This is a genomic window from Flavobacterium sp., from assembly GCF_004211145.1.
Classification (GTDB): Bacteria; Bacteroidota; Bacteroidia; order Flavobacteriales; family Flavobacteriaceae; genus Flavobacterium.
On the sequence record NZ_SEBS01000002.1, the window covers coordinates 115343 to 173013 of the forward strand.

Annotated in this window: 49 protein-coding genes and 1 pseudogene (1 of these 50 cut by a window edge); 29 read left to right on the forward strand and 21 right to left on the reverse strand. The window is 47.5% G+C overall.

All coding sequences use genetic code 11. The features are described 5' to 3' along the window. The first annotated feature begins 192 nt into the window (after positions 1-192). The 5 genes from serS (at position 193) to mgtE (ending at position 6121) form a co-directional block, all read left to right on the forward strand. Positions 193-1464 carry a serine--tRNA ligase gene (serS, locus tag EOO50_RS01530; RefSeq protein ID WP_290837202.1) on the forward strand — a complete coding sequence of 424 codons (1272 nt, stop codon included), beginning with the start codon at positions 193-195 and terminating at the stop codon, positions 1462-1464. 103 nt (positions 1465-1567) lie between these two features. Continuing rightward, complete coding sequence (locus EOO50_RS01535) at positions 1568-3346, forward strand: tetratricopeptide repeat protein (protein ID WP_290837203.1); 1779 nt, start codon at positions 1568-1570, stop codon at positions 3344-3346. Positions 3347-3675: 329 nt separating this feature from the next. After that, a complete protein-coding gene (locus EOO50_RS01540) occupies positions 3676-3996 on the forward strand; it encodes a DUF4286 family protein (protein WP_290837204.1) in 321 nt (106 codons plus the stop codon). A gap of 3 nt (positions 3997-3999) precedes the next feature. Continuing rightward, positions 4000-4779 carry a 16S rRNA (adenine(1518)-N(6)/adenine(1519)-N(6))-dimethyltransferase RsmA gene (rsmA, locus tag EOO50_RS01545; protein ID WP_290837205.1) on the forward strand — a complete coding sequence of 260 codons (780 nt, stop codon included), beginning with the start codon at positions 4000-4002 and terminating at the stop codon, positions 4777-4779. Further along, positions 4769-6121, forward strand: a complete 1353-nt coding sequence (gene mgtE / locus EOO50_RS01550) for a magnesium transporter (RefSeq protein WP_290837206.1) — start codon at positions 4769-4771, stop codon at positions 6119-6121. Before rsmA ends, mgtE begins: the two co-directional genes overlap by 11 nt. Here the strand turns inward: mgtE and EOO50_RS01555 are convergent. Further along, the gene (locus tag EOO50_RS01555) at positions 6118-6438 is read right to left on the reverse strand and encodes a four-helix bundle copper-binding protein (RefSeq protein ID WP_290837207.1); all 321 of its coding nucleotides are present in this window, start codon (positions 6436-6438) and stop codon (positions 6118-6120) included. The two genes, mgtE and EOO50_RS01555, sit on opposite strands and share 4 nt — an antisense overlap. A 95-nt stretch (positions 6439-6533) precedes the next feature. After that, positions 6534-7403 carry a hypothetical protein gene (locus EOO50_RS01560; RefSeq protein WP_290837208.1) on the reverse strand — a complete coding sequence of 290 codons (870 nt, stop codon included), beginning with the start codon at positions 7401-7403 and terminating at the stop codon, positions 6534-6536. A 176-nt stretch (positions 7404-7579) separates the two neighbouring features. Here EOO50_RS01560 and EOO50_RS01565 point away from each other — a divergent pair, with 176 nt between their 5' ends. The 8 genes and pseudogenes from EOO50_RS01565 (at position 7580) to EOO50_RS01595 (ending at position 12072) form a co-directional block, all read left to right on the forward strand. Then, complete coding sequence (locus EOO50_RS01565; protein ID WP_290837209.1) at positions 7580-8230, forward strand: hypothetical protein; 651 nt, start codon at positions 7580-7582, stop codon at positions 8228-8230. 37 nt (positions 8231-8267) lie between these two features. After that, a pseudogene (locus EOO50_RS01570) lies at positions 8268-9203 on the forward strand (2-hydroxyacid dehydrogenase); the annotation flags it as partial. Further along, the gene (locus EOO50_RS17695) at positions 9195-9614 is read left to right on the forward strand and encodes a VOC family protein (protein ID WP_363331694.1); all 420 of its coding nucleotides are present in this window, start codon (positions 9195-9197) and stop codon (positions 9612-9614) included. The pseudogene EOO50_RS01570 and the gene EOO50_RS17695, both read left to right, overlap by 9 nt. 88 nt (positions 9615-9702) lie before the next feature. After that, positions 9703-10038, forward strand: a complete 336-nt coding sequence (locus EOO50_RS01575) for a TM2 domain-containing protein (RefSeq protein WP_290837210.1) — start codon at positions 9703-9705, stop codon at positions 10036-10038. Positions 10039-10040: 2 nt separating this feature from the next. Continuing rightward, positions 10041-10448 (forward strand): DUF2752 domain-containing protein, encoded by a 408-nt coding sequence (locus EOO50_RS01580; protein ID WP_290837211.1) that lies wholly within the window; start codon positions 10041-10043, stop codon positions 10446-10448. Further along, positions 10445-10870, forward strand: coding sequence for a hypothetical protein (locus tag EOO50_RS01585; RefSeq protein WP_290837212.1), 426 nt, complete (start codon positions 10445-10447; stop codon positions 10868-10870). Before EOO50_RS01580 ends, EOO50_RS01585 begins: the two co-directional genes overlap by 4 nt. Next, positions 10870-11658 carry a M48 family metallopeptidase gene (locus EOO50_RS01590; protein ID WP_290837213.1) on the forward strand — a complete coding sequence of 263 codons (789 nt, stop codon included), beginning with the start codon at positions 10870-10872 and terminating at the stop codon, positions 11656-11658. Before EOO50_RS01585 ends, EOO50_RS01590 begins: the two co-directional genes overlap by 1 nt. A gap of 12 nt (positions 11659-11670) precedes the next feature. After that, positions 11671-12072: a hypothetical protein gene (locus EOO50_RS01595; RefSeq protein ID WP_290837215.1), complete on the forward strand. Its 402-nt coding sequence runs from the start codon at positions 11671-11673 to the stop codon at positions 12070-12072. Between the two features lie 2 nt (positions 12073-12074). Here the strand turns inward: EOO50_RS01595 and EOO50_RS01600 are convergent, their stop codons facing one another. Further along, a complete protein-coding gene (locus EOO50_RS01600) occupies positions 12075-13880 on the reverse strand; it encodes a lysophospholipid acyltransferase family protein (protein WP_290837217.1) in 1806 nt (601 codons plus the stop codon). Positions 13881-14245: 365 nt separating this feature from the next. On the opposite strand from EOO50_RS01600, the gene EOO50_RS01605 reads away from it, so the two are divergent. Beyond that, positions 14246-15007 carry an exodeoxyribonuclease III gene (locus EOO50_RS01605; RefSeq protein ID WP_290837218.1) on the forward strand — a complete coding sequence of 254 codons (762 nt, stop codon included), beginning with the start codon at positions 14246-14248 and terminating at the stop codon, positions 15005-15007. Positions 15008-15388: 381 nt separating this feature from the next. Continuing rightward, positions 15389-16345 carry an OmpA family protein gene (locus EOO50_RS01610; RefSeq protein WP_290837219.1) on the forward strand — a complete coding sequence of 319 codons (957 nt, stop codon included), beginning with the start codon at positions 15389-15391 and terminating at the stop codon, positions 16343-16345. Between the two features lie 64 nt (positions 16346-16409). Here the strand turns inward: EOO50_RS01610 and EOO50_RS01615 are convergent, their stop codons facing one another. Further along, complete coding sequence (locus EOO50_RS01615) at positions 16410-17777, reverse strand: PQQ-dependent sugar dehydrogenase (protein ID WP_290837221.1); 1368 nt, start codon at positions 17775-17777, stop codon at positions 16410-16412. A gap of 454 nt (positions 17778-18231) precedes the next feature. Here EOO50_RS01615 and EOO50_RS01620 point away from each other — a divergent pair, with 454 nt between their 5' ends. Then, positions 18232-24366, forward strand: a complete 6135-nt coding sequence (locus tag EOO50_RS01620) for a T9SS sorting signal type C domain-containing protein (RefSeq protein WP_290837223.1) — start codon at positions 18232-18234, stop codon at positions 24364-24366. A gap of 25 nt (positions 24367-24391) precedes the next feature. Continuing rightward, positions 24392-25054: a hypothetical protein gene (locus EOO50_RS01625; RefSeq protein WP_290837225.1), complete on the forward strand. Its 663-nt coding sequence runs from the start codon at positions 24392-24394 to the stop codon at positions 25052-25054. A gap of 41 nt (positions 25055-25095) precedes the next feature. Here the strand turns inward: EOO50_RS01625 and EOO50_RS01630 are convergent, their stop codons facing one another. Continuing rightward, positions 25096-25284, reverse strand: a complete 189-nt coding sequence (locus tag EOO50_RS01630; protein ID WP_290837227.1) for a hypothetical protein — start codon at positions 25282-25284, stop codon at positions 25096-25098. Positions 25285-25390: 106 nt separating this feature from the next. Between EOO50_RS01630 and EOO50_RS01635 the strand changes: the two genes are divergently transcribed. Further along, the gene (locus tag EOO50_RS01635; protein WP_290837229.1) at positions 25391-26347 is read left to right on the forward strand and encodes a hypothetical protein; all 957 of its coding nucleotides are present in this window, start codon (positions 25391-25393) and stop codon (positions 26345-26347) included. Here EOO50_RS01635 and EOO50_RS01640 read toward each other — a convergent pair. From EOO50_RS01640 to bioD, 4 genes are all read right to left on the reverse strand, one after another. Continuing rightward, positions 26341-27501, reverse strand: coding sequence for a beta-ketoacyl synthase N-terminal-like domain-containing protein (locus tag EOO50_RS01640; RefSeq protein WP_290837231.1), 1161 nt, complete (start codon positions 27499-27501; stop codon positions 26341-26343). The genes EOO50_RS01635 and EOO50_RS01640 overlap by 7 nt on opposite strands. A 253-nt stretch (positions 27502-27754) precedes the next feature. Then, positions 27755-28345 (reverse strand): SET domain-containing protein, encoded by a 591-nt coding sequence (locus EOO50_RS01645; RefSeq protein WP_290837233.1) that lies wholly within the window; start codon positions 28343-28345, stop codon positions 27755-27757. A gap of 68 nt (positions 28346-28413) precedes the next feature. Then, a complete protein-coding gene (gene bioA, locus EOO50_RS01650) occupies positions 28414-29688 on the reverse strand; it encodes an adenosylmethionine--8-amino-7-oxononanoate transaminase (RefSeq protein WP_290837235.1) in 1275 nt (424 codons plus the stop codon). Between the two features lie 52 nt (positions 29689-29740). After that, positions 29741-30364 carry a dethiobiotin synthase gene (gene bioD, locus EOO50_RS01655; protein WP_290837237.1) on the reverse strand — a complete coding sequence of 208 codons (624 nt, stop codon included), beginning with the start codon at positions 30362-30364 and terminating at the stop codon, positions 29741-29743. Between the two features lie 481 nt (positions 30365-30845). On the opposite strand from bioD, the gene EOO50_RS01660 reads away from it, so the two are divergent. Continuing rightward, positions 30846-31928, forward strand: coding sequence for an AI-2E family transporter (locus EOO50_RS01660; RefSeq protein ID WP_290837239.1), 1083 nt, complete (start codon positions 30846-30848; stop codon positions 31926-31928). Between the two features lie 39 nt (positions 31929-31967). On the opposite strand, the gene EOO50_RS01665 is transcribed toward EOO50_RS01660, so the two are convergent. Continuing rightward, a complete protein-coding gene (locus tag EOO50_RS01665; protein ID WP_290837241.1) occupies positions 31968-32387 on the reverse strand; it encodes a DUF2007 domain-containing protein in 420 nt (139 codons plus the stop codon). A gap of 323 nt (positions 32388-32710) precedes the next feature. Next, positions 32711-33850: an 8-amino-7-oxononanoate synthase gene (locus tag EOO50_RS01670; RefSeq protein ID WP_290837243.1), complete on the reverse strand. Its 1140-nt coding sequence runs from the start codon at positions 33848-33850 to the stop codon at positions 32711-32713. Positions 33851-34122: 272 nt separating this feature from the next. Here EOO50_RS01670 and EOO50_RS01675 point away from each other — a divergent pair, with 272 nt between their 5' ends. From EOO50_RS01675 to EOO50_RS01690, 4 genes are read left to right on the forward strand one after another with little or no spacing between them, the layout of a single operon-like run. Continuing rightward, positions 34123-34632, forward strand: a complete 510-nt coding sequence (locus tag EOO50_RS01675) for a DUF2975 domain-containing protein (RefSeq protein ID WP_290837245.1) — start codon at positions 34123-34125, stop codon at positions 34630-34632. A 1-nt stretch (position 34633) separates the two neighbouring features. Beyond that, positions 34634-34846, forward strand: a complete 213-nt coding sequence (locus EOO50_RS01680) for a helix-turn-helix transcriptional regulator (RefSeq protein WP_290837247.1) — start codon at positions 34634-34636, stop codon at positions 34844-34846. Between the two features lie 2 nt (positions 34847-34848). Beyond that, complete coding sequence (locus EOO50_RS01685; RefSeq protein WP_290837249.1) at positions 34849-35034, forward strand: hypothetical protein; 186 nt, start codon at positions 34849-34851, stop codon at positions 35032-35034. A gap of 59 nt (positions 35035-35093) precedes the next feature. Next, a complete protein-coding gene (locus EOO50_RS01690; protein ID WP_290837251.1) occupies positions 35094-35900 on the forward strand; it encodes a DUF3667 domain-containing protein in 807 nt (268 codons plus the stop codon). On the opposite strand, the gene EOO50_RS01695 is transcribed toward EOO50_RS01690, so the two are convergent. From EOO50_RS01695 to EOO50_RS01740, 10 genes are all read right to left on the reverse strand, one after another. After that, positions 35897-38083 carry a PepSY domain-containing protein gene (locus EOO50_RS01695; protein WP_290837252.1) on the reverse strand — a complete coding sequence of 729 codons (2187 nt, stop codon included), beginning with the start codon at positions 38081-38083 and terminating at the stop codon, positions 35897-35899. The genes EOO50_RS01690 and EOO50_RS01695 overlap by 4 nt on opposite strands. Before the next feature lie 33 nt (positions 38084-38116). Then, a complete protein-coding gene (locus EOO50_RS01700) occupies positions 38117-38602 on the reverse strand; it encodes a DUF2271 domain-containing protein (protein ID WP_290837254.1) in 486 nt (161 codons plus the stop codon). Continuing rightward, a complete protein-coding gene (locus EOO50_RS01705) occupies positions 38599-40086 on the reverse strand; it encodes an ankyrin repeat domain-containing protein (protein WP_290837256.1) in 1488 nt (495 codons plus the stop codon). Before EOO50_RS01705 ends, EOO50_RS01700 begins: the two co-directional genes overlap by 4 nt. A gap of 145 nt (positions 40087-40231) precedes the next feature. Further along, positions 40232-40513, reverse strand: a complete 282-nt coding sequence (locus tag EOO50_RS01710) for a F0F1 ATP synthase subunit epsilon (protein ID WP_290837258.1) — start codon at positions 40511-40513, stop codon at positions 40232-40234. A gap of 81 nt (positions 40514-40594) precedes the next feature. Further along, positions 40595-42103 carry a F0F1 ATP synthase subunit beta gene (atpD, locus tag EOO50_RS01715; RefSeq protein ID WP_290837260.1) on the reverse strand — a complete coding sequence of 503 codons (1509 nt, stop codon included), beginning with the start codon at positions 42101-42103 and terminating at the stop codon, positions 40595-40597. A gap of 221 nt (positions 42104-42324) precedes the next feature. Then, the gene (locus EOO50_RS01720; protein ID WP_290837262.1) at positions 42325-43857 is read right to left on the reverse strand and encodes a G-D-S-L family lipolytic protein; all 1533 of its coding nucleotides are present in this window, start codon (positions 43855-43857) and stop codon (positions 42325-42327) included. A 31-nt stretch (positions 43858-43888) separates the two neighbouring features. Further along, complete coding sequence (locus EOO50_RS01725; RefSeq protein ID WP_290837264.1) at positions 43889-46675, reverse strand: TonB-dependent receptor; 2787 nt, start codon at positions 46673-46675, stop codon at positions 43889-43891. A 290-nt stretch (positions 46676-46965) separates the two neighbouring features. After that, the gene (gene glmS / locus EOO50_RS01730) at positions 46966-48813 is read right to left on the reverse strand and encodes a glutamine--fructose-6-phosphate transaminase (isomerizing) (RefSeq protein WP_290837266.1); all 1848 of its coding nucleotides are present in this window, start codon (positions 48811-48813) and stop codon (positions 46966-46968) included. Positions 48814-48832: 19 nt separating this feature from the next. Beyond that, complete coding sequence (locus tag EOO50_RS01735; protein WP_290837268.1) at positions 48833-50449, reverse strand: DUF4270 domain-containing protein; 1617 nt, start codon at positions 50447-50449, stop codon at positions 48833-48835. A gap of 16 nt (positions 50450-50465) precedes the next feature. Further along, entirely contained in the window at positions 50466-51272 is an 807-nt protein-coding gene (locus EOO50_RS01740; protein WP_290837270.1) for a glycogen/starch synthase, read from the reverse strand. A 107-nt stretch (positions 51273-51379) separates the two neighbouring features. On the opposite strand from EOO50_RS01740, the gene panC reads away from it, so the two are divergent. From panC to EOO50_RS01770, 6 genes are all read left to right on the forward strand, one after another. Continuing rightward, on the forward strand, positions 51380-52228 hold the full coding sequence (panC, locus tag EOO50_RS01745) for a pantoate--beta-alanine ligase (protein WP_290837272.1): 849 nt from the start codon (positions 51380-51382) through the stop codon (positions 52226-52228). A 14-nt stretch (positions 52229-52242) separates the two neighbouring features. Beyond that, positions 52243-52593: an aspartate 1-decarboxylase gene (panD, locus tag EOO50_RS01750; RefSeq protein WP_290837274.1), complete on the forward strand. Its 351-nt coding sequence runs from the start codon at positions 52243-52245 to the stop codon at positions 52591-52593. A gap of 2 nt (positions 52594-52595) precedes the next feature. Then, a complete protein-coding gene (locus EOO50_RS01755; RefSeq protein ID WP_290837276.1) occupies positions 52596-53558 on the forward strand; it encodes a lysylphosphatidylglycerol synthase transmembrane domain-containing protein in 963 nt (320 codons plus the stop codon). Positions 53559-53626: 68 nt separating this feature from the next. Beyond that, positions 53627-54775, forward strand: a complete 1149-nt coding sequence (locus tag EOO50_RS01760) for an alpha/beta hydrolase-fold protein (protein ID WP_290837277.1) — start codon at positions 53627-53629, stop codon at positions 54773-54775. Between the two features lie 185 nt (positions 54776-54960). Further along, the gene (radA, locus tag EOO50_RS01765) at positions 54961-56322 is read left to right on the forward strand and encodes a DNA repair protein RadA (protein ID WP_290837279.1); all 1362 of its coding nucleotides are present in this window, start codon (positions 54961-54963) and stop codon (positions 56320-56322) included. A gap of 48 nt (positions 56323-56370) precedes the next feature. Next, positions 56371-57671, forward strand: the 5' portion of a protein-coding gene (locus EOO50_RS01770; protein WP_290837281.1) for a biosynthetic peptidoglycan transglycosylase. It continues 679 nt past the right edge of the window; the window shows 1301 of its 1980 coding nt (coding positions 1-1301); its start codon is at positions 56371-56373; the stop codon falls past the right edge of the window.

Below are 57671 nucleotides of genomic sequence, written 5' to 3' on the forward strand. Positions count from 1 at the left end.
ATAATCCTAACCGCGTGTTAATGTGATAATAAAGCCACAATGCGAAAGCTGATTTTTGACAAGATTTGATCGTCTTGTGAGAATTACCTCAGGTTCATTATTTACTTACGAAATTATCCGAATCTTCGTTCGCAATCGGGATAACAAAATTTCGGCCTATTTCCTTACATTTGCTGTCGTAAAAAATAAGCCATGTTACAGATAGCATACGTCAGGGACAACCAGCAAAAAGTGATTCAGGCGCTCGCCAAACGCAACATCGACGCAGCGGCGTTGGTAGCCGAGGTCGTAGCCTTGGACGAAAACCGCCGTTCGACACAAGTCGAGCTTGACAACACGCTAGCCGAATCCAACAAACTATCCAAAGACATCGGCGAACTCATGAAAAACGGCGAGAAGGCGAAAGCTGCGATCCTCAAGGAAAAAACCGTTTCCCTCAAGGAGAAAAGCAAGGAACTCGGTGAAAAACTCGAGGCCTTCGCTCATGAGTTGACTCAAAAAATGTACACCATCCCGAACCTTCCGGCCGACATCGTCCCGGTGGGCAAAACGCCTGAAGAAAACCTGAACGTTTTTGAAAGCGGCGAGATACCAAAACTTCACGAAGGCGCACAACCGCATTGGGATCTCGTGAAAAAATACGACATCATCGACTTCGAGCTCGGCGTGAAAATCACGGGCGCGGGATTTCCCGTTTATAAAGGAAAAGGCGCGAAGTTACAGCGCGCGCTCATTTCGTATTTCCTCGACAAGAACACTGACGCGGGTTACAAGGAATTCCAGGTGCCGCATCTGGTGAACGAAGCGTCTGGTTACGGAACGGGCCAACTTCCCGACAAGGAAGGCCAAATGTACCACGTCGGTGTGGACGATTTGTATTTGATCCCGACGGCCGAGGTGCCGGTGACGAACTTGTTCCGCGACGTAATCTTGAACGAGAGCGAACTCCCGGTTTTATGTACAGGTTACACGCCTTGTTTTAGACGCGAGGCCGGATCATACGGATCGCACGTGCGCGGTCTGAACCGTCTGCACCAATTCGACAAGGTGGAAATCGTCCGAATCGAAAAACCTGAAAACTCCTACGCGGCTCTCGACGGAATGGTCGAACACGTGAAAGAAATCCTCGAAGAACTAAAACTCCCGTACCGCGTTTTGCGTTTGTGCGGCGGCGACATGGGATTCGCATCGGCGTTGACATACGATTTCGAAGTGTTTTCGACGGCCCAGGATCGCTGGCTCGAGATCAGTTCGGTGTCGAATTTCGAAACCTTCCAATCGACGCGACTCAAATTGCGTTTCCGCGACAAGGAAGGCAAGAACCAACTCGCGCACACGCTCAACGGAAGCTCGCTCGCATTGCCGCGCGTTTTGGCGGGAATCATCGAAAATTACCAAACGCCTGAAGGCATCGTAATTCCGGAAGTGCTCCGAAAATATACAGGTTTCGACATCATAGATTAGTGCCTGAGAACCTGAGTGCCGGAGTGCCTGAGTAATTTGAAAAACGGATACTATTCGGGGAAAAAAAATGTTATATTGGTGTAGAAAAGGAAATTGTCCGAAAATGAAAATCAAAGCACTTCTTATCGTTTTTTTCATCTCGATGGCCGCGTTCGCCCAAAACGAGCAGCTTGCCCAGAATTACTTCGAGAAAGGCGATTTCGAAAAGGCGCGCCTGAGTTATCTCGAATTGTTCAAGAGCGTGCCGTCGAACAGCATTTATTTCATGCGGTTGGTCGAGTCCTATCAGCAATTATCGCAACTCGAAGAATCGGAGAAATTGTTGCGCGACAGGCTTGAAAAGTACCGACAGGCGGGAATTTTAGTAGAAATCGGATACAACTACCAGCTCAAGAAAGACGAAACCCAAGCCAAGAAATTTTACGAGGAAGCGATTTCGAAGATCGACAAGAATCCGGGTGAAATCTACACGGTCGGGCCGGCCTTTGAGAAACGTTCGCTGATCGAATACGCGTTGCGCGCCTACAAACTCGCGATCCAGAAAGAACCGAAACTCAATTTCAATTATCAAATGGCGATGTTGTACGGCCAATCGGGCAACACCGACATGATGATCAACACGTTTCTCGACGAAGCCTACACGAACCAGAACAGCAACATCGTCGTCCAAAATCAATTGTCGCGCTTCATGAGCGACGAAGCCGACACGAGTTTCAACGAAAACCTGCGTAAAGCGTTACTCGTGCGCGCCCAGAAAAACCAGGACATTTTTTGGAACCAATATCTGAGTTGGTTTTACGTGCAGCAAAAGGAGTACGGAAAGGCGTTCATCCAGGAAAAAGCGATTTACCGACGCGAACCTGAGACGTTCTCGAACATCGTAAACCTGGGCCAACTCGCAATCCAGGAAAAAGACGACGAAACGGCGAAGGAAATTTTCACGTTCATCCTTGAAAACACCAACGAAGTCGAATTGGTGATCGATGCGAATTATTATTTGCTCGGGCTTCGCATAAAAAACGCGACCGAAAAGGAGTACGCCTCGATCGAAGCTGACCTCCAGAAATTCATCGACCAAACCGGCCTAAACCAATTCAGCTTAAAAATGCAGATTCTGCAGGCGCATTTCGCGACGTTCAACCAGAATAATCCCGAACGCGGAAAAACGATCTTGAGAAAAGCGCTCGAGATGCAACTCAACAAATACCAGCAGGCCGATGTCAAAATGGAACTCGCCGATATTTTATTGTTTGAGGAAAAATTCAATCAGGCACTCATTTATTATTCGCAGATCGAGGACGATTTGAAGAACGATGCCGTCGGACATCAAGCGAGTCTAAAGTCGGCGAAAACGAGTTATTTCAAAGCCGATTTCACTTGGGCGCAGGCGCAATTCAAGACATTGAAGTCGGCGTCGACACAACTGATTGCGAACGACGCGCTCGAGTATTTCCTGCTGATCAGCGACAACACCGTCGAAGATTCGACCCAAACCGCGCTCACCAAGTTTGCCCACGCCGATTATTTGCTTTACAAGAACAAGAACAAGGAAGCGCTCGCCGAATTCAAGAATATCCTGGCCGAATTCAAAGGAAAGGAAATCGAAGCCGTGACGCTGCTGCGCGTCGGAAAAATCTATGAGAAACTCGGAGATTACGCGATGGCGCTTTCGCAATTCAAGGAAATCATAGACAAGCACGCCGACGGGATTTACGTGGACGAAGCGCTCTATTTCTCAGCCGACATCTACAATCTGTATCTCAAGGATCCCGAAAAAGCCAAACCGCTGTACGAAAAAGTCATCTTCGAACATCAGGATAGCATTTATTTCGTGGAGGCGAGGAAGAAATACAGGACGTTGCGCGGGGACACGAATTTGTAGAAATGACGAATGACGAATGACGAAAGACAAAAGACGAAAGACGAAAGACAAAGGACTTGGTTTACGATCCTGAAGACGAATAGGGAAGATTGAAATCTGTTCTCATAATTATGTTTGGATGGTCTGAAAGTCGAAAGACAAAAGACAAAAGACAAAGGACAGACGCGAGGTTTGAACCGCGATAAGTCTACTTTGGATCGTCTTTGCAAGGCGAAACGTGCAAATTAACGCAATCCACCGTTTGTCATTCGTCATTCGTCTTTCGTCAAAAAATTTCCGCGGAAGACAACGACTCAAATCAACGAATCAACGAATCAACAAATCAACGAATGATCATCTACAACATCACCATCAACATACACGAATCCGTCCACGACCAATGGATGGACTGGATGCAGCACAAACACATTTCAGACGTACTTGCGACGGGGAAATTCACATCGGCCCGAATGGTAAAAGTCCTGGTCGAGGAAGAAATGGGCGGCACGACGTATTCGGTTCAATTCACTGCCGACAGCCGCGAGCTGCTCGACCGATATTATGCTGAAGACGCGCCTCGATTGCGTGAGGAAAGCGCACAACTCTTCGGGGACAAAATGCTCGCGTTCCGCACCGAGCTCGAACACATTTCAGACCACAGCATCATCTAGGAAATGGATAAGGTAAAAGCTAAAAAACACCTCGGACAGCACTTTCTCAACGACGAGAACATCGCGCGCAAGATTGCCGAAACCCTGAGCGGCGAAGGCTACAGCGACGTGCTCGAGATTGGACCGGGCATGGGCGTTTTGACGAAATACCTGCTTGAAAAAGACTATACGACACACGTAATTGAGATCGATACGGAATCGGTCGAATACTTGAACGCGCATTATCCCAAACTGCACGGGAAGATCATCTCGAAAGATTTTCTAAAATATGATTTGAGCGAAGTTTTCAGGGACAAATCATTTGCAATCATCGGAAATTTCCCGTACAACATCTCGTCCCAAATCGTGTTCCGCGCGCTCGAACTGCGCAAGCAAATCCCAGAATTTTCAGGTATGTTCCAAAAGGAAGTGGCCGAACGGATTTGCGAAAAGAAAGGCACGAAAACCTACGGGATATTGTCGGTCCTCGTCCAGGCGTTTTACGACGCCGAGTATTTGTTTACCGTGAGCGAAAATGTTTTTACGCCTCCGCCAAAAGTAAAATCAGGCGTTCTGCGTTTGAGACGGAAGGAAAATTTCACGCTCGATTGCGATGAGAAACTGTTTTTCCGGGTCGTGAAAACCGCGTTCCAGCAGCGTAGAAAGACACTTCGTAACAGTTTAAAAACGTTCGCGATGTCAGATAAATTGCGCGAAAATCCTATCTTTGACCTGCGTCCGGAGCAACTCGACGTGGCGCAATTCATCTCGGTAACACAAAACATCCAGGCCGATGGAATTTAAGGTAAGCAAGGAACTCATATCGCAGATCGAAACGCTCATCGTGAGCAAAAATGACAGGGAACTTGAAGTCCTGCTCAACGATCTGCACCATGCCGACATTGCTGAAATCCTTGACGAACTCGACATCATCGAGGCGACTTATATCTTTAAGGTTCTCGATTCCGACAAGACGGCCGAAATTCTCCTCGAACTCGACGAAGAAGTCCGCGAGCGCATCCTGCAACAACTTTCAGCCAAAGAAATCGCCGAAGAGCTCGACGAACTCGACACGAACGACGCGGCCGACATCATCGCCGAACTTCCGCAAAGCAAGAAAGAAGAGGTAATCCTCGAGCTTCAGGACATGGAGCACGCCAAGGATATCGTGGAACTCTTGCGTTACGACGAACATTCCGCGGGTGGTTTGATGCACAAGGAACTCGTGAAAGTAAACGAGAACTGGAGCGTTTTGACGTGCGTGAAGGAAATGCGCATCCAGGCTGAAAACGTTTCCCGCGTCCATTCGATTTATGTGGTCGACGACGAGGACCGACTCAAAGGCCGACTGTCGCTTAAGGATTTATTGACGACATCTACAAAGACCGCGATCAGCGACGTTTACATCCGAAAACTGAATATGGTTAAGATTGATACCGAAGACGTCGAGGTCGCGCGTATCATGCAAAAATATGACTTGGAAGCGATTCCCGTGGTGGATGAAATGGGCCGATTGGTTGGACGTATCACGATCGATGACATCGTCGACGTAATCAAGGACGAAGCCGACAAGGATTACCAGTTGGCGGCCGGTATCTCGCAAGACGTCGAGGCCGATGACAGCATCCTCGATTTGACGCGCGCGCGTTTACCGTGGTTGGTTTTGGCGCTTTTGGGCGGATTCATCTCGGTTCGCGTGCTCGGCTTGTTCGAAGGCGCGATGCTCGAACACGGCCATTTGTTTTTCTTCACGCCTTTGATCGCGGCGATGGCGGGAAATGTGGGCGTGCAATCGTCGGCGATCATCGTTCAGGGTTTGGCAAACAATACCATCAGCGGCTCACTTTTTAACCGACTCATCAAAGAAGTTTCACTCGCTTTATTGAACGGTTGCATTCTCGCGATCATCCTTTTTCTGGGCAGCCACTTTTTGCTCAACGTCGAGATGATTATCGGGCTTATCGTGACGATCGCGTTGATTTCGGTGATTATCATCGCATCGCTGATCGGAACTTTTATTCCTATTCTGCTCGACAAATTCGGCATCGATCCCGCCCTCGCGACAGGTCCGTTCATCACGACGAGCAACGACATTTGCGGGATTTTGATTTACTTTTCGATCGCGAAACTGATCCTCGGATTTTAGGCGGCCATCATTCGGCAGGCTTGGGCGCATTTCCTGCACGCTTCGGCGCATGCTTGGCAATGATCGTGGTCGTGCTGCGAACATTCCATGGCGCAGGCGTCGCAGATTTCTGCACAAATGGCGCAGATATCGCCGGATTTTTCACTTTCGAACGCCATCAATTGCGCAGCTCCGTAGCAAATCGCGGCACATTCCATATCGAGTCGGATACATTTTACCATCATGTGGACATGTTCTTCTTTCGTACATGAAACCGCGCAATGGTTGCACGCGACGACACATTCCAAACAGGCTGAGATACATTCTTTATACGTCATGATTTTCGAGTTTAAAACTAAATTACCAAACTTCACCCTTAAAAGTTTTATGAAATCTGCGCGGCTTCATGTATAATTTAAAGCGACGTTACAACTTACCGTTTATCGTGATTGATAAAAGCGATCATCCTGTTATCGACTGACAGCATTTCGTTCATTTTGTTGACGCCTTTCGCGTTCAGATGGTTCGAGTTGTAGAAATTGCCGATGTCGCGACTGATTTTTGAGATATTGAGGTCAATCATTGGAATCGATAATCGGCGGCACATGATTCCCGTGTCTTTAAATTGCGCCGCTGCCGATAGGTTTTGATACACGGGAGTCTGGATGCACAATAATTGAATTCCGTTTGTGTTGCAAATTTGTTTGATTTCGCGAAGGCCTGACATTATCGAGTCAACTTGAGATGCATTGAAAAGATACTTGGACATTACATTGGAAACGGGCCGCGAAACCGTATCCCAAACAGCCTCCGATCTTGCGAAACCATAATTTTTGTACGATTGGTTTTCAGTCGCAAGGATAGCATTATAAAAAATCTTGTTGTGGATAAAAGCGAATGACGGGCAGTACGTTTCGCCGATATTGTACTTAAAGTATTCCACGTAGTCCGCATTAGCATCGGACGGGAAAAAAGCGTAGCGCGAATACTCGTCCTTAAGGGCGTTATTCTGCTTTTTGTTAAGCGGGTCGTATTCGCAAAAAGCATCAAAATTAAGGATAACGTATCGTGGCGGCCTGTTCGTTGCGAGATATCGCTCAAGGCGTAATTTGATAAGGTGCAATTCTGAATGCCCGTCGATGCCGATGTTTACGGCCGAGACTCCGAAACGGTTCTTGAAGAATGTCGGATCGAAATGCGCCCAGCAACGCGAGCTTCCTAAAAAGACAAGATCAGCGTTCACGTTATCGGTGAGGTCGAGGTTGTCATTCCCAAAAAGACTTTTCCCCGCAATTCTCGACATAATTGCAAATTGGAGGGCAATCGCCGCAATTATTACGATTCCCGAAAAAAGCGATATTTTGAACAGGAACTTGTACATAGGCGAATTTATGAAATAAGTCGAAACATTATAAATTATTCTTAAATCACGCGCGTCTTTTCAAATCAAATGTACATTTGCCACAAGTCCAAAAAATTATGAAACGGCTTTTTCTCTTACTGGTCCTGTTTGCGGCGAATTGTTTTGCGCAGTTTGACACTGGAAATAAGTCGTTGAACGTTTCCCCGATCGAAAGTCCGCTCACGATGCCTCCGCCGGTTGTGACACCTCCAAAAAAAGACCCGTTTTATGTGCCGCCTTCGATTAAGGGAGAACCGTCAGGCAACAGCGCAGGTTTGGATTTGGAGACTAAGATCGATTTTTCGGCCAAGAAACCACAGTACGACAATCCGGGCGCCGAGGTCGAGAAAAAACTCAACAAAGTCGGAGAAGGCGACATGTATAAAGTATTGCGCCGCAATCAAAATCTGGGCGATTTCAAGACAAAATCCGCTTTGGTCACGGTCCAATATCGCGACCACGGCGCCGTCGATGGCGACCAAATCCGTATTTGGCTAAATGATAAAGTCGTGCGTCAGATCGTGTACTTGACCGACATTTACAACGGCATCGACATTCCATTACAGCCGGGCTTCAACAAGATCGAATTCGAGGCGTTGAACCAAGGAACATCAGGACCGAATACGGCGGAATTCAGGGTTTTCGGTGACGACGGCAAAACCATTTCAGCGAACCGTTGGGATCTCGCGACGGGTTTCCGGGCGACGATGATCATCGTGAAGGAATAGTCGTTGAGTTTTTCTACTTTTGGGAAAACGAATCGCCGTGCCCGCAAAAATCCTCCACCTAGACAGCAACCATCCGTTATTACTTGAGCAATTGGCAATCGCCGGTTTCGAGAATTTTGAGGATTACAAATCATCGAAAGAGGAAATCGAGGCCAAGATCGCCGATTATCATGGAATCGTGATCCGAAGCCGTTTTAAAATTGACAAAACGTTTCTCGACAAAGCCGTAAACCTGCGTTTCATCGCGCGCGTCGGAGCCGGATTGGAAAGCATCGACACCGAATACGCCGAATCCAAAAACATCGCGTTGATTGCAGCGCCCGAAGGCAATCGAAACGCCGTCGGGGAACATTCGCTCGCGATGCTTTTATCGCTTTTCAACAAACTCAATTTAGCTGACGCCGAAGTGAAAGCCGGCCATTGGAACCGTGAGAAAAACCGCGGACATGAACTCGATGGCAAAACCGTCGGCATCATCGGATATGGAAATATGGGGAAATCGTTCGCGAAGAAATTGCGCGGTTTCGACGTAAACGTTTTGTGTTGCGACATCTTGAAAAACGTCGGAGATGCAAATGCCAAACAAGTTTCGCTTGAGAAGTTGCAGCAAAAGTCCGACGTGCTGAGCCTGCATATTCCATGGACGCCGCAAACCGATAAAATGGTGAACGCCGAATTCATCGGCGCGTTTCAAAAACCATTCTGGCTGATCAACACATCCCGCGGGAAAAACGTCGTAACCGATGATCTGGTTTCGGCATTGAAGTCGGGAAAAATACTTGGAGCAGGACTCGATGTCTTGGAGTATGAAAAATCGTCGTTCGAAACGCTGTTTTCAGGCGAGATTCCCGCGGCTTTCCGATATTTGTTAGAATCAAACAACGTTATATTATCGCCGCACATCGCGGGTTGGACCGTCGAAAGCAAGCAGCGTTTGGCGCAGGTTATCGTCGATAAGATCAAAATGCTTTATTTCGGAACACCTAAATCGGCGGAACCTGAAGCCCGCGTCACGGGAATAGGTGGCGTTTTCTTCAAGACAAAAAATCCCGACGAACTCAAGGATTGGTACAAAAAACACCTCGGCCTGAACACCGATCAATACGGTTGCACGTTCTGGTGGAAAGACCGATACGGCAACGATTGTTCGACGCAATGGTCGCCATTCGCTGAAGACACGACGTACTACGAACCATCGGAAAAACAATTCATGCAAAATTTTAGGGTTTCAAATCTCGATCTGCTCTTGGAGAAATTAGCGGCCGATGGCGTAACGATGGTAGGCGAGCCCGAAGCCCATGAATACGGCAAATTCGGTTGGATACTCGACCCTGAAGGCAACAAAATTGAACTTTGGGAGCCCAACGACCGCGCGTTTCTGTGATTTTTATTTATATTTAGCCGCTAAACAAACGAGAACGGGCGTTACCTGTTTTTATTTTTAACCACACCAATAATCAAACAAAATTACAATGGAAGCACAAAAAGTGGACATGTTCCTCATGATGAACAGCAAATTTTTCGAAGCACATCAAATTCCTCAGATCCGTGAGCGTTTGACCGCTTTGGACGAATCAAAAGCCGTTATGGTCCAAACTATCGGGTTCAAGGATCCGACGACAAGCTTGATCATCTCATTGCTTGCGGGCGGACTCGGAATCGATCGTTTCTACATCGGGGACACAGGTCTTGGCATCGCGAAATTGCTTACATGCGGCGGATTGGGAATCTGGTCGATCGTTGACTGGTTCCTTATCATGGGCGCAACCCGCGAGAAAAACATGGAAGCCCTTAACCAGGTAATCTAAACATGAAGAAAGACAGGTTGTATTCCGTTTTGGGATGGGCTTGTCTGGCTGGGTATCTCTATTTGTTCGTTTATCTGTTTGTGATTCCTGCCGATCTTGGAATCGGAGTCTGCATATTTAAACATATAACAGGGATACCTTGTCCTTCTTGCGGTTCGACAAGAGCCGTAAAAGCATTGCTTCATGGCGACATCATTGGCTCACTTGGCCTTAATCCCATCGGGTTGTTGTTGTCACTGCTGATGCTGATCATTCCCGTTTGGCTTATCGCCGACATTTCACAAAACAAACAAAGCCTTTACCTTTTTTACCGACGATTTGAACACGTTGTACGGAAGCCCGGAATCGCGGCATTCCTCATCGTTCTCGTCGTGGCGAATTGGGTTTGGGGAATCTGCAAAGGATTATGATTCAAGAATTCGCCTACAAACCATACGAACACGAAGCTGAGAAAGCCTCGAACAGTTACCTGATGTCACTCGTGGCCATCGTGGCCGGATTGCCGTTGCCAATCGTAAATCTTCTCGCGACATTCCTATACTTCATCGCGACGCGCAAATCGACATATTTTGTACGTTGGCACACCACGCAGGCATTGCTATCGCAGCTGGTTTTGATGCCCGTGAACAGCGTTTCGTTTTGGTGGACGATCTCGATCATTTTTAGGGGAGAAGAAGTTTCGAACCACTATTTTGCGTGGTTGTTCAGCGCGATCATTTTTAATATCGTCGAATTCGGTTCCACGATTTATTCGGCGGTGCAAACCCGAAAAGGAAAACACGTCGAACTCTGGTTCATCGGCGGAATCACTAACATGATAGTCAGGAAATAATGATACAAAAAACCGTACTTCAGGGATTGGCGTTTGCCGCATCGTTTGTTGCACTCTGGTTCGCGTTGTCGAAACTCGACTTCGTAAAATATTTCCACATCGAACAGAATCGCGGGGAAACCGAACAGAAGATCGGCGACCTGATTTGGGAATCGATAGAGAAAACTGAAACCGTCATCAAGAACGATTCGGTCACCGAGCCGCTTGAGAAACTCTTCAAGCACATTGCCAAAGAAAACGACATCGACAAGGACGATATCCACATACATATCATTGAAAACAGTGAGATCAACGCTTTTGCACTTCCTGCTGGCCATTTGGTCGTCTACACGGGATTGCTTGAAAAATGCGACTCGGAATCAGAACTCGCAGGCGTTTTAGGACACGAAATCGCCCACATCGAAAAAGATCACGTGATGAAAAAGCTCGTCAAGGAATTCGGGCTCGCGATGCTCGTGTCGATGACGACCGGCGGAAAAGGCGGAAACATGACACGTGAAATGCTGCACAAACTTTCGTCGACGGCCTACGACAGATCGCTTGAATCAGAAGCCGATCGCGAGTCGGTCGAATACCTCGAGAAAGCCAACCTCGACCCTGAGAAATTCGGCGAATTCCTGTTCGATATGTCGCGCAAGGACGCGATGCCATCGGCCGTGTATTGGGTAAGCACGCATCCGGAATCAGAGGAACGCGCGCTTGAAATCATTGAAGATATCAAAGGAAAGAAATTCAAGGTTGTGAAAGTGCTCACCGATAAAGAATGGAAAAACCTGACGGCGCGATAATCAACCACAACCGTGAAATACGTAACCGACAACAACAAGCCAATCATTGGAATCGTGCTGATAATCTTGTTGCTCGTGATCAGGATCAATATCGACGATAAGCGGGAACGCGAAATACAGGAAAACATCAAGACGCACAGATTCGAAACCGTTGCCAAAGTCACGAGTTATTCCATGGACGATTCCGGCCCGCACTATGGTTTCAAATATTTTTACGAAGACAAGGAATACAACAATGCAAACCCGAGTTATGACGGCGTCGGGGAATTGTCGAAAGGGAAATATTACCGATTGGAACTGTCTGCCCAAAACCCGCATTTCTCCAATATTCTTTTAGGACAAGAAGTTACGGATACGATCCTTATCAAAAAAGCCGGATTGATGAAAAATTACGTCGAAGGTTTGTTTAACTGATCTTAGATTTTGCCTTTTTCCAACTTGCGTTCGAGTTCCGCCTGGAATTCTTCCATCACAGGTTTTACCGTGCTGTCAGGCAGATCGGCGATTCGGATGTACATCAAACCGTCGACCGAATTGTTGAACAACGGATCCACGTTGAACGCGATAACCTTCGCATTCTGCTTGATGTATTTCTTGATAAGTACGGGCAAACGCAAATTCCCAGGTTCGACCTCGTCGATGATCTTATCGAATTTGTTGAGGTCGGCTTCGGCTTCATTGAACACGAAATCCTTGTCGGCATCCTTTAGTTTTACCTTGAATTCCTTTTTCGGAGAAACCAGCGACGCGACATACGGATCGTAATAATGCGACTTCATGAACTCGATCATGAGCGATTTCGAGAAGTTTGAGAATTGGTTCGAGATGCTCACGCCGCCGATGAGATATTTGTGGTCGGGAAAACGCAACGTCAGGTGCACGATGCCTTTCCAAAGCAGGAACAACGGCATCGGTTTTTGTTGGTATTCGCGGATGATGAACGCGCGGCCCATCTCGATCGACTGGTTCATCATGCCGAAAAGCTCGGGTTCGAAACGGAAAAGTTCGTGCAGATAGAAACCATCGATGCCGTATTTCGGGAAAATTTCCATGCCCATTCCCATTCGGTACGCGCCTGCGATGCACTTCGCCTCGTCGTCCCAAAGGAACATGTGATGGTAATATTTGTCGTATTTGTCAAGATCGATCGACTCGTTCGTGCCTTCGCCGACCTCGCGGAATGTAATCTCGCGCAAACGCCCGATCTCGTGCAGGATGTTCGGGATTTTTTCGGCCTCGGTAAAGAAAACCTCGTAATTCTTACTGCGCGTCAAACAAGCGTCGTCGGTCGCACGCAACGCATCAACTTCTTCGATGATCTTGTCTATGTTGGCCGGACGCACGATTTGCTTGGGCGGTTTTTGCAGTTTGAGGTTCGGGGAATTCAGGAAAGAATCCTCGGTCTCGAAAGCATTGGCAAGCATGTAGGTCTTTGTGCGCAGGAATGTCGAATATTCGTCGATCGTCGCGTATTCGTTTTGTTCGCTCACGGGAATCGGTTTCCCGATGCGGACTTTTATCACGCGATTCTTCTGGGTAAGCAGTTCACTCGGCAATTTCGCAGTGCGTAACGTATCGCTGATCTTCGACAGGATGTAAAAGAACCAACTGTTTTTCGCGTGGAAGTAAATCGGGATGACCGGAACCTGCGCCTTTCGGATAACTTTGATCGCGCCTTCTTCCCACGGTTTGTCGACCATGAGTTTCCCGTCCTTATATGTGGAAACTTCGCCTGCCGGGAACATTCCCAACGGCTTTCCGTCGCTCAAATGCCTGAAGGTTTCTTTGAGCCCGATGACACTCGACGCCTGTTCCTTGTGGGTTTCAAAAGGATTCACGGGCATGATGTACGGCTTTAGCGGCTCGATTCTATGCAATAGGAAATTGGCGATGATCTTGAAATCGGGTTCACGCTCGAGCATGAGTTTCAAAAGCAGCACGCCGTCGATTCCGCCAAGCGGATGGTTTGAAATCGTGATATACGCGCCATCTTTGGGCAAGCGCTTCAGATCTTCCTCAGGGATTTCGAACCTGATCTGCAACTCATCAATCATTGAATTGAGGAATTCCAAAGCCGGTTCGTCCATGTGACGTTCGTAGATCTTTTTTAGGGCCGAAATACGCAGCACTTTCATCAGCACCCAGCCGGCAAAAGTCCCGAAAACTCCGTATTTGTCAGCATTGATCGCGCGGGCGATTTCTTTAGCGGTGACGAGCCCCATTTTGGTTTGGTTTATCGGGCAAAGATAGGAAAATTACGATAGGTTAAGGCAGGGTTAATATTGCATTTGTCGTAAAAATACGGTAGGTTTTGCGATAACTGTTGAGATAAATCTAGATATGAGTTATGAGATTTGAGTATTGGGTTTTTCGGATCGATAAGAAGAAAGTCAATAGCATTTTCAGAGATCTGTGGAAATCCCAACGATATGATTCGCGGTCGCGATTCTTGCCTGACGTTGGTTTTTCGTTTTGAAAAAGAGCAATACGTATGCGACATTCCCCGACAAATCCTAACTTTGGAATCCGCAAACGTCTAACTACCGCCAATCACTCAATACTCAAATCTCACAACTCACTACTATCAATGAAAATCATCTCCTACAACGTCAACGGCATCCGCGCCGCCATCAACAAAGGTTTCATCGATTGGTTGCAACAGGCAAACCCTGACGTGATTTGTCTTCAGGAAATAAAGGCGACCCAGGATCAGGTTCCGACGCAATTGATCAGCGACGCGGGTTACCCGTACCAATATTATTTCTCGGCCCAGAAAAAAGGATATTCGGGTGTTGCGATCCTGTCGAAAATCAAGCCGAACCACGTCGCGTACGGCACGGGAATTCCCACGATGGACTTTGAAGGCCGAAACCTGCGCGCCGATTTCGACGGCCTTTCCGTGATGAGTTTATACCTGCCGTCGGGCACAAACATCGCGCGACTCGACCACAAGTTCCAATATATGGACGATTTCCACGATTACATTTCAGAATTGCGCAGGGAAATTCCGAACCTGATCATCGGTGGCGATTACAACATTTGCCACAACGCGATCGATATCCACGACCCGATCCGAAACCAGAACGTGTCGGGCTTTTTGCCGCGCGAACGCCAATGGTTGGGCATGTTCATGGAATCCGGTTTCATCGATTCGTTCCGGCATTTCAATCAGGATCCGCACAATTACACGTGGTGGACATATCGCGCAAACGCCCGCGCCAATAACAAGGGCTGGCGTCTCGATTACCTGTTGGTCACGCGCGAGATCGAACACCGGCTACAGCGCGCCGTGATCCTGAAGGACGCGCATCATTCGGACCATTGCCCTGTTATGGTCGAACTCGAATGACTCTGAAACTTCGACATTCGTTATTCGTTGATCATCTGTTCCAAGTTCAAAAACCACCATCGGACTTCGAACAATAAATAAGTGATTTGTTGAAATCGAGTGAATAACTTTTTAAAATCATCGACAGCCCGCGGATTCGACGGGTTATTTTTGTAGCGAGGAGCATTTTCCGGCTTTCCGTTGCAATCTTTTTTGCAAAATGTCGGATTTGCACACTTTGCAACGAGCTTCCTTTGGTCGCCGTCGCAAAATGGCAAATCCAGGCATTTTTCTAAAAAAGGATTTTCACTGCAATCCGGGCTGGACAATCGTCATTCATAAACGTTTCGTTATCCGGAATGCATGTATCAAATAAACAATAAACGATTCAACAATCAAACAATGAAAAGAATCACCCTGATCCTGATCGTCGCCGCAATGGCAAGCTCGTGCGTTTCCAAAAAACTCTACACCGAGCTTGAAGACCGTTACGCCAAACTAAAAAAGGAAAACCGCGCGCTCGCCGACAAGAACGACGAGGCCACGAAAGAAAAGAACCAACTCGATCTCGACTACAAAGCGGTCCAGGACGAACTGGCGAAGACCAAATCAGAACGCGACAAGCTGCAAAACGATTACACGGCGGCTTCGAACAACTTAAAAAACCTTCAGGCTTCCTATTCGGCTCTCGAGAAAAACAGCAGCGACGAGTTGCAGACCAACATGAACAAGAACCGCGAATTGCTTGCGAAACTCGAGTCGAAAGAGAAAGCTTTGGCCGCCGAGCAAGCGCGCCTCGACAAACTGAAAGCCGACCTTGCATCGAGCTCAAGTCGTCTCGCCGAACTTGAAAACATCATGGCCTCAAAAGACGCCGCGATGAAGAAACTAAAGGAAACACTTTCAAAAGCACTCAACAGCTTTGAAGGAAAAGGCCTGACGGTCGAACAAAAGAACGGAAAGGTCTACGTTTCAATGGAAAACAAATTGTTGTTTAGTTCAGGAAGTTGGGCCGTTGGGACTGAGGGTCGCCGCGCGGTCGTCGAAGTCGGGAAAGTATTGGGCGACAACCCTGATATCACCGTGCTTATCGAAGGTCACACTGACGACGTTCCTTACGCAGGTTCAGGCCCGATCGCCGACAACTGGGATCTTTCCACGAAACGCGCCACGGCAATCGTTACGATCCTGAGTGAAAACAAAAAAATCAACAAAGAAAATCTTACAGCGGCCGGACGCAGCCAATATTCGCCCGTAGCCGGAAATGATTCTCCTGACGGGAAAGCGAAAAACCGTCGCATCGAAATCATCCTGACGCCAAAACTCGACGAGATTTCAAAAATGCTCAACGAGATTTAACAAAAGTTATCTAAACGAAAAAGGTTCCCCGAAAGAGGAACCTTTTTTATTTGTATCGAGTCGTTTATTCGACTGCGAGTTTCGTGTTGTAGCTGTTTCCGAGCGCGTCCTCAAGTCGCACCATGTAAACGCCTCGAGCCAAATCACCCGTTACGAAATGACCGCCGATCGTGTTCTCGATTCTTCTATCGATGATGATTTTTCCGGTGCTTTCGTAAACCCGGAACTGAGCAGGATAAGGCAAATTCGGCGCTTCGAGGTAGACTTCGCCATCGGTAGGGTTCGGATACAGTTTCATGCCGTGGCGCGCAAAATCGTCGGCGCCCATCGACGAATCGACTATTTTATAGATCGTATTTCCTCCGTTTACATAAAGTTGTCCGTTCACGTCTTCACCGAATGTCGAGATGTTGCCGAAATTCGGATCGGGAAGCCAAGCCAGATCGCCGCCGCTATTGACTGTTCCGATTTCGCCCGTGCAATAATCGGCGAAGAAATAGGTGCCTTGAAGATTCGGGTATGCAGTGCCGCGATACACGTAACCGCCGGTGATCGAACAACGATCGTTCGTATGGCTGTATTGGGTGAGCGGCATCGTCATCGTCCCGATAGGTGCGCAACCTGCCGTATTGTATTCGGCTGTTCCTTCATAACAACGCCATCCGAGGTTCAATCCCGGCGTAACCGGTGACGAAATCCTGTTGATTTCTTCGATTACGCCTTGGCCTACATCGGCAATCCACAAATCGCCGTTGCTTTTGTCAAACGACCATTTCCATGGATTTCTCAATCCGACCAGGAAAATCTCGTCGTTTCCGGCAACTCCGACATACGGGTTTGTCGACGGAATTCCATATGGTGAAGCCGAATCGACGTCGATACGCAGCATTTTCCCGAGATTCTGGCTGGTATTCTGGGCATTGTTGGGCTGATCGCCGCCTCCGCCTCCGTCGCCCGTTCCTATATATAAGTAGCCGTCAGGCCCAAACGCAAGCGAGCCGCCGTTGTGGTTGCTTTGTCCGGGATGCGGGATTACAAGGATAGGCGTTCCGCTGGTGGCGTCGGCGACATCTGGATTTCCACTTACAGTGTAGCGCGAAATGACTAAAGCGCCGTCGCCGGCACGCGTGTAATACACATAAAAATATCCGTTCGAATTGTAGTTGGGATGGAATGCAAGTCCAAGAAGTCCGCGCTCGCCTCCGGTTGAAACAGTCGTGTTGGTAAGCGTTAGAAAATTCGTAGTGTTTATTACGCCTGCTGCATTCACGACACGTATCGCGCCACTAAGTTGAACGACGAACAGTCTTGAATCTCCCGCATGTGCAATCGCAACCGGATTGGAAAATCCTGAAGCGAAGGAATTAAATGCAACCGTCTGAGCTGTGGCACCCGTAAAGGCAAAAGCCATTAAAAATAAAATTGATTTCATGTGCGTAGTTTTTAGGTTAAGTAATAAAGGTAGGGTTAAAACGCCCGAATTTTTAATATGGCCAACATCAATTGTTGCATAATTTGCTGTAAAAGAGCCTGATATTCGCTTTTTACAGAATTGAATATCGACGAAAGACACAAAATACCCGACGAAATGCATAAAATTATTGTAGTATTTTACTGTAATTTTAAATTATTACAAAAAATCTTATTAAAATTATAACACGGTGTAAAATACTGGAAATCAGTTGTTTGTACAATTTTATTTGTTACTATTACGTTGTAGTCTGTTTGTAGGAAAAAATATATATCAGTATTTATTTTGTGCATTTCATCGATGTTTTTATACATTTGGTCGATGATTTAACGATTTGGGACGTTTCATCAATTAAAACCAAACAAAGACATTTTGCGTAAGGTTAATTCCTTACAAACTGATTCAACCTTTGATTATGAAAACAAACTACTCTTCGGCTTTAGAGAATGCCAAAAAAGCAGTAAGCCGTTTGACCAAAAGTATGATTGTGTTGTTGCTCCTCGCGACTTCGGCAAATGTATTTTCACAATGTCCGACACCTCCCGGCGATCCGTCGGTTTACGGTAACAATTCCTGGATCGGCTACGTCTACTCAGGGCTTGATACCAACAATCCGCCACAAAATGCGTTCACCACTACAGTTTATCGCGGTTATGTGACGCAAGCGGAACAATTCAACTGGGATTTGGCCAATGCCGCACCGACAGCTTCTACTGTTTGCGGTTCTTACGCCGATTCGTTTTCGATCCGTTACCGCATGCAAAAAAACTTCTCGCCCGGATATTACTACATCACGCTTGGCGGAGATGACGGCGTGCGTTTAAGCGTCGACGGCGGTGCAACCTGGGCCATTTCAGATTGGAACTACCATTCCTATCAAACCGTTTCAGGAACGATTTACCTCGATGGCACGAAAGACCTTGTTTTGGAATCATACGATCAAGGCGGACAATATCACGTAAGTTTTTCGTACAGCGCCTGTCTTGGTTTCTCGACAGCGCCGACTTCCATTTCAGGTACGAATGCGATCTGCGCCGGAACATCGACAACACTCACCGCTCAAGGCGGAACTATGGGCGGAAGCTCAACCTACCAATGGGGAACAGGAAATACCGTCGGAAACAACGTGATTGCGGGCCAGACCGGAGCATCGATCACGGTCAGCCCGACTACGACTACGACATATTGGGTGCGCCGACAAGATCCGGCACCATGTAACATAAATACGCCTGGCGTAACCCAGGAAGTAACCGTGACGCCGGTTTCGACGGCTCCGACAGGAATCTCGGGAACAACCACGCTTTGTGCCGGTTCATCAACGACTTTGACCGCAACAGGTGGAACTTTGGGCTCGGGCTCAACGTACGAATGGGGAACAGGAACAGTAGGCTCGAACGTAATCGCAGGCCAGACGGCTGTTTCAATTACGGTAACACCATTGACGACCACGACCTATTGGGTGCGTCGCGTGAATCCGGGAACATGCGGAACGACGAACGCAGTCACGACTACCGTAAACGTAACGGCGGTTGCGGGTGACCAGGTTTCTTACGGAAACGGCGCCTGGATCGGTTATGTGTATACGTCGATCGATTCGGCAAACCCGCCGGTCAACGCATTCGGTACGACTTATAGAGGAACTGTCGGCCAACCCGAACAATTCGACTACAACTTGGGCACGACGGCAATGAGCAGCGCGACCATGTGCGGAACATACGACACGAACTACGCCATCCGTTTCAAAATGAACAAGACTTGGACGGCAGGTTATTACACATTTACTGTCGGAGGCGACGACGGTTACCGTTTCAGTATGGACGGCGGCGCGACCTGGACGCTTTCAAACTGGTCCGACCATGGTTACGCGACGTCGACTTCGGCTCAAATCTACATGAGCGGAAGCAAGGATTTCGTCATCGAATACTACGAACGCGGAGGCGATTCAAGAGTATCGTTCAGCTATGTGGCGTGTACCGACGTTTCTACGGCTCCGACATCGATCTCAGGAACGACATCGATCTGTAACGGAACATCTACGACGCTTACCGCAACCGGAGGATACGCCGGCGCTTATGCAACGTATCAATGGGGAACGGGAACGACCGTCGGAAACAATACGATCAACGGCCAAACCGGTGTTTCAATCACGGTTTCGCCAACAGGAAATACGACATATTGGGTTCGCCGAACTGACGGAACACCATGTAATCTTACAACGACAGGCGTAACACAATTGGTTACGGTGACGCAACCTTCAACCGCTCCGACAGGAATTTCAGGAACGACCACGACGTGCGGCGCGAGCACTACGCTTACGGCGACGGGTGGAACATTGGTTACCGGAAGCGTTTACGAATGGGGAACGGGAACTGTCGGACAAAACATAATTGCAGGACAGACAGGCGTTTCAATCACCGTTACACCGGCAACAACGACGACATATTGGGTCAGAAGAACCGGTCCGGCTCCGTGTAATACGGCCACGAACGCTTTTTCAGTTACCGTTACGGTTAGTCCGGCATCGACGGCTCCGACTTCAATTACCGGAAACAATTCCTTGTGTTCTGTCGGGACGACCGGCTTGACGCTGACCGCAAATGGAGGAACGGCCGCTTCAGGTTCGACGTATCAATGGGGAACAGGTTCTGTCGTGGGTACGAATCCGATCGGCGGGCAAACCAACCAAACGATTTACATCCAACCGACAGCAACCACAACATATTGGGTGCGTCGCTACGATTCATCTTGTAACACCTACACGACAGGCGTAACCGTTGTCGTGTATCGAGGTTCGACCGGCCCGTACAGCATTTCAGGAAACGGAACCGTGTGCGCCAACCAGGCCACGACATTGTACGCTCAAAACGGAACACTGGCGACAGGATCTTCGTATCAATGGGGAACGGGAAATATCGGTGGAGCGAACGTAATTGCGGGCGCGACAGGTGCAAGCATTTCAGTAACGCCGACTGCACAAACCACATATTGGGTACGCATCGTCGACACGGGATCATGTCCCGGAACTGACGCGGTATTCTATACATTGAACACATACACTCCGGCAACTCCGGTAACTTCGATAACAGGTCCAACGGCACTTTGTTCTGGCGCCGGCGGAGGAAACCTCACAGCCAACGGAGCGACTTTGGGTTCAAACGCCGCCTATCAATGGGGAACAGGAACAGTAGGACAAAATGTATTCGCGAACTACAATCCTGTTTACATCAACCCGACGACGACCACGACATATTGGGTTCGTACATACGACGCGACTTGTAACGTTTACACGACGGCTCAAACTTTTACGGTAACCGTAAATACGCCATCTACGCAACCTACTGGAATCAATGGAACGACAACCATCTGTAACGGCGGAAGCACAACACTTACGGCAACCGGCGGAACTGTCGGAACCGGCGCAACATACGCTTGGGGAACCGGATACACGGTTGGGCAGAACGTAATTTCGGGTCAAACCGGAGTTTCGATCACGGTAAGCCCGACAGCGCAAACCGTATATTGGGTGCAACGCATCGACCCGGCGCCATGCAACACGCAAACGCAAGGACCGACAGTAACGGTGAACGTGACGGCAGCTTCAACGGCACCGACTTCGATCACGGGCGCTCCATCGGCATCGGTTTGCTACGGAACAAGTTATACGCTTACCGCGACTGGCGGAACTGCAGCGTCAGGATCAAATTATCAATGGGGAACGGGAGCTACTGTCGGTTCGAATGTAATCGCAGGACAGACGGGCGCTTCGATAACGGTCAACCCGAGCGTGACTACGATTTATTGGGTACGTCGTTATGACGGAGCTCCGTGTTCAGCTTACACATCGGCTGCGACTACTACAGTTACGATCACGACACCTCCGGGAACTCCGACAGCATTCGGCGTAAACCAATGGAATGCTTACGGATACGCAACTGCCGACATCACATTGGCGACAGCTGTTTACGCAGGTTACTACGTGCAAACGACGCTCGACTTCAGCACGCAAACGGGGACGAACAGCTGGAACAACCAAAATTCTCCATCGAGTTCAGCAGGATGGAACGGTTGTCCGGTTCCGAACGACAACTTTACGCTTGTCTACAAACGAATGGGCTTCCCATGCGGAACATATACATTGTCATTGCCGAACTGGGACGACCAAGCGCAGGTTTATATAAACGGCACGTTGGTGTGGTCATGTAATTCATACAGCGGTGGCGGAGCTTGCAGCGGAACTATTCCGGGAAGCTTCAACCTGACATCGACATCATACATCGAAGTACGTCTTAGAGAACAAGGCGGAGGCGCAAACATCGCGTTGAGTTTCGTGAAGACCGACGTAGCGTCATCAGCACCGACAACAATCGCAGGAGCAAACGCTTCTTGCGACGGAGCGGCGGTTACGTTGACGGCGAGCGGCGGAACAACGGGAACAAACGGAGCTTTCCAATGGGGAACGGGAACCGTCGGATCAAATATCATTGCAGGTGCTACATCAGCGTCGATAACTGTTAACCCAGCAGCAACCACTACATATTGGGTACGTCGCATCGACAGCGTCTGCGGATTCACGACAACTGCAGTTACACAAACCATCACGGTTTCAGGCGGATCTGTTTCGGGATCGCTCTCGGCAACGGCAACGACGATTTGTCGCGGTTCGAATGCGGGCACGATTACGTTGTCGGGCCAAACAGGAAACGTCATCAAATGGCAATATGCGCCCGACAGTTCGTTCACGACTGGCGTAGTCGACATCGCCTTTACAGGAACAACGTTGACATCGGCTCAGATCGGACAACTTACTGCGACGCGTTACTTCCGTGCGGTCGTGCAGAACGGTCTCTGTAACATCGCATACACACAACCGGTCGCCATCACGATCCTGGCAGCGGTAACTTATAACGGAACTTGGAGCGGAACGCCAACGGCATTGACTCCGGTTGTTATTTCAGCGAACTTGAACATCACATCGAATCTGAATGTTTGTGCTTGCCAGGTAACAAGCGGCGCCACGGTTTCGGTGCAGAACAATGCAACGCTTATCGTACAACGCGAAATCATCGTCGAGGAATCGTCGAACATGACAGTCGAAAGCAGCGCGAGCATCGTTCAGGTTGAGGACGACGCGGTCAACATGGGCGCGTTTACAGTAAAGCGCAATTCGGCCCCGATGAAAGGTTTCGATTTCACATATTGGTCGTCTCCGGTACAAGGAATAACGCTTTACCAAATGTCACCTGAGACGCGTTTCGATAAATATTTCAGTTTCAATCCCGTGGCGAACCAATGGATCACGCATCTCAACGGAAACGCCGTAATGGAACCGGCTCGTGGTTACACGGTTCGCGCTCCTGCAGGCTGGAGTACCACGAATGCTACTCAAGGCGTTTATAACGCAGTGTTTACGGGAATTGCGAATACGGGAGTTGTTCCCGTGACGATCGCCAAAGGAACCGGAACGTACAATTTGATTGGAAATCCGTATCCGTCGGCCATCGATATCGATAAATTTATTACCGACCCTGCGAACGCGGCACTCGTGAACGGAACGATCTACCTCTGGGCGCACAACACGGCGGTAAGTTCATTGACTCCGGGCAACGCCCAATACAATTATGCAGCCGACGATTATGCAAAATACAATCTCACAGGCGGTGTAAAAACAGCGTCGTCAGCGATTACGGGTGGTGTCGAACCAACAGGTAAAGTGGCTTCAGGACAAGGATTCTTCATACAGGCGAAAAGCACGCTTGCGAACGGAACCTATTCAGCTACCTTCAGGAATGCGATGCGCGTGGCCAATCAAAACAGTCAGTTTTTCAGGAATTCGGCCGAGACGCAAACTGCCGATACTCCAACTGAAGGCCTTGAAAAACACCGCGCCTGGATAAACATCACCAACACAACAGGGGCGTATGACGAAATGCTGCTCGGTTACATAGAAAACGCCACGAACGAAATGGACGGTCTTTACGACGGCCCGATCTTCAACGGTGGAAACTACGTGAGTTTGTATTCGATCCTCGGAACAGATAAACTGGCAATCCAGGGAAGAGCTTTGCCTTTCGATGTGAACGATGTGATACCGTTGGGATACAAGACGTCGATCGCGGGAACATTGACGATCGCGCTTGAGCACTTCGACGGATTGTTCGGAAGCCAAATCGTATATCTGCTCGACAAATCTGACATGAGTTACCACAATTTGAGCGAGGCAGCGTATTCGTTCACATCGGCAACCGGAATTTTCGACACGAGATTCGAATTGCACTTCCAGGCCGGACAACTCGGAACAGGCGATCACACGCCAAATGAAAACAGCGTATACATCATCAAGCAAGACAAACATGTTGAGGTGAGCAGCGGAAACTACAACATGTCATCGGTCGAGATATTTGACCTGACAGGTAAAAAAGTGTACGAAAAAGGCGCGATCAATTCGACCTTGTTCAGCACACGCGATCTGAACATCGCAGCCCAAGTGCTCATCGTGAAGGTGACGCTTGAAAGCGACGTGACCGTGACCAAGAAAATCGTCATGTACTAAGATTGCGTCAACCAAAAAGCGAATTATGAAAAAAATACTTTTGTTATGCATTGCCGGCTCCGCGCTGTTATCGTGCGGAGGCGTCAAGCACAAAGAAAACATCCTCGACAGCAATGACTGGGGCGTGAACGATAATTCGCTCAAAATGGACGGTTACTATTATCAGGAACTCGACGGAAAAATTTTCAGGAACGAATACACGGGATTCTCGCAAGACGAGACCAAAGACAGGCAACACGCCATCAAGCCGTTCCTGTTGTACGCCGACGGGTCGGTGCTCACAACCGGAGCATTGATCGGAACACGCGAAAAAGGCTCGTTCGACCATCATAAGGAATGTGGTTTGACCGACGGAAATACCATCAGGAATGCCAAAAAGTTTTTCGAATGTGACCTAAGTCATTACGAGGATGCGGCACCGATTTGGGATCGCGGCATCTACAAAGCCGGCAGCGGAACCATCACGATACAGTATTACGTGAACCTTGATGAGAAACATTTCCTCGTCGAGAAAAAAGGCGAAATCATAAACGACAGCCTGTTCGTGCTGAAGACCAAATTCGATTTCGAATTGAAAGTGCTCACGAACATCAACGAGGAATATAAATTCCAACCTTTCGAAAACGTTCCAAAGTCGTCGAACCCGCTCGTCGAACAGCGCCACAAGTATTCAAAAGCCGGCCGCTAGGCCGAAAGAAATAGAGATTAGTTGTTTTTAGTTGTTTTAGTTTAGAAAAAAAATCCCGCTTGGTTGGCGGGATTTTTTGTTATTTTACTTTTGACCACTTGGCCATTTACTAAAAACAGTTCCAACCTGAAGATTATAAGAATATCTAAACGTTTATGAACTGCCATGTTTAAGATTTTATCGCCATCACCGTTAATCATGCCAAATAGGATTGTTGTTCTTTTTTGCATTTTTATTTCATTTTCGGGAGTTTGCCAAGTGAATGATCGGAAGGGAAAAGTAAAATCGGAGCGTGTTAAATTAATCTATCTGGACTCGTCGCGACAAAACTATCGATTGTTCGAGATTGATGGCGACTACGGGCATTCGGGATTCCAAAGTCCGCAATTTTCCCAGCAGCGATTTGATGTTGCATGGTTTCACAGTCCTTTCGTCCATTATGCGAATTATCTTAAACATTACGATTCGATCGGTTTTTTGACAAGGGAAACTTGGTTTTACAAGAATGATGAGATCGTAGGTGATAACCGTTACGAATACGATAACAACCAAAACCTGATCAGTAATAAAGATCTCTTAACGATTTTTTCACGTGAATCGAAGCGGTTTTACTTCGACGACGATTGTCTGTTGCGGTCATCGATGACTTATTATTCGGACGACCCGAAATATTATTCGTATACGCAAAATATTTACGACCAGAACGCGAACCTGATTGAAGAACGAAAATTTTGGGCCGATGGTTCGGTGAATTTGAAAATGTACAAGTACGATGCCCGCAACAGAAGGATCGCCGAGTACAAGCAAGATAAACAGCAATCGAAAAGCAAGTCCAATGAAATGTACATGTTCACCATTGCGGGTAATGAAAACATGTGGTTGAAATGCACGTGGAAGTACGACGAACAGGATACGCAGACAGAATCCTGGGAGTTTCGGGAGGATGGAAGCTCCGTCACGATAAAAACAAAGTACAACCGCAACAATCTCAAAAGTGCTGTCGCGGTGAGTTATGATTTTGGCTCGACCGAAACCAAATATCGATACGATAAAAATGACTTGCTTTTAGAAATCGAATCAACTTTTGAAAAATTTCCTCAAAATGATTTGCGGATTCTGTACGAATATAATGACGATAAAACAGTCCGAAAACTCACGTATACAAAAGGGACACAAATACAAGTGACGCGGTACACATACGAATATGACGAAAGACGAAATTGGACCCTACAAACAAAAATTGTCGACGATGTGCCGCTTTACAAATTGCGTCGCCAACTTACCTATTATTGATTCGTACCTTCGATCACCACACTAACCGCATTCCCGCCGAATCCGACCGAATTTACCATAATCTTCCTCAACGGTTTCTGAATTTGATTTTCACCGAAAGGAATTCCGACGAACTGCTGCTTCTGCAACATCAGAACCGCCATCTCAACGCTCAAGATACCCGACGCTCCGAACGTATGTCCGGTCTGCCATTTGTTCGTCGTTAGCAACGGTTTGTGGTTTTTGAAGATTTTTTCGATCGCGCGCAATTCGGTCAAATCGCCTTTGATCGTTCCCGGAGCGTGCATTACGATAGCGTCGATTTCTGACGGATCGAGATTTCCGAGCGCCATTTTCATTGATTTTTGGAAACAGTCGGCTTCGGTTGAAATTGAAGTGTTGTGTACCAAAATCTCGGTCGCGTACCCGATTCCCGACACGATTGCGATCGCATTTTCGTTGATTCCCGATTCAAGGCAGCAAATCGCCGCGCCTTCGCCCAATATCATCGAATTATATGTTTTTTCAAAATCCATCGCGCGTGACGGAAATTCGCCGTTTTCCTTCGAGTAGATTTTCAATGCCTGCATTTGTGCAATGGTAAACGCGGTCAAAGGTGCTTCGCTTCCGCCGACGAGAAACTTGTCGGACATTCCCGAATTGAGCCAGGCGATTCCGTTAAGCAATGCGTGAAGCGACGTCGAACACGTGATCGAATGTGAAATTTCAGGACCCGAACTTTGTAAATCGTGCGCGACCCAGGACGAAATGTTTCCGAGCGTCGTTGTCGGGGAAGCCAACGTTTGGGCTTTGTTGTTTTGGAGGAATTCGGCGAAATGCTGTTCGAACAAACCCGTTGCGCCTCTTGAAGATCCGATGTTGATTCCAAAAATCGCGTCCTTGTTCCAACCCGATTTCTCGACCGCTTTGCGTGCCGCCGCAATCGCGAAGAGAACCGAATCGTCTAACGAACGGTACTTGTTGTCGGAATTTCTAAGTGAATCGATTCCGGATTTTATCGATTCGGGCAAAAAAGCGCCCCAAGCCGTATTCCCATTGAAATCGTGCCGAGAAAAAAAATGCTTTTTGGAACTGTAATTTTGCCAGACAGCCTCGGGCGAATCACCCAAAGGCGAAACCGAAGCGATCGACATGATGGAAACGGGTTGTTGCAAAACGTAGATTTATTTTGCAAAAATACGGCAACAAATCAGCAAGTAGGTCGATTGAAGTTGATTTTTGCAGTGCAACTTTTCAAAAAATCGATTGTCGCAAAAGGGAATTACAATTAACAAAATAGATATGAAACATGTAATTTCCCGCTGAGGAATTTCCTGAACTTAGACCTGACAAGTTTTAACCCGAGTCGCAGCCGAATTCTATGGAACGTAGCAGCATAAACCTGTCAAGTCTCAAAACCGCAAAACTCTATTTCGACATATCGTAATAACAAGTCAACAACGACTTCAATTCCGCTTGTCCATCGATTACGCTTTCAAATTCGTTCCATATATTTTGATTCACGAACGGTTGCAACGGCTGCTCCACGTTTCGGATCAAATCAAGGTTATCTCGCACCAGATTATCCCAGGTTTCGTGATAACGCAATAAATCGTCCGGATACACGATTTTGCGGTCGGTGCCTTCGTCCTCGGCCTCGAACGGCTCTTCAATGTTGAGGTAGCCATAATCGTCGGTGAGTTGTTCGCCGGGATGGATGTCGCGCACCGCAATCTCGAAATCGTAGGCCGTGCTCATGCAACTGGAGTTGAAACTGTGGTTCACGTACTTCGCATTGTCCCAGCAAAGAACTTTATGGCCGTGGTTGTTCGTGAAACAATATGTATCGAGATATGCGCGCATTTTGGGAGAAATTTCCTGTTCGTCCTCAGCCGTAAAGATGCGGTCGAGGTCGTCCTGAACCCATGTAATCGTGCCTTTCGGGATTAATTTTTTCGCGACCACGCCATAGCCGATCGCGTCGCTGATGAACCTGAGTTCGGTATCAGGATGAATCATAAATATTGTTTTTGTCGACTAAAGTTATTCAATTCCAGCGCGACAAAATCTTAAAGCAAGCACAATGTTTACGCGATTTCTTCGAGCGCTCTTTCGATGACCGAATACACGGTTTCAAGTTGCTGGTCTGAAATAATATACGGCGGCAAAACGTACACGATATTCCCGACCGGACGCAAAATAACGCCGTTTTCAATGAAGAAATCGTATAGTTTGTTCCGAAGTTCCCCGTAATACGCCGACTTCCCATCGGTTTTGATTTCGAGCGCCATGATCGTTCCCAGGACGCGAGTCGTCGCTACTTTTGGATGTTTTGAAATCCTGTCTGAAAATTCGCTTTGGGTCTTATTGATTCGGATGAGGTTCGATTGGATCTCGTCTGACGCCAACAATTCGAAAGCCGCCAAAGCCGCCGCACAACCCGTGGGATTCGCCGTGAACGTATGCCCGTGGAACAGCGCTTTGTTGATGTCATCTGAATAAAAGCCATCGAAAATTTCCTGCGTAAAGGTCGTGATCGCCATGGGAATCGTGCCGCCCGTGAGCGCCTTCGACAAGCAAATCGCGTCAGGTTGTTTCGTGAGGTAATCGCATGCGAAATTTTTTCCGGTTTTCCCGAAGCCCGTCATGACTTCGTCGGCGATCGTCAAAATGTTATTTTCATTGCAGATCGAAATCAGTTCGTCGAGTATTTCAGGTTCGTACATCACCATTCCGGCCGCGCCCAAGATCAGCGGTTCGAAAATAAATGCGGCACACGGATTCTCGGCAATTACTTTTCTCAACGCCGATTTCGCATTTTCTTCCTGGCCTTTCACGGGAACAGGAATTCGTACGACGTCGATAAACATTCCCTTGAACGCCTGAGTGTAAAGCGAGATTCCGCTTGCCGCCATTGCCGCGAACGTATCGCCGTGGAAAGCGTCCTCAAAAGCGATGATGGTTTTGCGCGTTTCGCCTTTGTTGTAGAAATATTGGAGCGACGCCTTGATCGAGACTTCGACCGCGGTCGATCCGTTATCTGAGAAAAATACTTTTTGCTGGTTCGACGGCAACATGGCGAGCAGTTTTTCGGCCACATTTATCGCAGGTTCGTGCGTGAATCCGCCAAAGAGCACGTGTTCGAGCGTCGTGAGTTGCTTGTAGATCGCGTCGGCAATGAACCTGTTCGAATGCCCGAACGGATTCACCCACCAGGATGCAATCGCGTCGACGTATTCCTTACCGTCGACATCCCAAACCAGCGCGCCTTGGGCCTTTGCGATTGCCACGGGCGGTTTTGCGGTTTTGTGTTGCGTGTATGGATGCCACAGGTACGCGGCGTCTTTTTCGAGTAAAGTCATTATGTTGTTTTGAATTTTGGATTTTGGATTTTCAATGTGGGACAAATCACATTTAAAATTCAACATTCAAAAAAGGTTTAAATTTTTCGGCGTATTCGGCGATCACGTTTTGGTCGAAATACGGTTCGTGTTCGATCCGGCCGATCATCTTGACGCCTGTTTTTTCGAGGATGATTTTCTCGGTCGACGCATTTTCGTCTCCTGAGAAAATGATTCCCGCGATATCCGATTTGCGATGCTGCAACGCTTCGATCGTCAATAATGTATGGCTGATGCTTCCCAGATAATGGCGGGAAACGACAATGACTTTATAATCGGGTTTGATCAGATCGGCGATGGTCTGCGATTCGTTTATCGGGACGTACAAACCGCCCGCGCCTTCGATTATCAAATGTTCGTTCGTCGTTTCAGGTTCGATTATGTTGTCGATTTCTATTCGGACGTTGTCGATTTCCGCTGCCAGATGCGGACTCGCGGGCGTGTTGAGCGCGTACGAATTCGGGAAAATTACCGTCTTTTCGTTCGAAATCAAACGCTTGACTTTATGGCTGTCCGAATTGTCTAGATCGCCTGCTTGAATGGGTTTCCAATAGTCGGCGTGGAGTGCTTCGGTTACGATGGCCGACGCGATGGTTTTGCCCACGTCGGTCGAGATTCCGGTGATAAAAAACTTCATATTACAAAGATACCGATTGTGCTTTTAGCTGAGGTTAAAATGTGTATCGATCTCACTTTTAACAAAAGCTGCATGTTTCACGTAGCTTGGGCGTCGGATATTCTTTTAGGGATCGACATCGGCCCTTCCCCGATGACAAGGACGTTTTTCTCTAAATATGGTCATTACACGAAACAAACACTTTTTGTTAAATCAAAGTTGCGTGTCAGGTTGTTGTAAACGGCTGCAAAATAAAATCTGTTTGGATTGTGTCAATTTTATCAATTCCCAACAAAATCTGTTGATGATTTTCTTTAATGGAAAAATCCAAACAGAAAATCGCTGAGGAAATTTCAAGATATCCCAACGCCGCGGCATCTGATTCCCCGTACCTTCGAAACGCGCGAAACGGCAAAATGCAAACTCCAAAAACCACTGCGAAGTAAACCAACCCGAAAAGTCTCGCGATTTTTAACTACATTTAATAAACAACACAAAAACCATGATTCGATCGCAAATCCCGCCTTACATCAAGGCCGTTTTCCTATCGCTATTGATTATCATCATCATCTTTGTGATGGTCATGGCCAAGAAAATCCTGATTCCGCTGTTGCTTTCGGCCTACATCGCAATGTTGCTCACTTCGTTTTGCAATCGGTTGGAGAAACGCAAAATCCCGAGGTCTTTGGCTGCTTTCATCGCGTTGTTGCTCGCTTCGGCCGTTCTCATCGCATTTGTTTATTTCGTCGTGACCCAAGTCGGGAATTTCGCGACCGATATCCAATCGAACATGCAGACCAACCTCAATAATTTCGCGACAAGGATTGACAGTTGGCTTCAAAACACTACCGGTTTCGACATCCAAATGGAAAGCGGTTTCGAACTCAAGAAAATATTCAGCCTCGTGCAAAGCGACGACAAAGCGCTCACCGATTTTTTCATGAAGACATTGGGCACGTTGTCCGACATCATTTTATTACCGGTTTTCATCTTTTTCTTATTGATCTATCGCGATCACTTCGCGGTTTTCATTACAAAAGTTTTCAAGAAGCAAAAGAATTCCGACCTGCTTGACCAACTCGCCGACCTGAGAAAAGTGGTGCACAACTACCTCGTCGGAGCCGGAAAAGTCATGTTGATTTTGGGCGTCGTGAACACGGGAATTCTTTTTGCGCTCGGTATCAAGCACGCGATTTTCTTTGGCATGCTCGCGGGATGTCTGAACATCATTCCATATCTCGGACCGGCTCTGGGCGCGATCTTGCCGTTTCTTTTCGCGCTGCTTACTAAAGACAATTTATTCTATCCGTTTGCGATCGTGGTCGCATTTACGCTGATCCAATTCCTTGAAAGCGCGTATCTGACGCCGAGGATTACAGGCGCGAACGTCAGCCTGAATGCGTTCGTGACGTTTTTGGGCTTGCTCATCGGAGGCGCGATTTGGGGAATTCCGGGCATGATCTTGATTATTCCGTCGATCGCGATCCTCAAAAAATTGTTCGAATTGAGTCCGGAAACCGAGCCGTATGCGTATTTATTTGGCGAAGAAGACATGCGCTGGTTTAGGAAACGCAAAACGCAATGACGCGTTGAAAGTTTGCTCAAAATATTCGACTGACGTTAATCAACTGAGGCTTGAGCCGAATTCATGACCGCAATTCGCGCATTTGTAATGATAATTCGTATATAACGGCAATCCACCGATCAGGAAAGATGCGATAACAGCGAAAAGCGTTTTTTTCTCTTTGACCGACGTCACCAGATCGGCTTTTTGTGCGCCACATTCGGGACAGGTTATCGGTTGTCCGTATTCGTCGACCGAATATTGCCTGACCTCGCCCAAAATATCTTTCGCCATATCGAGATCCTCGGTTCTTACAAAAAGCTTGACGCCTCCGACCGCGTTGCTCACCAAAGGATCCGCGTCGACGGTATGGTTGTCGCGTATAAAAACTTCGATGCCATGAGATTCGAGAAGGCCTTTGAAAATTTGGGCTTCGGATGAATAAGTATAGGTCGCTAAAAATGAAAATTGTGGTTCCATATCATGAAAGTACGCAATCGAAGACGATTTTGACGGAACTTTCTATCGAAACTCGATGCGATACGATTGCAATTTCACATCGTTCACGCAATCGCAGATGTAAGCGTATGACCGGAGTTTGATTTTCTTGGACGATACTGTCGAACTCGAAATCAAAGGTTATGAAAGAATGCTTCTCGCCTGGATGTGTCGATAATTTTTGAATTCGTTTCGAAAAAATCGTAAAGGACATCGTCGTGTCTTTGTACTGCCGATTCCGCGCAACTTTTTTCGATTCGCACGAGAATACTACCAAGAAAATGGAACGGCACAAAATGTCGTCGTCAGAAAACCAATCGGCTTAAATTTTCGAGCAAGTCTGAAATCTCGCGTTCCGAATTGTACGAATGTAAACAAATCCGAAGTCTTTCCTGGCCTTCAGGAACTGTCGGCGACAAAATCGCTTTCACGTCAAATCCTTGTTGTTGTAAACCCGACGCGACCGTTTTCACCTTGTTGTTTCCTGGAATTATCGCCGATTGGATCGCCGATTTGCTGTAGACGAACATCGGTTTCAAGCCCAAACGGAATTTTTCCTGATTGAAATGTGCGATATTTTCATTCAGACCAAAGCCGTTTGTAAACGTTTGTAAACGTTTGTAGGCGGTTAAAATCGTCGCGACCGAATGAGGCGAAAGCGCCGTCGTGTAAATGAAACTCCTTGAAAAATTGATCAGATAATCGCGCAATTGGCTCGATCCCAAAATAGCCGCCCCGTGACAACCCAAACTTTTCCCGAACGTCATGACGCGCGCGAAACACTTGTCTTGGAGTTTGTTTTGTTGCGCCAAACCACAGCCGTTTTGGCCAAAAACGCCGAGTGCGTGCGCTTCGTCGACTACCAACAGGCAATCGTGTTTCTCGCAGATCTCACTTAGGATTTCAAGATTCGGCGAATCGCCATCCATCGAAAAGACCGATTCGGTTACGACGTATAGATTTGTGCCCGATGATTTGTACCGAAGTGCGAGCCTTTCCAAATCCTCGTAATCGTTGTGCGTGAACTTGAACGATTTCGCGTGCGACAACCCGATGCCGTCGCGAATCGAGGCGTGGCACAATTCATCATAAAGGATAAAATCATTGCGTTGCGGAACCGAACTGAAAAACCCGACGTTCGCATCATAACCTGAATTGAAAATCAACGCCGTTTCGCTGTCGTGGAAATCCGCGATGAAATTTTCAGCGACTTCATACAATTCATGGTTTCCCGAGATAAGTCGTGAACCTGTCGCGCCGTTTTGCGTGATTCCGTTATTGACAAGGAATTCGTGCGTGCTGTCGAAAAGCTCTTGTGATTTCGCGAATCCCAGATAATCGTTCGACGAAAAATCGACGCGCAAATTCGTCGACGAGAGTTTCCGGAACGCATTGTTGTCGTGTCGCGCCTGTAGTTTTTCAAGTAAGTTTTTCGGGAATTCCATGTCGTAAAAATACGATTTATGTTATGGAAACGATTCGCCAGCCCCGATGGAAACGGTTAGCCTTTTGAAAAAAAATGTAGCGTTTGCTCGGTTTCGCGAGCGACCGACGGAAGCTACGCGAAACCGCCGGCAAACGCACATTTTTTAAAATAGCTAAAAGTGGACAGCGGGAAATTGTTTCAAAAAGATAAAAAATTATTTCAATTAAATATTTTATTATTGTTATTCGATAATTTTTATATATTTGTTCCAACATCAAAACACTCTTACACATGAAAAAACTAAACCTTCTAAAGACATTGCTTGACTTGTTTTTCTTCTTCAGCATTTTTGCCGTAATCGGAATTTTTATTCTTGGTCCGATCGCATTTTTTAACGGTGAGGATTTGCCGCTCAAAATTAAAGGGCAGGAAATTATCGCCGACAATTGGGGCGCGAGACTGTTGATCGTCACCTCGGCGATTTCGAGTTTATTGTTCGTGTATGCGATTTTCCTGTTTAGAAAAAATGTGCATTCGCTCGTGAAAAGGGAGATTTTTACTGAAGTCGTAATCGCAAATTTCAAACGCATCGGCTGGTGTCTGATCGCGTCGACGTTACTCGGTGAAATCCCGTTATTCTTTTATAATATGATCAATCGCAACCACTTGGGCTTGCAATTCGGGACCGGCGGATTCGATTCGATGTTGCTTTCGATCGCGTTGGGATTGTTTTTTATGGTACTTTCGGAGATATTCAAAATCGGTAAAAACCTCAAGGAAGAAAACGACTTAACGCTTTGATATGCCAATAGTTATAAACGTAGATGTCATGCTTGCCAAGCGCAAAATGCGGTCGAACGAACTCGCCGAACGCATCGGCATGACCACGGCCAACTTCTCGATCCTCAAGACCGGAAAAGCGAAAGCCATCCGGTTTTCGACGCTCGAGGCCATTTGTGAAGCACTGGATTGTCAACCTGGGGACGTAATGGAATTCGTACCCGAAAACAAATAATCATGAAAGAAAAAACATTTTTTGGAATGCTCGCGTTGTCGATCGTTCTGGTTGTCGTCTCGGCTTTGATGAAGGTCGAACACGTGAAAAATGCAAATTATGCGCTCGCGGGCGCGATGGCGTTTCAAGCGTCGACGATTGCATATTTCATCGGGAAGAATCTAATCGGAAAGCGAAAAATGTTCTAGGTAATCGATTCAATTTTTGTGTAATGTGCTGATTTTGTATCTTTCACAAAACTTCGAATATGCATACTAACTGCAGGAATTGCGAAACGACGTTGGTTGCCGAATATGAGTTTTGTCCGGGTTGCGGGCAAAAAGCGGATTTGCATCGGCTGGGTTTGCACGAGCTCGTGCACGACGGCATCCATTATTTCACGCACGCCGACAAAGGTTTGTTTCAGTTGGTGCGTGATTTGGTCGCAAAGCGCGGAATAGTCGCGAAGGAATATATAGAAGGCAAACGCCGAAAGTATTTTCCGCCGTTGAATTTCTTCTTGATTATCGCAGCGATTTTCGTTTTTACCGCGACGTTCAAGCAATCACAGCTTCCCATCGACGTGTACGAAAAACATCCGGAATTGCGCGACGAGACCGATCCCGCGACGAAAACCCGATTGGAGAAAATCTATACACGCGCTGAAAAAGCTAACCGTTTTACGAACAGTTACTCGAATCTAATTGCAATGGCCGCGCTGCCTTTAAGCGCTTTCATTTATTTTTTGTTTTATAAAAAAGCGAAATACAACTACATCGAACACGTCGTCGCGGGAATGTATTTGTTGGGTTTCTGCTTGTTGATTTACGCATTGATCTTGATCCCGATCGCGTATTTACTCGGCATTTCGCGCCTATATATGGTCGCCGTCCTGATGTTTTTGCAACTATTTTATGGTGCAACTTTTTATGTTGGATTTCTCGGGAAATCGGGAGCGGCGAACTATTTCAAGGCGTTCGGAGTCAGCTTGGTATCGCTGTTAGTTTGGATTGTCGGCTCGTCTTTCACCGTGCGATTGTACATAACGAATGGATTTTGGGGTATACTGCCTTAGTAACAATCCATCCTAATCTTTCCGACGGCCTGATAATGGCTCAACGGATGTTCAAGCGATTTGCAAATCGAAGCCAACAGTTCCAACACATTTTCCTGCATTGCGAGTGAGCCGCAGATCATGATCGTGCCGTTTTCCTTTAGCACCGAGGCGACGAGTTGCGAATCGATTGCGAGCAAATCCTTCACATATCGTTTATCACCTTCGCGCGAATAGGCGACGTTGAGTTTATGCAGTTTCCCGCTCGAATATTGAGACTCCAACAATTCGCGATACGGTTCGAACGATGCGCCGTTCCTGAAACCGCAATACAAATGGCATTTCGTTTTCGGGCCATTTTGCTCGATCATGCCAAGGAAAGGCGCGATTCCGGTTCCGTTTGAAATCAAAATCGTTTGTTTTGCGTCGGACGGATAATGGAATTCCGGATTTTCGACCAATCGTGCTTTTATCGTTTGTCCGACAATAAGCGAATGTAAGTAATCAGAACCCAAACCGTTTTCGTGGCGTTTCACGCTGAGTTGGATTTCGCCCGAAATTTTCCCGATGGAATATTGACGTTCTCGATGGTCGTCCATCGGATAAACGTTTAGCAAATCTCCTGATTCGAACGGTTTTTTCTTTTTCGGTCGCAGTTTGATCGTGAATGTTCCGTCGATCGCGGCATCGGTTTTCGTGGTGACCGTGAACGTTTGCAGTTTTTTTGGTTTGGCCGATAATTGGTTGTGGTCAATGTCGAGCGGCACTCCTGTCTTCCGGGAAAATTCGTTTACCCATTCCGCAAATTCCGAAACCGATTTGTCGTTTATCGTTTTGATTTCGAGAAGCGGTTCCAAATGCGCCTGTTGTGACATCGCGTTGTGCAAGTCAAAAGCAAATTGACAAAAATCAGGATAGGCGTGCGATCCGAAACCGACGATTGAGAATCGGACATTTTTGTTCTGCGGGATTTCCGAAATCAATCGGATCGCTTTTGTTGCATTTGAAGGCGCGTCTCCACGTCCGTATGTCGCTGCGAATACGATGATTTGTGAAGCGCTGACAAATTCGGAGTAGGAATTGAGTTCCGAGAAATACGATTTTTTTCCGGCTCTGAGCAGCGATTGATGGAATGTCTTGGCGAAACGCATCGTGCTTCCGTTTTCAGAACCCGCGAGCACAATAAATTCGGCTTCGTCTTTTTTGAATTTGTTCTTGATTTTTCCCGCACGGCGCTTGAGCGTCATCGCGAATCCCGAGTAAATGAAAAACAGGATATTCACGCATGCGATTGCAAGTACGATCGCCCAAACAATGCTTGCGCGACCCGTGTGCAGATCCATGCTCAGGCTGATCCAGTCGGCGGCTGCGGGATATTTTTTTTCGCTGAGGATTTCTCCGGTGATCTGGTTGACGACGATTTCGCGGTTGTGCAATTTCACCGTAAAGGCGTCTTCAGGCTCGGGAGAGAACGGGAATTCTATGGATTTGACTTCCGAAAGTCTGATGTTTTTGAACACGTCAAAATCGGCGATCGCTTTCTTCGGGCTTTGTTTTATGTTTTCGAAATCGACGTCGTGCTTGACTTTATTTTCGGGAAACAACTTGAAATGTTCGAGTGACAGGAATGTTCCCGTTAGCGAAATGATCAGAATAGGCAAGAGCCAAATGCGCCCGAGAAACACGTGATAGAACGAGAAGAAATCCTCGCGTACGATTTTCGAGAAGAAACGCTTCAATCCGCGTTGGCGTTTCACGACCAAAATCGAGCCAGTAATCGCGATCAGGAAAAGTAAGAATGCCGTGATCGCCATGAAAACGCGGCCTAATCCGTGAAGGAAAAGCGAGCGGTGCAACGTCGTTACGGTTTGGAAGAATTCGTTTTCAGGTTCGAGTTTGCCGAGTGACTTTCCGGTTTTCGGGTCGATGTAAATTTGTTCGCTGTCGCCTTCCTGGTTGATGACATCGGCCGAAACGAAGCGATCGCCAATGTTGATCTCGATTATCTCGTCGTAATTTTTTTGGGCCGATGAAATCGTCGTGGCAAGCGAAACGTCGTTCATCCCGTTGATCGCATACGGTTTCAAGCTGTCTGAAACCGGTTCGAACGCCAAAATAATTCCCGTGAGACACGCGAGCGCGATAAAAAGAAAAGAAGATACCGCCAATGTGAGATGGCTGTATCTCCAGATCGAGATTGTCATATTTTTTGTTTTAAGCTACGATTGCGCCGAATTTTAATTGCTCGGAGCCAGACGGACGTAGCGGATATAGCCCGTTCCATCGGTTTTGCCCGATACGTTTTCAGTCGTCAACGGAATTTCGGCGTCTTTCAAATTATATTTCTGGTTCTCGACCGCCGATTCGAAACGCAGTGTGTAGCCCGCATTCAATTTCGAATTATCGATCTCGATGACGTTCACCGCGCGATCGCCTCCTGAAACTGAAGCGCCCGTGATCGCGCTGATGTTTTGCTTTTTCGCCTTTTGGAACTTGAACCATTCGGGCAAGTCGTTGTACCATTTTTTATCTCGGCCCATCATGTAGAGCGTTTGCTCGTATTCGCCTTTCGGGTTGATCAGCGAAACCACGATGTACGCGCCTTCACCCGGATAGTTTGACATCTGGACCATGCATTTGTATTTCGTGGCTTGGGCGGCCGACGAATTCGGCAACAACGCGAAAAACGCCAGCGCGATCAATAGTTGGAAGGTTTTGTTCATGATTTGAGGAATTCGATGGAGATTTTATCTTTTTTCAACGCTTCGTTTTCAGACGCCAGATCGTAGGCGGTTTCGTTCATGTCGGTCTTTTCGGTCGTCTTCGCGCCTGCGCTGATCAGAAATTTCAAGACCTCGTCATTCTTGGCGTTCATCGCGGCTTTGTGCAGCGCGGTCATGTTCTCGGCGTTCTTTTTATTGATGTCGACGTTGAGTTCGTTCGCGCGTTTCAACAGCGACAAATCGTTTTTGGCGACGGCTAAATGATACAATGTGTTCCCGTTTTTTTGAGCCGACGAAACGTCGAGTCCTTTTGCCTGCAACGATTTCAATTTGGCTTCGAAATCGGTAGCTTTCTTCGTGTTGTACGACTGCGCGAGGTAATAGGTCAGGTTGTTTCCATCAATGTCGGCCACTTTTATATCGGCGCCTTTTTCAATCAGGAAAGTCACGATTTCGGGAGAATTATTTTGTACGGCGAGCGCCAAAGCCGACTGGCCTTTCGCATTCGTTGCATTGATGTTCTTGACTTTTTCTGACAATAGTTTGATCAACTGGATATCGCCATTCGAACCCGCGGCCGCGATGAAAACCGTATTTCCATCCTTATTCGTTTGGTTCACGTCCAAACCTTTCGACAGGAAATAGTTGACGGTTTCGTTTTGTTTGTCTTTTCGGACGATGTAATGCAGCGCGTTTTCACCGTTTTCACCTTTGGCGTTCGGTTTCACGCCTTTCGATTCGAGGAATTTATACGTTTCCAGCGTATTCGTATTCGAGCGAGTTCCTTGGGCGGCCATGATCATTGCGTTGTCGGTGAACGTCGCGCCTTTCTTGAGTAAGGTTTCCATGAGTTCGCGATTTCCGCCTTTCGCGACGTAATTCAAGACGCCGTTTCCGTGCGAATCCTTGCTTTTCAGGTCAAGACCTTTCGACGTGAAATAGTCGATCAACGTCATGTCTTTCGCGCCCGTCGCCACCAGCAGCAACGCATTCGCACCTTCGTGATCCAAATCCTTTTTGAAGTTGGCTCCGAATTTTTGGCACAAGTCATACACCTTCGTATTCGTCTGTCCGGTTGCCGCTGCGAAATTTGCGATCGTGTAACCGTGATCTTCGACGATATCGGTTTTCGCGCCTTTCTTCTGGAGATATTCCATTAAATCGGTGTTTCCGACATAGGCCGCCCAGAAAATATACGTGCGTCCGTCGTGCATAATTTTATTCACATCGTTTCCGGGTTGCGTCAACAGGAAATGAACCGTTGCGTCGGGCGCTTTTTCGATGATCGCGTAAACCGTGGCGTCGAACGCAGCCGATGTCATCGCCGACGGATTATTTCCGGCTTTGATGTCCGACTCTACTTTAGCAGCATCGGGCGACGCTTTCCAATATTCCCTTTCGAGAAAAACATTTTTTTGCGCTTGGGTCGAGACCGTGAAAAAGCAGCAAACCGCTAGTGTGATCGTTCGTATTGTCGTTGACATAGGATGTGTTTGTAGTTCGGACGCAAAATTAAGCGGAATGATTCTAAATAACACTATCACGAATCATAAAAAACCGCCAATTGCTTCAATTCTACCCAATAAAAAAGCCGGACAATAGCCCGGCGTTTTCAGTGTTTGTCTTGTCTTAGTCGACCAAGACGATAATTTTATTGTCGTTCATTTCGATCGTCCCCGACGTGATGGCCAACGTGTACGTCTTTTCATCGACTCTCACGAATTTGTCGGTCACTTCTTTAGCGAAATGAAAACTGTTCGCGGCGATTTTCACATCTCCTTCTTTGAGGATGGAAACGATAGGCGCGTGGTGGTTCAAGATCTGGAAACTTCCGTCGACGCCCGGCAGGGTTACTGCGGTTACTTCTCCTGAGAAAAGTGTGGCTTCGGGTGAAATAATATCTAACGTCATATTTTTATAGGTATGAGTTATGAGATTTGAGATATGAGACAGGGTGTAAACTCAAGACTCATATCTCAAGACTCAAGACTATTAAGCTTCAGCAAGCATTTTCTGACCAGCCTCAATCGCGTCCTCAATGGTTCCTTTCAAGTTGAAAGCCGCTTCAGGAAGGTGATCGAGTTCGCCGTCGATGATCATGTTGAATCCTTTGATGGTGTCTTTGATGTCTACCAAAACACCCGGGATTCCCGTAAACTGCTCGGCAACGTGGAACGGCTGAGAAAGGAAACGTTGAACACGACGAGCGCGTGATACTGATAATTTATCTTCTTCCGAAAGTTCTTCCATACCAAGGATCGCGATGATATCCTGCAATTGCTTGTATTTCTGAAGAATTTCTTTAACACGTTGTGCGCATCCGTAATGTTCGTCGCCCAAAATTTGCGGCGTCAGGATACGTGAAGTCGAATCGAGTGGATCAACCGCCGGGTAAATACCAAGCTCGGCGATCTTACGCGACAATACCGTCGTTGCATCAAGGTGGGCAAATGTCGTTGCCGGCGCCGGGTCGGTCAAGTCATCCGCAGGAACGTAAACCGCCTGTACAGATGTGATCGATCCTTTATTTGTAGAGGTGATGCGTTCTTGCATCGCACCCATTTCAGTAGCCAATGTCGGTTGGTAACCTACCGCCGATGGCATACGACCCAAAAGTGCCGAAACCTCAGAACCAGCCTGAGTAAAGCGGAAGATGTTGTCGACGAAGAAAAGTACGTCTTTACCTTGATCCGATCCGGCTCCATCACGGAAATACTCAGCGATAGAAAGACCTGAAAGCGCAACACGTGCACGTGCTCCAGGTGGCTCGTTCATTTGTCCGAAAACGAAAGTCGCTTTTGATTCGCGCATTCCCGGTTTGTCGACCTTAGACAAATCCCAACCTCCATTTTCCATAGAGTGCATGAATTCATCGCCGTATTTGATAATGCCTGATTCAAGCATCTCGCGAAGCAAGTCATTTCCTTCACGCGTTCTTTCACCTACTCCTGCGAATACTGAAAGACCACCGTGACCTTTTGCAATGTTGTTGATCAATTCCTGGATCAAAACGGTTTTACCGACACCGGCTCCACCGAACAAACCAATTTTACCACCTTTGGCATATGGCTCGATAAGGTCGATAACTTTGATTCCTGTAAAAAGTACTTCAGTCGAAGTCGAAAGATCTTCGAAACGCGGTGCTGAACGGTGAATGGAAATTCCGTTCTCGCCGTCGCGTGGCAAATCTCCAAGTCCGTCGATAGCGTCACCGATTACGTTGAAAAGACGTCCGTAAACATCGGCTCCGATCGGCATTTTGATCGGGTTTCCGGTTCCGACAACTTCAAAACCACGGCTCAAACCGTCGGTCGAGTCCATCGAAATGGTACGAACGGTGTTCTCACCAATGTGTGATTGAACTTCGAGTACCAATAGCGTACCGTCTTCCTTCTTGATTTCGAGTGAATCATAGATCTTTGGTAGCTCTGAACCGCCGCTGAATACTACGTCAACTACCGGTCCGATGATTTGCGCAACTTTTCCTGTTATTTTTGACATTGCTTATGTATTTATTAAATAGCTCTTTACGTTTCGGTTGGGAGCTTGTTTTTTTCGAGTGCAAAGATAGTTTTTTAAATTAGCAAGTCAATAGGTAGAGGTGAGAAAAAAGGGTTAAAATTGCGGATTGTATTCCAACATAATCTATCGGCTAATCTTTCTGTAAAAAACAAAGCCACTCCGTTGGGAATGGCCTTGTTTTTTTATGTCCGAAATATGAATTACGGAAGGTTCTGACCGTACTGAGCCGTAAACGAGCCCAGATCGGCGCCTTTGAAATTCGATCCGTACGTAGCGTTAATTGCCTCTAGGAATTTATTTGCGATGAGTGCATAACCGCGAGCGCTCGGGTGAACACCGTCAAGAGAGAACGTTCCGCCTGTTGCGTAAGTCGCTGTCATGTGGTAGTTTCCGTAACGGATTCCACCGTTTAGCAGTTGGTTCATGATCGCTTTCGCATCCACAAGTGCCAGACCTTTCGCAGTTGCGACGCCTTCGATAGTCGTGTTGTAAGCATCGGTTGCGACGCGGACTTCGGCGGCTTCGGTGTTCGTAAGAACGGCTCCATCTTGCAACGGATACGTAACTCCAATCGTGTTGAAAGGCGCAGGAACTCCAGGTTGGGAAGTTCCAAGCGTGCTGCTCGCCGACAACAATACGAAGTCGCGGAACGAACCGTCGGCAGCAACTTTCGCATGTCTCGCCTGTCCGTAAAGGTTGCCCATCAAACCGGCCTGAGGCGCAGGAACTCCCGCTCCGATAAGCGCTCCGGTCAATTGTGCCGAAAGGTTCACAAGACTTTCATCTTTGATAAGAACCGCATTCGTCGCGCTCGCTTCAAGTAAATGGATACGGTCGCCTTGTCCCAATGCCGTCAAGATTTGGATGACAGGCCCGAGCAATTGTGAGTTCAATTGGTTTGCGGTCGCCGCATCGAGTGGAATCGGGTTGTAGGGAACACGTGTGAAAAACGGCAAAGTGTTTACGTATGGCAAGTTCGCCACGGCACCTTTTGCACCGTTCGCGGTCAATCCGTCGACCATTGCGCCGTATACGTTCGCGAAAACGTTCGGGTCGGTGATGTCGTTGCCGCCGTAAGTCGTCGGATCGAAATTTCCGGTCTGGTTTACACCGGCGCCACCTGAAGTCGCGTACGACAAAACATCGTTTCCGCCGATCCAAAGTGTGAAGAACGTCGGGTTTTGTGCCAAAGCGTCTCCGAATGGTGAAGCCGTCGCCGATGATGCGAAACGTCCGAAATAAGGATTCAAACTTCCGTAACCGTTGAATGTCAAGTGGAAACTTTTCGCGCCCGGAACACCTACATTATTAAATGGTCCCGCAACCGTAGTTCCGAAAACCGTTCCTGAAACGCCTGAAACATTCGTTGGCGCAGGTGATGTCGCTCCCGGAGGAAACGTCAAATACAAACGCGTCGGAAACTGCGGGATTTGAGCTCCGCCCATAGAAAAGCCTCCAATATTATCGACCATCAACGGTTGCGTGAAAGCGCCGCCGCCGGCCAATGCGAATTGTGAAGCCAGTATGTTCGGATAGGAATTTTCCTGACCCGCACGGAAAAGCGCGTTATCACTATAACCTGCGGCAAACGAATCGCCCAAGGCTACATATTTTGAAAAGTCGGCAGAACCCGCCGTGATTGGCTCATCGACAACCGCTCCTTCGTTATCATCATCGCTGCAGGCAACCAACGTAAGTGATGCCAGAACAAGCCATTTGAAATTTTTTATCATGATCGTGAGATTTTTATTTAGCAATTATTTTTTATGGGTTGATCGTAAGTTGCGCGTACCATTGTCTTCCGACCATACCGGCCCCTACGACTTGTAGGTAATCGTCTCCGAAAAGGTTCGCCGCCCCGACTTTGATCATCGTTTTCCATTTAGGAATAGAGTAGTTGATCTGCGCATCGAAAACCGTCACTTCAGGAACGATACCATCGGCGAATGAACCTTCGTATAAGTATTCGTCGCTCCAACGGACGTTGAAGTTGAATCCGAAATTAGCGAACGCATTCGGGTTTCCGAGTGACGCTTTCACGCGGTGTTTCGGCGTGTTGAATCCAGGGATGAAACTTGGATCTTCGGCAGCATCATACTTGAATTCGGCGTAGTTATAGTTCGCGCCCAATTCGAAGTTCTTGTATACTTTTTTCGACAATCCGATACCGAATCCGAGTGACGTGACTTCGGTCTTCGAGTTCGTATAAATTTGGTACACACGACGGTCGCCGAATCCGATCGCCTGGTAACCTTGCTGAACCTGCGGGTTTGTCGGGTCAGTTCCGACGATACCATAATAAGGTGTGATTACGCGCGACTGGTTAAGGAAGTCATTGTAGATATTGTAGTACCCGTTGATGTCGACCGAGAAATTGTTGCTGATTACCGAACGGTAACCGACTTCAAATGCCTGAACGCGCTCCGGCTTCACCAATCCGATGTCGGCAACCTGAAGGTCGTTCGGGTTCTGTGAAGCGGCGAACGCTTGAACCGAAGCCAATGTGTACGAGTTGTTGTAAGCGTCATTTCCGCTCAATGTAACCGTCGCCGGAGCGCCCGCAGCTTGACCCGCTGCACTTACGTTAAGCGTTTCCACATAACGGCTCAAGTTGTCAGGAGCCGATCCGATAAGCGCGAATGGCCCAAGGTCAAGACCGATATATTGATCCTGAGTCGTAGGGTTGCGGAAACCTGTCTGATAGGATACGCGGAAGTTGTGCTGTTTTTGCGCACCTGCCGAATATACGAAAGCGACACGTGGCGATACGAATCCGTCGAAGTTCTGGCTCTTGTCGTAACGCGCCGAACCCGTAAATTTCAAACGGTCGTCGAGGAAAACTTTCTGCACTTGGGCGTAAGCGCCGTATTCGTCATAACGAAGGACGCCGTCGTAATCGGTGAAGATCGTCCCTTGTGAATCGAGCGCGTATTGGCGGAATGAACCTCCGACCATGAACTCGGCCCAAGTGATCAATTCCTTGAAGTTGTAGTTCGCGTCGATGTGGTACAATTTGGAGTTGTCGAGGAATTTAGCTCCTTGCGTCAAATCAGGATTCGCAGTAACCGTTTTCAGAGCCGCATTGAATTCAGGAGTTCCCGGAATCAAGCGCGGGCTTCCATTCGGTGTAAGCGGCAACAAACCTTGAGTATCGTTAAAATCGGCGAAACGACGGGCGTAAATTCCCGCTTGTTGCGCGTCGTAACCCAAAACGGCCGATGACAACTGGAAAGCCGTCGCGTAATCGGTAAACCAACCCACATCTGATTTCGCGGCGCGGTTCACGTTCCAAGCTGCGAAACGCATGTCGTACGAATCTCCGGCGCTTTCTGACGTCATGTACGCACGCACGAAGAAATTGCGGTTCTTCACTTCCAAACGGACTTGGTTCATCAAGAAGTTCTTGAGTGAATAACGGTTCGCACCTTGGTAGATCGTAGTTCCCAATCCGACTTTTTCCTGGAAGATGATTTCCAAATCATCGGCGAATGGACGATAGTGCAGGGAAACGTCGGCTTTTACGCTTTCGATTTTGTTGTCGTTGATATCTTGTTCGCGGTAACCGGTGCGACTGACTTGTCCGACATTCGGTACAAACGTCGTAACCTCGTCGCCATAAATATTCAAACCGTCATAATTTTGATTGGTCTCGCGGGTTGCGCCGCCAGTTGTAACACTCGTATCGTCGTTGGCGATCCATTCGGTGGCACGCAGGTAAGTGAAGTTTACTTTTGCAGCGAATTTCGGGTGGAACGCATGTGCAGCGCGGAATCCGAAGTCATAATAATCGTTTGTTCCGGCAGCATCCTGCATTGTTTTTCCGTATTTGAAATACGTGCTGATTCCTTGGTTGGTGAACGGGCTTTTGCTGTTCATGAACAGGATTCCGTTGAAGGCGTTCGCCCCGTAAAGCGCCGATGAAGCGCCCGGAAGCAATTCAACGCTCGCCACGTCAAGTTCCGACAACCCAACAAGGTTGCCCAACACGAAGTTGAGCGCAGGGGAAGAGTTGTCCATTCCGTCGACCAATTGTAGGAAACGCGTGTTCGCAACAGTCGCGAAACCACGTGTGTTTATCGACTTGAATGAAAGTGAACTCGTGTTGAAATGCACCTCTTTCAAATTCTCCAAACCGTCGTAAAACGAAGGCGAAGATGTCGCTTTCACTTGTGCCGCAGTCATGCGTTCGATGGTCACCGGTGATTGCAGGACGCGCTCCGGAGTTCTCGAAGCCGACACTACGATCTCGTCGAGTTTCGTGTCTTCGCTGCTGATGGTCACGGCGATAGGATCGGTTGCCGATGTGACTCGCATTTCCTTGGTCGTGTAGCCGACGTTTGAAACTTCGAGCGTGAATGGTGGTTTTTGATTCGTGGTCAATGTAAATTTCCCGTCGGCATCGGTTGAAGTTCCGGTGTTGTCACCTACGACTCTAACATTCGCGCCTGCAACGGGTTGGTTTCCCGCCTCGGTTACGGTTCCTGTAACTGTCGTTTGCGCATAGGTAAACCCGCAAAAAAACAATGAAACAATAATCAGATAGATTTTCATTTGGTTAGATTTTGTTTGATTAGTATCGCCAATGTACAAATAAATTCCACATTGCTAAAAACACCCTTTCTATTTTCGGGAATCGACAATATTGAGGCCTGATTTTTATCAATCAATACGTATATTATTTTTTGTGTTTTTATTAACATCTTACAAAAAGCCGCAAAAAATACTATGCATACATATAAAAACTGAAATATCTGTAAAAATGACGAATAGCTGAAAAAACTTGCAAAAACAAAAAAGCAGGCCGATTAAAGCCTGCTTTTTCTATAAAACCTTGAGGTAATTTATTCTACTGTAACTGATTTCGCGAGGTTTCTCGGTTGGTCGACGTTACATTCACGCATCACTGCGATGTGGTACGAAAGCAACTGCAATGGGATGGTCGTCAACAATGGCGACAACGCATCTGAAGTGTCCGGAATCTCAATCACGTAGTCGGCCAATTCACGGACCTGGACGTCACCTTTTGTCACGACCGCGATGATTTTCCCGCTGCGCGATTTGATTTCCTGTATGTTGCTCACGACCTTATCGTAGTGGCCTTGTTTAGGCGCAATTACGATTACGGGCATCAATTCGTCGATGAGCGCGATCGGTCCGTGCTTCATTTCGGCGGCCGGATAACCTTCGGCGTGTATATACGAAATCTCTTTCAGTTTCAACGCGCCTTCGAGTGCGACGGGGAAGTTGTATCCGCGCCCTAAGTACAAACAGTTTGGAGCATCTTTGAATTTGGCCGCTATTTCTTTCGTGACGTCGTTCGTCTGTAATGCTTCCTGGACCTTTTCAGGAATGATCTGCAATTCCTGCAAATATCTGTGGAAGTCCGATGTTGAAAGCGTGCCTTTGGCCTTCGCAAGACGCAACGCGATCATCGTAAGCACGGTGATTTGTGTCGTGAATGCCTTTGTCGAAGCCACTCCGATTTCAGGACCGGCGTGCGTGTAAGCTCCGGCGTGAGTCTCGCGTGAAATCGACGAACCGACCACGTTGCAAACACCGAATACGAACGCGCCTTTTTCCTTGGCGAGCTTGATCGCGGCCAACGTATCGGCGGTCTCACCTGATTGTGAAATCGCGATGACTACGTCGCCTTTGTTGATGATCGGGTTTCTGTATCGGAACTCCGACGCATATTCGACCTCGACGGGAATCCGCGTGAATTCTTCGATGATATATTCGGCCACAAGACCTGCGTGCCAAGAAGTTCCGCATGCGACGATGAGAATTCTTTCGGCATTGAGGAATTTTTCGATGTTGTCCTCGACGCCCGCCATCTGGATAATTCCTTCATTCGCATGAAGCCTTCCGCGGTAGGTGTCTTTGATAACGTTCGGTTGTTCGTAGATTTCCTTGAGCATGAAGTGGTCGTAACCGCCTTTCTCGATTTGCTCGAGGTTCATCTGAAGTTCCTGTACATAAGGATCGACGAGTGCATCGTCCTTGATTTTACGGACTTTCAAAGGTTTGTCTTTTCGTACGATCGCCATTTCCTCATCTTCGAGGTAAATCGCGTTCGATGTATATTCGATGAAAGGTGAAGCGTCAGACGCGATGAAGAACTCGTCTTTCCCGACTCCGATCGCAAGCGGGCTTCCAAGGCGTGCCACGATGATTTCGTCAGGACGTTGTTTGTCGAACACGCAAATAGCGTAAGCTCCGACAACTTGGTTAAGCGCGATCTGTACGGCTTTTCCGAGTTTTACGTCTTCGTTTTTCTTTACTTCTTCGATTAGGTTTACGAGAACTTCAGTATCGGTATCCGAATGAAATGTGTAACCGCGTTTGATAAGCTCTTTTTTCAAAGGCTCGTAGTTCTCGATGATTCCGTTGTGGATGATCGCCAAATTTCCCGAGTTCGACAAATGCGGGTGGGAATTCACGTCGTTCGGGACACCGTGTGTCGCCCAACGCGTGTGGCCCATCCCGATGGTTCCGTTGAGAGTGATTTCTTTCTCGGCTCTTTCCTCAAGGTCGGAAACCTTTCCTTTGGTCTTTGAAAGTTTCAGTTCCTCTCCGTCGAAAATCATCACTCCGGCGCTGTCGTAACCGCGGTACTCGAGTCTTTTCAATCCTTTGATAACGATCGGGTACGCTTCGCGATTACCGATATAGCCAACAATTCCGCACATAACTTAGTTCTTTATTTTGTTAGTCTGGTTTGGTGTAATAGATTACAAGTTTAAGCCTTTTATCGTAATTCGGATCACCTGCAGGAATGTTAGGTCCGTAGATTACAGTTCCGTATGGGCTTGCGATATGGGATCTTGGTATTTCCTCGACAGTCGTTCCTCCAACGGTAACAGGCGTCTTAAGCTTGTACATGGTGATGTTTGAAATGTCTTCGGTTAAAGAAAGGCCGAGTTTCACATTGGTGGAATCCTTTGTCGGATCCTCGTTTTCCCTTATCAGGCTTCGTAGATAATTCGTGACGCGCACTTTATAGCGCTCGCCGCGGGGATTGTCCTCGTTGTCGTCGACTTCGAGAATACCGCCGTATAGAAGTTTGTTGAACTTAGGGTCGGCAGCCGTGGTGTTATCGAAGTAATAATCGATAATCGGAATGTTGTTCTTCATGTCGTAAACGAAGACACGCTTCGGCTCAGGAGATTGGTTGAGCGAACTGCTTCCATCGGGCGTCATGTAGTTGCGGTCGATGTTGAAAATCAAGTTGGCCTCATTGATCAACCATTTTTCTTCCTTCATCTTAGCGATTTGCTGCGGATTCAAGATATCGACGGTCGTCATGAAACCTTGCCCGCCTTTCACGAGGATACGATCTTGTGGAATCGAAGGTACATTTTGATAATTCAAAAGGCTTACGTGCGTTCCGGTCATGTTCAATACGATCGAACGGTCGGTAGTAACCGGTTCGTCAGGTGTTTCTGAGTCGTTATCGTGGTCCTTGATGACGGTCGTCGTGTATTTTACGGTAATCGTCCCGGCGGCAAAATTCATCATGTTCATCGCGCCTCTTGTCGTCGACGGGGTCGAAATGTTGAAATACAAGCCACGGAAATAATTCATGAACGTATTCTGGCTCGAAAGGTTCGACTCGGTAGTTTCGAGAATTTTCGTTCGGAAATAATTCAAATTCAACTTCAAACGCATTCCCGGAGCGGTGCGTGTAATGGTAGGTTCTTCTTCACCTTCTTCGATTTCAGAATCTTCGAATTCCCTTGCGCTGAACCTGAAATTCGTGTTTTGGTCGGTGGCGCCCGTATTTAAGACAGGGCCTTTCGCACTGTTGATAGCATTGTCAAGATCGTTGTAGTAGCGTTGGTCGACCAATTCGCCGGCCTCATGCGTTTGTTCGCGCAAGAAATAGCCGTTTTCATACACCTGCAAATTGAAGTTGGTGATGGTGTCGCCTTTGAGTTCATTGAATTCATATTTGTGCGAACCGTCTGATCTCGTATCTTCAAGAGTAACATCGTACGGAATGTAGAGCGTCACGTCTTCAAGAACTACAGTGCCTTCAATAGTCGGGCCTAGCGCGTCCATCTGAAGCTGCGTCACATAATTCGCCTGCGTCGTACCAAAAATCGGATCGTTATAAACACCAAAAGGGTTGACGTCAAGGCCATCAGTTTGCACGACACCCGTTGCATATGTCGTCGTGGCGATATCGCAGGTATCGATTTTGTTGAATCCGTAGTGATCGTCGTCAATGATGTCGGTGCCGATCTCGTTGAAATCCTTATCACAGGAAACCAATGAGATGACGCTAAAAAACAAAGCTGTTCTAATCAGGAATTTTGGGATCATAAATGTTTGGGTGGGGTTACAATAACGCCTGCTTATAGAAATTCGTATAGGCTTCGGCGAAGGTTTCTTTCGGGCCGAAAGGTAAAAAAGGTTTACCTGAAGATTCTATAAATTTTGTTAAACTTGGAGACACGTTTTCACTCGCAATTATCACAGCGTCAGAGTGCAATACCGTGGCTTTGATGATGTTTTCGTAGTCCGGGATTTCAAGGTCGGCGACAGCGTCGGCAGGGATGTTGTCGAACTTCACCTTGTTGATCATTTCAGGGTCGAGCGTTCCGTCAAAACCATGTCCGTAAACCGATGTCACAATCTTCGTATTGGCAAAAAGCGCTTCATCCTTATAGTAATGCTTCATATATATAGGAAGCATTCCGGCCATCCAACCGTGGACGTGGATGATATCGGGAACCCAATTGAGTTTCTTTACCGTTTCCACGACGCCTTTCGCGAAGAAGATCGCACGTTCGTCGTTGTCAGGGTACAGCACTCCATCTTCGTCGGTGAACGTAGCTTTGCGTTTAAAATATTCGTCGTTGTCGATGAAATACACCTGGATGCGTTCTTTCGGGATCGACGCCACCTTGATGATGAGCGGCATGTCCAAATCGTTCACGACCAAATTCATTCCAGATAAACGTATCACCTCGTGCAATTGGTGTCTTCGTTCATTGATGTTCCCGTAACGCGGCATGAAGATCCTGATTTGCCCGCCTTGATCGTTGATCATTTTGGGAACGTCGTATGACATCAGAGACACTTCATTTTCAGCAAGATACGGAACCACTTCAGATGATACGTATAATATCCTCTTATCCTCCATAGGGTACTTTCTTTTTCTTTAGGCAATAAAAAACAGGCAAAAGTACAAAATTTTATGGTATTGTTAACTAAAATCTTAAGTTTGCACCGCTTTTAATCTCTTACTCCATGCTGATTTTCAACAATCAGGCAGGCTTGTCGGCTCACCTTGATTCCATTACCGATCCAGGCGCCACAACGGGTTTCGTCCCAACAATGGGCGCGCTTCACGAAGGCCACCTTTCGCTTTTGCGCGAATCATTAGCTCATAATGACATCACGGTTATCAGTATTTTCGTGAATCCGACGCAGTTCAACAATCCCGAAGATCTCGCGAAATACCCACGAACGCTGGATGCCGACACCGATAAGATCAAAGACGTAAGCCCTGACATTATCGTATTCGCACCGACGGTCGACGACATTTACGAAGGCACGACCGTTTCCAGCCATTTTGACTTCGACGGGCTCGAAAACCAGATGGAAGGCAAGTTTCGTCCCGGACATTTTGACGGAGTCGGAACCATCGTGAAACGGCTTTTCGAGATCGTGAAACCTACGAACGCCTACTTCGGCGAAAAGGATTTTCAACAGTTGCAGATCGTACGCAAACTCGTTTCGAAATACAAAATCCCCGTAACTATCGTGGGTTGCGAAATATTCCGCGAACCGAACGGCCTCGCCATGAGTTCGAGAAACGAAAGATTGACGCCCGAGCTTCGCGAAAAAGCCGCTGTCATCTACAAAGCCCTATTGGCTGCCAAACAGCGTTTTGGCACGGAAAATGTCAGCGAGGTGGTCGAATATGTGACTGGAGTTTTCACATCAGACGCCGATTTCGAATTGGAATATTTTGAAATTGCCGACGAAGAAACACTGCAATCCGTTCAAAACGTCGATAATAACAGGAAATATCGTGCTTTCATTGCAGTATTCGCAAACAACGTTCGGTTGATTGACACGATTTCATTAAATTAATTACCTTTGCCCCCATGCAAGTACATGTTGTAAAATCGAAAATCCACCGCGTAACCGTTACAGGTGCTGATTTGAATTATATCGGCAGCATCACCATTGACGAAGCGCTCATGGAAGCCGCCAACATCATCGAAGGCGAGAAAGTTGCCATCGTGAACATCAATAATGGAGAGCGTCTGGAAACGTACGCGATTCCTGGAGCTCGAAATTCGGGCGAAATCACGCTTAACGGCCCGGCGGCTCGAAAAGTCCAAAAAGGCGACATCATCATCATCATTACCTACGCCATCCTTGAATTCGAGGAAGCCAAGTCGTTCAAGCCAAGCCTGGTTTTTCCTAACGAGAAAGACAATTCCCTTACCTGATTTTGAAACAGTATGTAAGTAAATTACTGTCGATAATTCTCCCAATAGCTTTGGGTGTTTATCTGATAATCTACACTTACAACGGTTTCACGCCCGAACAAATCGTCGAGATCAAATCGTATTTTCGCGACGCGAATTATTCGTACATCTTTCTAGGCGCGTTCATCGCCGTTCTGGGGAATGTCTCGCGCGCGTACCGGTGGAAATTCCCGCTCGAGCAAATGGGCTACAAAACCTCGTTCATGAACAATTTCATGGCCGTAAACATCGGTTATGTACTTAACCTGTTAGTGCCTAAGTCGGGCGAGATATCGCGGGCGGTCGTTCTAAAAAAGTACGACGACGTTCCGTTCGACAAGGGTTTCGGAACTATCGTGGCCGAAAGGATCCTTGACGTGATCATCCTTTTCAGTTTCATGGTATTGGCGTTTTTCCTGCAGTTCGATATCGTGAAAGCGTTCGTGCTCGACCAGATTCCGTTGAACAATATATTGCTTTACGGAGGCATCGCGTTTGGAATCGGCATGGTTTGCCTGTGGTTTTACATGTATTCCAAATCGAAATACATCCTGAGCCTGAAGCAAAAGATCTCAGGTCTTAAAGAAGGTCTTTTCAGCTTGCTCAAAATGGAGAAGAAATGGCAGTTCATCGGGCATACCATTTTCATTTGGGGATCTTATTTGCTGACTTTCTATGTTACGATGTACGTTTTTCCGCAGACGGCGGTGTTATCGTTTGGAGCTGCGATTTCGGCTTTTGTCGTCGGCAGTATCGCGATCGCGTTTACCAACAGCGGTTTCGGGTCCTACCCATTTTTGATTTCGCAGATCCTGGTGTTTTACGAGATCAGCAAGACCGTCGGCAACGCGTTCGGATGGATCGTCTGGACGTCCCAAATGCTCGTCGTCCTGGCGTTCGGATTCGCTTCCTTTTTGCTTCTTCCGGTACTCAATCGTAAGAAATAATTTCCTATATTGGCTCGCCCGAATCGGTTAGCCTAACGTCGGAAAGCAATCCAAAAAAAACCAAAAACATGAGAAAATTTCTTGCCGTAGCCGTACTTCTTTTTTCAGCGACTACCGTTTTTTCCCAAAAGACCATCATCGATACCGTAGCGTCTAAAAAGCTCAACCAAAACCGAGAGATTACGATCGTTTTGCCGCCGTCATACGGAATGGAAAAAGACAAGAAATACCCGCTTTTGCTATTGCTCGATGGCGACTACCTCGTTTCACCTTTTACGGGTGCGCTCAATTACGGCGCGTATTGGCAAGATATTCCCGAGATGATCGTGGTCGGAATCAGCCAGAACAAGAACGGTGAGCGCGAAACCGATTGCACGTTCGATAAGGAAACTGGCCTACCTGATGAAGCGGGCAATAAATTTTACGATTTCATCGGCATGGAATTGGTGCCGTCGATCATAAAAAATTACCGAGTCGCCGGATTGAAACTCGTCGCGGGTCACGATACGACGGCCGGGTTCATCAACTTCTTCCTGTATAAAGATCAACCGCTTTTCAACGGATACATTCTGTTGAGTCCTGAACTCGCTCCGGGAATGGAAGAGCAAGTCCCCGAGCGTCTTTCCAAAATCGTGCAACCGATCTGGTATTACCATTGTACGGCCGACGGCGACGTCAAGAAAATGGCCGCTCGTATCCGGAAACTCGACGAGGAAGCGAAACTCATCAAGAAGGCGAACTTCAATTACCGATTCGACGATTTCAAAGGCGCGTCGCATTATTCGCTCGTATTGCATGCGATCCCGAATGCGCTCTATCAATTTTTCGCGGTCTATCAACCGATCTCGACAAACGAATTCAACGAGAAAATCGCCACGCTACAGGAAGGTTACGTGCAATATCTGATCGACAAATACAAAGTGGTCGAGGAAACGATGGGCATGAAAATGAAGGTACGACTAAATGATTTCAAGGCGATCGAAGCCGCGATCCTAAAGAACAAAGCCTATAACGAATTCGACCAACTCGCCCAACTGGCCGACAAGGAATATCCTAAAACCATGCTCGCCGACTACGAAATGGCGCAGATGTACGAGAAAAAAGAAATGTACGACAAGGCAATCAAATCCTATATGCGCGCTTACCAGATGCAGGAAGTGGGCGATTTGACAAAGGATATGATGATTGATCGCGCCGATGAACTTAAACGGAGGTAGACGAAAGACGAACGACATCGTGATTGTCTTTAATCATAAATTTGAAAGTCAATTGTCATAATTTCCGATAGGGACGAGTCCTTAATCATTCGTCGTTTGTCGTTCGTCAAAAATCAAAGTTTTCATTAAGTTCGCGAGTAGTCCATCGTCATTCGTCTTTCGTCAAAAATAAACATCCGACTAAAATGGCCAAAGTCAAAACCTCCTTCTTCTGCCAAAACTGCGGCGCCCAATACGCAAAATGGCAAGGGCAGTGCAATTCGTGCAAGCAATGGAACACCATTGTCGAGGAAATCATCCAAAAAGAAACGAAACCTGACTGGCGTGCGTCGAACCACGAAACCAAGCGCGTGTCGAAACCGTTGCGCGTTACTGAGATCGATTCGGCCCAGGAAATCCGGATGGACAGTTGCGACGGTGAACTCAACCGTGTGCTCGGCGGCGGCATCGTTCCCGGATCATTGATTCTTTTGGGCGGCGAACCCGGAATCGGGAAAAGTACGTTGTTGTTGCAGATCTCGCTCAAGTTGCCGTTTCGAACTTTATATGTTTCGGGCGAAGAGAGCCAGAAACAGATTAAGATGAGAGCCGAGCGCATTCACCCGACGAGCGACAATTGCTACATCCTGACCGAAACGAAAACCCAAAATATTTTCAAGCAGATCGATGACATAGAACCCGACATTCTCATCATCGACTCCATCCAAACCTTACACACCGATTATATCGAAGCATCGCCCGGATCGATTTCCCAGATCCGCGAATGCACGGCCGAACTCATAAAATTCGCCAAGGAAACGAACATTCCCGTAATTCTCATCGGACATATCACCAAAGACGGAAATATCGCAGGCCCGAAAATCCTCGAGCACATGGTCGACACCGTGTTGCAATTTGAAGGCGATAGAAACCACGTCTATCGAATCCTGCGTTCGCTCAAAAACCGTTTCGGTTCGACGTCAGAACTCGGGATTTACGAAATGCAAGGCAGCGGTTTAAGGGAAGTTTCGAATCCGTCCGAGATCTTGATTTCGCACCGAGAAGAAAATCTGTCAGGAACCGCGATCGCCGCGACGCTTGAAGGAATGCGTCCGCTCATGATCGAAATTCAGGCGCTCGTCAGCACGGCGGTTTACGGAACTCCGCAGCGTTCCACGACGGGTTACAACGCCAAACGACTCAATATGATTTTGGCTGTTCTTGAGAAACGCGCGGGTTTCCGATTGGGTACGAAAGACGTTTTCTTGAACGTAACAGGCGGAATTTCGGTAGACGATCCCGCGATCGATCTGGCTGTCGTTGCCGCGATCTTGTCGTCGAACGAGGATATTCCCGTCGAAAAGGATTGTTGTTTCGTGGGCGAAGTCGGGCTGTCGGGCGAAATCCGACCCGTTAACCGTATCGATCAACGCATACAGGAAGCCGAAAAACTTGGATTCTCGAAGATATATGTTTCCAAATACAATAAGATTTCGCTCAAAAATACGTTCATTAAAGTCGAATTGGTTTCCAAGATCGAAGACGTCGCGCAGGCGCTGTTCGGTTAACAGAAATTAACATTTGAAAGTACTATATTTAGTCCTTATTACAGCCAAATGAAGAAAAGCACGAAAAAAAAAATCTATATATCACTGGCGTCTTTTTTCACCATTCTGATCCTCGCGCTCGCGGGTGTTTTTATTTTTCGTGACTCGTTGCTGCACAAGGCGATCGACAAGGTTTCAAGCAAGATAGAGCACGATTACGACAGCAAATTTTCAATAAAGGAAGCGCGTTTCACGAGTTTCAGCGCGATCGAGATGAAGGATATTTTGTTGGTCCCGAAGAGCGGCGACACCTTATTCAGCCTTAAAAGTTTAAACACCGAAATCAATTTCTGGAAGCTTTTCACGGGCAATCTCCAAATCGGGAAACTCGACCTTAAAGACGGTTACATCCAATTGATCAAGAATAAAAGCGGCAAGAATTTCGATGCTTTTTTACACCCGAAGAACGAGCCCAAAGCCGAAACCGAAACTGAAACTACGTCAGAACGGAAAAACTACGCCAAGCTCGGCTACAGCATCCTGAACCGCGCGTTGAATCTGGTTCCGACCGAAATGAAACTCACGAACGTGTCGCTCCGACTAGACGACATGGGCCGAAAAGTCACGATGGACATGGCCAATTTGTCGCTCGCCGAAAAGCAACTTCAGACCACGATCAAAGTCACCACGAATACGTTCGAGCAGAACTGGAACATTTCTGGATTCGCCGATCCGCGTGAGAAGAAAACCGATCTGCGTTTTTTTACCGACGATTCGTCGGGCATCAAGGTACCGTATGTCGACGAACGCTGGAACCTGAAATCGGGTTTCGATTCGATCCGGTTGAAGGTCACGAACATCGATTTGTCGGGAGGCGAAATGAAGGTCGACGGTTTCAGCTCGATCGCGAATCTCATGGTGAATCACCCGAAAATCGCTTCGAAAGACGTCGTGATAAAGAATGCGAAGTTCGATTACCATTTCATTTTCGGTGATGATTTCATGTCGGTCGACAGTTCTTCGACCGCGACTTTGAACAAGATAAAGTTCCATCCGTTCGCGCAGTACGATGTCGAGGAAGACACAATTTACAAGTTGAAAATCGACATTCCAAAAATGCAGGCGCAGGATTTCATCACGTCGTTGCCTGAAGGGCTGTTCACGCATTTCGAAGGCATGGAAGCCACGGGCGCGTTTGATTACCATCTCGATTTCGCCTACAACAAAAACAAGCCGAATAAGACGGTTTTCACCAGCACGCTCAACAAAGACAACCTAAAAATCGTGAAATATGGCGAGGCGAACTTATCGAAACTCAATGGCAGTTTCGTGTATCGGGCCATCGAAAACGGCAGGCGACAACGCGCCAT

Bases quoted from the DNA above. Each gene is read 5' to 3' on its own strand.
- serS (WP_290837202.1), top strand. From the start codon at position 193: ATGTTACAGATAGCATACGTCAGGGACAACCAGCAAAAAGTGATTCAG.
- EOO50_RS01535 (WP_290837203.1), top strand. From the start codon at position 1,568: ATGAAAATCAAAGCACTTCTTATCGTTTTTTTCATCTCGATGGCCGCG.
- EOO50_RS01540 (WP_290837204.1), top strand. From the start codon at position 3,676: ATGATCATCTACAACATCACCATCAACATACACGAATCCGTCCACGAC.
- rsmA (WP_290837205.1), top strand. From the start codon at position 4,000: ATGGATAAGGTAAAAGCTAAAAAACACCTCGGACAGCACTTTCTCAAC.
- mgtE (WP_290837206.1), top strand. From the start codon at position 4,769: ATGGAATTTAAGGTAAGCAAGGAACTCATATCGCAGATCGAAACGCTC.
- EOO50_RS01555 (WP_290837207.1), bottom strand. From the start codon at position 6,438: ATGACGTATAAAGAATGTATCTCAGCCTGTTTGGAATGTGTCGTCGCG.
- EOO50_RS01560 (WP_290837208.1), bottom strand. From the start codon at position 7,403: ATGTCGAGAATTGCGGGGAAAAGTCTTTTTGGGAATGACAACCTCGAC.
- EOO50_RS01565 (WP_290837209.1), top strand. From the start codon at position 7,580: ATGAAACGGCTTTTTCTCTTACTGGTCCTGTTTGCGGCGAATTGTTTT.
- EOO50_RS17695 (WP_363331694.1), top strand. From the start codon at position 9,195: ATGCTTTATTTCGGAACACCTAAATCGGCGGAACCTGAAGCCCGCGTC.
- EOO50_RS01575 (WP_290837210.1), top strand. From the start codon at position 9,703: ATGGAAGCACAAAAAGTGGACATGTTCCTCATGATGAACAGCAAATTT.
- EOO50_RS01580 (WP_290837211.1), top strand. From the start codon at position 10,041: ATGAAGAAAGACAGGTTGTATTCCGTTTTGGGATGGGCTTGTCTGGCT.
- EOO50_RS01585 (WP_290837212.1), top strand. From the start codon at position 10,445: ATGATTCAAGAATTCGCCTACAAACCATACGAACACGAAGCTGAGAAA.
- EOO50_RS01590 (WP_290837213.1), top strand. From the start codon at position 10,870: ATGATACAAAAAACCGTACTTCAGGGATTGGCGTTTGCCGCATCGTTT.
- EOO50_RS01600 (WP_290837217.1), bottom strand. From the start codon at position 13,880: ATGGGGCTCGTCACCGCTAAAGAAATCGCCCGCGCGATCAATGCTGAC.
- EOO50_RS01605 (WP_290837218.1), top strand. From the start codon at position 14,246: ATGAAAATCATCTCCTACAACGTCAACGGCATCCGCGCCGCCATCAAC.
- EOO50_RS01610 (WP_290837219.1), top strand. From the start codon at position 15,389: ATGAAAAGAATCACCCTGATCCTGATCGTCGCCGCAATGGCAAGCTCG.
- EOO50_RS01615 (WP_290837221.1), bottom strand. From the start codon at position 17,777: ATGAAATCAATTTTATTTTTAATGGCTTTTGCCTTTACGGGTGCCACA.
- EOO50_RS01620 (WP_290837223.1), top strand. From the start codon at position 18,232: ATGAAAACAAACTACTCTTCGGCTTTAGAGAATGCCAAAAAAGCAGTA.
- EOO50_RS01625 (WP_290837225.1), top strand. From the start codon at position 24,392: ATGAAAAAAATACTTTTGTTATGCATTGCCGGCTCCGCGCTGTTATCG.
- EOO50_RS01630 (WP_290837227.1), bottom strand. From the start codon at position 25,284: ATGCAAAAAAGAACAACAATCCTATTTGGCATGATTAACGGTGATGGC.
- EOO50_RS01645 (WP_290837233.1), bottom strand. From the start codon at position 28,345: ATGATTCATCCTGATACCGAACTCAGGTTCATCAGCGACGCGATCGGC.
- bioA (WP_290837235.1), bottom strand. From the start codon at position 29,688: ATGACTTTACTCGAAAAAGACGCCGCGTACCTGTGGCATCCATACACG.
- bioD (WP_290837237.1), bottom strand. From the start codon at position 30,364: ATGAAGTTTTTTATCACCGGAATCTCGACCGACGTGGGCAAAACCATC.
- EOO50_RS01660 (WP_290837239.1), top strand. From the start codon at position 30,846: ATGATTCGATCGCAAATCCCGCCTTACATCAAGGCCGTTTTCCTATCG.
- EOO50_RS01665 (WP_290837241.1), bottom strand. From the start codon at position 32,387: ATGGAACCACAATTTTCATTTTTAGCGACCTATACTTATTCATCCGAA.
- EOO50_RS01670 (WP_290837243.1), bottom strand. From the start codon at position 33,850: ATGGAATTCCCGAAAAACTTACTTGAAAAACTACAGGCGCGACACGAC.
- EOO50_RS01675 (WP_290837245.1), top strand. From the start codon at position 34,123: ATGAAAAAACTAAACCTTCTAAAGACATTGCTTGACTTGTTTTTCTTC.
- EOO50_RS01680 (WP_290837247.1), top strand. From the start codon at position 34,634: ATGCCAATAGTTATAAACGTAGATGTCATGCTTGCCAAGCGCAAAATG.
- EOO50_RS01685 (WP_290837249.1), top strand. From the start codon at position 34,849: ATGAAAGAAAAAACATTTTTTGGAATGCTCGCGTTGTCGATCGTTCTG.
- EOO50_RS01690 (WP_290837251.1), top strand. From the start codon at position 35,094: ATGCATACTAACTGCAGGAATTGCGAAACGACGTTGGTTGCCGAATAT.
- EOO50_RS01695 (WP_290837252.1), bottom strand. From the start codon at position 38,083: ATGACAATCTCGATCTGGAGATACAGCCATCTCACATTGGCGGTATCT.
- EOO50_RS01700 (WP_290837254.1), bottom strand. From the start codon at position 38,602: ATGAACAAAACCTTCCAACTATTGATCGCGCTGGCGTTTTTCGCGTTG.
- EOO50_RS01705 (WP_290837256.1), bottom strand. From the start codon at position 40,086: ATGTCAACGACAATACGAACGATCACACTAGCGGTTTGCTGCTTTTTC.
- EOO50_RS01710 (WP_290837258.1), bottom strand. From the start codon at position 40,513: ATGACGTTAGATATTATTTCACCCGAAGCCACACTTTTCTCAGGAGAA.
- atpD (WP_290837260.1), bottom strand. From the start codon at position 42,103: ATGTCAAAAATAACAGGAAAAGTTGCGCAAATCATCGGACCGGTAGTT.
- EOO50_RS01720 (WP_290837262.1), bottom strand. From the start codon at position 43,857: ATGATAAAAAATTTCAAATGGCTTGTTCTGGCATCACTTACGTTGGTT.
- EOO50_RS01725 (WP_290837264.1), bottom strand. From the start codon at position 46,675: ATGAAAATCTATCTGATTATTGTTTCATTGTTTTTTTGCGGGTTTACC.
- glmS (WP_290837266.1), bottom strand. From the start codon at position 48,813: ATGTGCGGAATTGTTGGCTATATCGGTAATCGCGAAGCGTACCCGATC.
- EOO50_RS01735 (WP_290837268.1), bottom strand. From the start codon at position 50,449: ATGATCCCAAAATTCCTGATTAGAACAGCTTTGTTTTTTAGCGTCATC.
- EOO50_RS01740 (WP_290837270.1), bottom strand. From the start codon at position 51,272: ATGGAGGATAAGAGGATATTATACGTATCATCTGAAGTGGTTCCGTAT.
- panC (WP_290837272.1), top strand. From the start codon at position 51,380: ATGCTGATTTTCAACAATCAGGCAGGCTTGTCGGCTCACCTTGATTCC.
- panD (WP_290837274.1), top strand. From the start codon at position 52,243: ATGCAAGTACATGTTGTAAAATCGAAAATCCACCGCGTAACCGTTACA.
- EOO50_RS01760 (WP_290837277.1), top strand. From the start codon at position 53,627: ATGAGAAAATTTCTTGCCGTAGCCGTACTTCTTTTTTCAGCGACTACC.
- radA (WP_290837279.1), top strand. From the start codon at position 54,961: ATGGCCAAAGTCAAAACCTCCTTCTTCTGCCAAAACTGCGGCGCCCAA.